Source organism: Paenibacillus physcomitrellae, assembly GCF_002240225.1.
Taxonomy (GTDB): domain Bacteria; phylum Bacillota; class Bacilli; order Paenibacillales; family Paenibacillaceae; genus Fontibacillus; species Fontibacillus physcomitrellae.
In genome coordinates this window covers 2,965,001-3,015,000 of sequence record NZ_CP022584.1, presented here as the reverse complement: position 1 = coordinate 3,015,000, position 50,000 = coordinate 2,965,001, and the positions used below count along the sequence as shown (strand labels likewise).

Annotated in this window: 40 protein-coding genes, 1 tRNA gene, 2 rRNA genes, 1 other RNA gene and 2 riboswitches (1 of these 46 cut by a window edge); of the genes, 33 read left to right on the top strand and 11 right to left on the bottom strand. The window is 51.1% G+C overall.

What is annotated here, in order from left to right; all coding sequences use genetic code 11:
• The 10 genes from CBE73_RS13700 to CBE73_RS13655 all read left to right on the top strand — a co-directional run.
• A 23S ribosomal RNA gene (locus tag CBE73_RS13700) occupies nucleotides 1-795 on the top strand (it extends 2,133 nt beyond the left edge of the window).
• A 62-nt stretch (nucleotides 796-857) separates the two neighbouring features.
• Nucleotides 858-974 (top strand): 5S ribosomal RNA (gene rrf, locus CBE73_RS13695).
• 206 nt (nucleotides 975-1,180) lie between these two features.
• Nucleotides 1,181-1,990, top strand: coding sequence for an RNA polymerase sigma factor (locus CBE73_RS13690; protein ID WP_094094671.1), 810 nt, complete (start codon nucleotides 1,181-1,183; stop codon nucleotides 1,988-1,990).
• Nucleotides 1,941-2,618, top strand: a complete 678-nt coding sequence (clpP, locus tag CBE73_RS13685) for an ATP-dependent Clp endopeptidase proteolytic subunit ClpP (RefSeq protein ID WP_308420972.1) — start codon at nucleotides 1,941-1,943, stop codon at nucleotides 2,616-2,618. Before CBE73_RS13690 ends, clpP begins: the two co-directional genes overlap by 50 nt.
• Before the next feature lie 287 nt (nucleotides 2,619-2,905).
• Nucleotides 2,906-4,363, top strand: a complete 1,458-nt coding sequence (guaB, locus tag CBE73_RS13680; RefSeq protein ID WP_094094669.1) for an IMP dehydrogenase — start codon at nucleotides 2,906-2,908, stop codon at nucleotides 4,361-4,363.
• A 140-nt stretch (nucleotides 4,364-4,503) separates the two neighbouring features.
• Nucleotides 4,504-5,949 (top strand): D-alanyl-D-alanine carboxypeptidase family protein, encoded by a 1,446-nt coding sequence (locus CBE73_RS13675; protein ID WP_373286408.1) that lies wholly within the window; start codon nucleotides 4,504-4,506, stop codon nucleotides 5,947-5,949.
• Nucleotides 5,950-6,103: 154 nt separating this feature from the next.
• Nucleotides 6,104-7,003, top strand: coding sequence for a pyridoxal 5'-phosphate synthase lyase subunit PdxS (gene pdxS, locus CBE73_RS13670; protein ID WP_094094668.1), 900 nt, complete (start codon nucleotides 6,104-6,106; stop codon nucleotides 7,001-7,003).
• A 74-nt stretch (nucleotides 7,004-7,077) separates the two neighbouring features.
• The gene (gene pdxT / locus CBE73_RS13665; RefSeq protein WP_094094667.1) at nucleotides 7,078-7,647 is read left to right on the top strand and encodes a pyridoxal 5'-phosphate synthase glutaminase subunit PdxT; all 570 of its coding nucleotides are present in this window, start codon (nucleotides 7,078-7,080) and stop codon (nucleotides 7,645-7,647) included.
• 132 nt (nucleotides 7,648-7,779) lie between these two features.
• Nucleotides 7,780-9,063 (top strand): serine--tRNA ligase, encoded by a 1,284-nt coding sequence (serS, locus tag CBE73_RS13660; RefSeq protein WP_094094666.1) that lies wholly within the window; start codon nucleotides 7,780-7,782, stop codon nucleotides 9,061-9,063.
• Nucleotides 9,064-9,137: 74 nt separating this feature from the next.
• Nucleotides 9,138-9,226, top strand: a tRNA-Ser gene (locus CBE73_RS13655).
• Nucleotides 9,227-9,477: 251 nt separating this feature from the next.
• Here CBE73_RS13655 and CBE73_RS13650 read toward each other — a convergent pair.
• Complete coding sequence (locus CBE73_RS13650) at nucleotides 9,478-9,687, bottom strand: hypothetical protein (protein WP_094094665.1); 210 nt, start codon at nucleotides 9,685-9,687, stop codon at nucleotides 9,478-9,480.
• A gap of 269 nt (nucleotides 9,688-9,956) precedes the next feature.
• On the opposite strand from CBE73_RS13650, the gene CBE73_RS13645 reads away from it, so the two are divergent.
• The 3 genes from CBE73_RS13645 (at nucleotide 9,957) to CBE73_RS13635 (ending at nucleotide 16,601) form a co-directional block, all read left to right on the top strand.
• Nucleotides 9,957-10,100 (top strand): small acid-soluble spore protein P, encoded by a 144-nt coding sequence (locus tag CBE73_RS13645; protein ID WP_094094664.1) that lies wholly within the window; start codon nucleotides 9,957-9,959, stop codon nucleotides 10,098-10,100.
• 327 nt (nucleotides 10,101-10,427) lie between these two features.
• A complete protein-coding gene (locus CBE73_RS13640; RefSeq protein WP_094094663.1) occupies nucleotides 10,428-15,422 on the top strand; it encodes a discoidin domain-containing protein in 4,995 nt (1,664 codons plus the stop codon).
• A 264-nt stretch (nucleotides 15,423-15,686) separates the two neighbouring features.
• Nucleotides 15,687-16,601, top strand: a complete 915-nt coding sequence (locus CBE73_RS13635; RefSeq protein WP_094094662.1) for a YitT family protein — start codon at nucleotides 15,687-15,689, stop codon at nucleotides 16,599-16,601.
• Nucleotides 16,602-16,701: 100 nt separating this feature from the next.
• On the opposite strand, the gene tadA is transcribed toward CBE73_RS13635, so the two are convergent.
• Entirely contained in the window at nucleotides 16,702-17,193 is a 492-nt protein-coding gene (gene tadA, locus CBE73_RS13630; protein WP_094094661.1) for a tRNA adenosine(34) deaminase TadA, read from the bottom strand.
• A gap of 374 nt (nucleotides 17,194-17,567) precedes the next feature.
• Here tadA and CBE73_RS13625 point away from each other — a divergent pair, with 374 nt between their 5' ends.
• Together CBE73_RS13625 and rluF are read left to right on the top strand one after the other, a co-directional pair.
• Nucleotides 17,568-19,862 carry a HAMP domain-containing sensor histidine kinase gene (locus tag CBE73_RS13625; RefSeq protein WP_229752886.1) on the top strand — a complete coding sequence of 765 codons (2,295 nt, stop codon included), beginning with the start codon at nucleotides 17,568-17,570 and terminating at the stop codon, nucleotides 19,860-19,862.
• Nucleotides 19,863-19,865: 3 nt separating this feature from the next.
• On the top strand, nucleotides 19,866-20,570 hold the full coding sequence (gene rluF, locus CBE73_RS13620) for a 23S rRNA pseudouridine(2604) synthase RluF (RefSeq protein WP_094094660.1): 705 nt from the start codon (nucleotides 19,866-19,868) through the stop codon (nucleotides 20,568-20,570).
• An 84-nt stretch (nucleotides 20,571-20,654) separates the two neighbouring features.
• On the opposite strand, the gene motB is transcribed toward rluF, so the two are convergent.
• On the bottom strand, nucleotides 20,655-21,476 hold the full coding sequence (motB, locus tag CBE73_RS13615) for a flagellar motor protein MotB (RefSeq protein WP_094094659.1): 822 nt from the start codon (nucleotides 21,474-21,476) through the stop codon (nucleotides 20,655-20,657).
• A complete protein-coding gene (motA, locus tag CBE73_RS13610) occupies nucleotides 21,460-22,263 on the bottom strand; it encodes a flagellar motor stator protein MotA (RefSeq protein WP_094094658.1) in 804 nt (267 codons plus the stop codon). Before motA ends, motB begins: the two co-directional genes overlap by 17 nt.
• Nucleotides 22,264-22,441: 178 nt before the next feature.
• Here motA and CBE73_RS13605 point away from each other — a divergent pair, with 178 nt between their 5' ends.
• Entirely contained in the window at nucleotides 22,442-22,735 is a 294-nt protein-coding gene (locus CBE73_RS13605; protein WP_094094657.1) for a hypothetical protein, read from the top strand.
• A gap of 128 nt (nucleotides 22,736-22,863) precedes the next feature.
• The gene (locus tag CBE73_RS13600) at nucleotides 22,864-23,163 is read left to right on the top strand and encodes a 4a-hydroxytetrahydrobiopterin dehydratase (RefSeq protein ID WP_094094656.1); all 300 of its coding nucleotides are present in this window, start codon (nucleotides 22,864-22,866) and stop codon (nucleotides 23,161-23,163) included.
• Nucleotides 23,164-23,242: 79 nt separating this feature from the next.
• On the opposite strand, the gene CBE73_RS13595 is transcribed toward CBE73_RS13600, so the two are convergent.
• From CBE73_RS13595 to CBE73_RS13570, 5 genes are all read right to left on the bottom strand, one after another.
• Nucleotides 23,243-23,746 carry a GNAT family N-acetyltransferase gene (locus CBE73_RS13595; RefSeq protein ID WP_094096312.1) on the bottom strand — a complete coding sequence of 168 codons (504 nt, stop codon included), beginning with the start codon at nucleotides 23,744-23,746 and terminating at the stop codon, nucleotides 23,243-23,245.
• A 375-nt stretch (nucleotides 23,747-24,121) separates the two neighbouring features.
• The gene (locus tag CBE73_RS13585; protein ID WP_094094654.1) at nucleotides 24,122-24,598 is read right to left on the bottom strand and encodes a C40 family peptidase; all 477 of its coding nucleotides are present in this window, start codon (nucleotides 24,596-24,598) and stop codon (nucleotides 24,122-24,124) included.
• Between the two features lie 4 nt (nucleotides 24,599-24,602).
• A riboswitch (cyclic di-AMP (ydaO/yuaA leader) is annotated at nucleotides 24,603-24,741 on the bottom strand.
• A gap of 358 nt (nucleotides 24,742-25,099) precedes the next feature.
• Complete coding sequence (locus tag CBE73_RS13580) at nucleotides 25,100-25,594, bottom strand: C40 family peptidase (protein WP_094094653.1); 495 nt, start codon at nucleotides 25,592-25,594, stop codon at nucleotides 25,100-25,102.
• 5 nt (nucleotides 25,595-25,599) lie between these two features.
• Nucleotides 25,600-25,738, bottom strand: a riboswitch (cyclic di-AMP (ydaO/yuaA leader).
• 228 nt (nucleotides 25,739-25,966) lie between these two features.
• The gene (locus CBE73_RS13575; protein WP_094094652.1) at nucleotides 25,967-26,791 is read right to left on the bottom strand and encodes a hypothetical protein; all 825 of its coding nucleotides are present in this window, start codon (nucleotides 26,789-26,791) and stop codon (nucleotides 25,967-25,969) included.
• 13 nt (nucleotides 26,792-26,804) lie between these two features.
• Nucleotides 26,805-28,811, bottom strand: a complete 2,007-nt coding sequence (locus CBE73_RS13570; RefSeq protein WP_094094651.1) for a M1 family metallopeptidase — start codon at nucleotides 28,809-28,811, stop codon at nucleotides 26,805-26,807.
• A gap of 124 nt (nucleotides 28,812-28,935) precedes the next feature.
• Here CBE73_RS13570 and CBE73_RS13565 point away from each other — a divergent pair, with 124 nt between their 5' ends.
• Entirely contained in the window at nucleotides 28,936-29,445 is a 510-nt protein-coding gene (locus CBE73_RS13565) for a YwhD family protein (protein WP_094094650.1), read from the top strand.
• A 264-nt stretch (nucleotides 29,446-29,709) separates the two neighbouring features.
• Here CBE73_RS13565 and CBE73_RS13560 read toward each other — a convergent pair whose 3' ends face one another.
• On the bottom strand, nucleotides 29,710-31,767 hold the full coding sequence (locus CBE73_RS13560) for a transglycosylase domain-containing protein (RefSeq protein ID WP_094094649.1): 2,058 nt from the start codon (nucleotides 31,765-31,767) through the stop codon (nucleotides 29,710-29,712).
• Between the two features lie 235 nt (nucleotides 31,768-32,002).
• On the opposite strand from CBE73_RS13560, the gene speE reads away from it, so the two are divergent.
• The 4 genes from speE (at nucleotide 32,003) to argS (ending at nucleotide 36,643) form a co-directional block, all read left to right on the top strand.
• Nucleotides 32,003-32,830, top strand: a complete 828-nt coding sequence (speE, locus tag CBE73_RS13555; RefSeq protein ID WP_094096311.1) for a polyamine aminopropyltransferase — start codon at nucleotides 32,003-32,005, stop codon at nucleotides 32,828-32,830.
• A gap of 258 nt (nucleotides 32,831-33,088) precedes the next feature.
• Complete coding sequence (locus tag CBE73_RS13550) at nucleotides 33,089-34,291, top strand: beta propeller repeat protein (protein WP_094094648.1); 1,203 nt, start codon at nucleotides 33,089-33,091, stop codon at nucleotides 34,289-34,291.
• A gap of 247 nt (nucleotides 34,292-34,538) precedes the next feature.
• Nucleotides 34,539-34,958 (top strand): YwiB family protein, encoded by a 420-nt coding sequence (locus CBE73_RS13545; protein ID WP_094094647.1) that lies wholly within the window; start codon nucleotides 34,539-34,541, stop codon nucleotides 34,956-34,958.
• Nucleotides 34,959-34,960: 2 nt separating this feature from the next.
• A complete protein-coding gene (gene argS / locus CBE73_RS13540; RefSeq protein ID WP_094094646.1) occupies nucleotides 34,961-36,643 on the top strand; it encodes an arginine--tRNA ligase in 1,683 nt (560 codons plus the stop codon).
• Nucleotides 36,644-36,741: 98 nt separating this feature from the next.
• Here the strand turns inward: argS and CBE73_RS13535 are convergent, their stop codons facing one another.
• Nucleotides 36,742-37,923: a S8 family peptidase gene (locus CBE73_RS13535; protein ID WP_094094645.1), complete on the bottom strand. Its 1,182-nt coding sequence runs from the start codon at nucleotides 37,921-37,923 to the stop codon at nucleotides 36,742-36,744.
• Nucleotides 37,924-38,470: 547 nt separating this feature from the next.
• Here CBE73_RS13535 and rpoE point away from each other — a divergent pair.
• The 11 genes from rpoE (at nucleotide 38,471) to dnaX (ending at nucleotide 49,935) form a co-directional block, all read left to right on the top strand.
• The gene (gene rpoE / locus CBE73_RS13530) at nucleotides 38,471-39,034 is read left to right on the top strand and encodes a DNA-directed RNA polymerase subunit delta (RefSeq protein WP_094094644.1); all 564 of its coding nucleotides are present in this window, start codon (nucleotides 38,471-38,473) and stop codon (nucleotides 39,032-39,034) included.
• 4 nt (nucleotides 39,035-39,038) lie between these two features.
• Nucleotides 39,039-39,203 (top strand): hypothetical protein, encoded by a 165-nt coding sequence (locus tag CBE73_RS22170; RefSeq protein ID WP_174704728.1) that lies wholly within the window; start codon nucleotides 39,039-39,041, stop codon nucleotides 39,201-39,203.
• A gap of 207 nt (nucleotides 39,204-39,410) precedes the next feature.
• On the top strand, nucleotides 39,411-41,018 hold the full coding sequence (locus CBE73_RS13525) for a CTP synthase (RefSeq protein ID WP_094094643.1): 1,608 nt from the start codon (nucleotides 39,411-39,413) through the stop codon (nucleotides 41,016-41,018).
• A 245-nt stretch (nucleotides 41,019-41,263) separates the two neighbouring features.
• Entirely contained in the window at nucleotides 41,264-41,641 is a 378-nt protein-coding gene (locus CBE73_RS13520) for a response regulator (RefSeq protein ID WP_094094642.1), read from the top strand.
• A 194-nt stretch (nucleotides 41,642-41,835) separates the two neighbouring features.
• Nucleotides 41,836-42,690, top strand: coding sequence for a class II fructose-1,6-bisphosphate aldolase (fba, locus tag CBE73_RS13515; protein ID WP_094094641.1), 855 nt, complete (start codon nucleotides 41,836-41,838; stop codon nucleotides 42,688-42,690).
• A 170-nt stretch (nucleotides 42,691-42,860) separates the two neighbouring features.
• Complete coding sequence (locus CBE73_RS13510) at nucleotides 42,861-44,114, top strand: UDP-N-acetylglucosamine 1-carboxyvinyltransferase (protein ID WP_094094640.1); 1,254 nt, start codon at nucleotides 42,861-42,863, stop codon at nucleotides 44,112-44,114.
• A gap of 244 nt (nucleotides 44,115-44,358) precedes the next feature.
• Nucleotides 44,359-45,714, top strand: coding sequence for a transcription termination factor Rho (gene rho, locus CBE73_RS13505; protein ID WP_094094639.1), 1,356 nt, complete (start codon nucleotides 44,359-44,361; stop codon nucleotides 45,712-45,714).
• Between the two features lie 56 nt (nucleotides 45,715-45,770).
• Nucleotides 45,771-47,048 (top strand): radical SAM family protein, encoded by a 1,278-nt coding sequence (locus CBE73_RS13500; RefSeq protein WP_094094638.1) that lies wholly within the window; start codon nucleotides 45,771-45,773, stop codon nucleotides 47,046-47,048.
• A 146-nt stretch (nucleotides 47,049-47,194) separates the two neighbouring features.
• The gene (rpmE, locus tag CBE73_RS13495; protein WP_094094637.1) at nucleotides 47,195-47,392 is read left to right on the top strand and encodes a 50S ribosomal protein L31; all 198 of its coding nucleotides are present in this window, start codon (nucleotides 47,195-47,197) and stop codon (nucleotides 47,390-47,392) included.
• A gap of 176 nt (nucleotides 47,393-47,568) precedes the next feature.
• Nucleotides 47,569-47,836: signal recognition particle sRNA large type (gene ffs / locus CBE73_RS13490), an RNA gene on the top strand.
• Nucleotides 47,837-48,156: 320 nt separating this feature from the next.
• Entirely contained in the window at nucleotides 48,157-49,935 is a 1,779-nt protein-coding gene (gene dnaX, locus CBE73_RS13485; protein ID WP_094094636.1) for a DNA polymerase III subunit gamma/tau, read from the top strand.
• Nucleotides 49,936-50,000: the final 65 nt, after the last annotated feature.

Below are 50,000 nucleotides of genomic sequence, written 5' to 3'. Positions count from 1 at the left end.
TTGATACGATTTGTACAGGATAGGTGGGAGCCTAGGAAGAGGGAGCGCAAGCTTCCTTGGAGGCGCCGTTGGGATACCACCCTGATCGTATCGGAGTTCTAACCTGGTGCCCTAATCGGGCATGGGGACAGTGTCAGGTGGGCAGTTTGACTGGGGCGGTCGCCTCCTAAAGAGTAACGGAGGCGCCCCAAGGTTCCCTCAGAATGGTTGGAAATCATTCGAAGAGTGCAAAGGCAAAAGGGAGCTTGACTGCGAGACTGACAAGTCGAGCAGGGACGAAAGTCGGGCTTAGTGATCCGGTGGTACCGCATGGAAGGGCCATCGCTCAACGGATAAAAGCTACCCTGGGGATAACAGGCTTATCTCCCCCAAGAGTCCACATCGACGGGGAGGTTTGGCACCTCGATGTCGGCTCATCGCATCCTGGGGCTGAAGTAGGTCCCAAGGGTTGGGCTGTTCGCCCATTAAAGCGGTACGCGAGCTGGGTTCAGAACGTCGTGAGACAGTTCGGTCCCTATCTGTCGTGGGCGTAGGAAATTTGAGAGGAGCTGTCCTTAGTACGAGAGGACCGGGATGGACGCACCGCTGGTGCACCAGTTGTTCCGCCAGGAGCATAGCTGGGTAGCTAAGTGCGGAAGGGATAAGCGCTGAAAGCATCTAAGCGTGAAGCCCCCCTCAAGATGAGATTTCCCAATTTAGTAAGACCCCTTGAAGACGACGAGGTAGATAGGCTGGGGGTGGAAGTGCAGCAATGCATGGAGCTGACCAGTACTAATCGGTCGAGGGCTTATCCAAATAGATCTAATCGCAATTGATTGTTTCGTATCCAGTTTTCAAGTGATCAAACACTTGAATCGTTTGGTGGCGATGGCGGAGGGGTTCCACACGTACCCATCCCGAACACGACCGTTAAGCCCTCCAGCGCCGATGGTACTTGGACCGCAGGGTCCTGGGAGAGTAGGACGTCGCCAAGCAACTGAAACACCATCTCTTAAGAGATGGTGTTTTTTTGTATACTTTTGAACTGGATTCGTATATATCTAAGTTAATTGATGTTTAACTTTAGAGTGTAAAATTCGGTTAGATAGCCATTTTAATACGTTTCTTTATTTAACCGTATCTATTCACGAGTCACTTCCGTTTAAGTAATTGAATTGACAATTCGCAAGGAGGTAAAGCAATGGGAGAATCGTTAGGGATCCGAAGCTATGGTGGCCAACATGCCGGGGAAGGCGATTTTTCCGAATGGCTGGAGGAGCATCAGCAGGCACTTAAGGCCTACTGCCGCTATTTGACCGGCTCGGAGTGGGAAGGTCAGGACCTGCTCCAAGAGATGTGGCTGAAGGTTTGGATCGCCAAGAAGCAGCAAAAGGAGCTAAAGGTCAATCGCTCCTATCTTCGCCGGGTTGCCTACCACGCTTGGATTGACCGATGCAGAAAGCCTGAATTTTCACGGCGTTCAGAAGATGACTTGGAGCTTCAGCTAAATGATCTAAAGCAGCAGGAAGAAATTGACGCAGCAGCGTTATATTCCGCCATTGAAAGCATGGTCAAATATCTAACAATCAGCCAGCGGGCAGCATTAATGCTGATGGATATTTACCGTTTTACGGCTGTAGAGGCGGCCGACATATTGCATACGACAGAAGGGGCTGTGAAAGCTGCCCTACACCGGGCGCGGCAAAAGCTTAAACGGATGAACAAGGAGCATTTTCATAGTAGAGATCCTTACGGAGACGACAGAGAAGACCGAGACCGCCTTAAAGAGGGGGAACAGGCAGATATGGTGGAAGCAGTGGAAGTAGAAGTGGAAGCTGATTCCGCGGTTGTATTCGCCTATATGAAGGCGTTCAAGTCTCATGACATTGCGGCCTTAGCCGCTCTCTTTAACGGAGAAGGGCAGCAGAGAAGGGTACCCGTTATGCGGAAGATATACAAAAATGCCAAAACGGTTGACCATGTATTTATGGGATTCCGGCAGGCGGCTTAAGCCCCGGAGCATTTTTTCTAAAAAAGAGGAGGATACAATGAACAATTTCATTCCTTATGTGATTGAACAGTCCAGTCGAGGCGAACGTTCTTACGATATTTACTCACGGCTGCTGAAGGATCGGATTGTGTTCTTAGGGTCGGCCGTAGATGATCAGGTTGCGAACAGCCTGATTGCTCAGCTGCTTTTTCTGGAGGCAGAGGATCCGGAGAAGGATATTTACTTCTACATCAATAGCCCGGGAGGATCTACTTCTGCAGGCTTTGCCATTTATGATGCGATGCAGCATGTGAAGCCGGATGTGCAGACAATTTGTATGGGGATGGCCGCCTCGTTTGCCGCCATTTTACTATTAGCGGGAGCTAAAGGAAAAAGATTCGCCCTGCCAAACAGCGAAATTATGATTCACCAGCCGCATGGCGGTGCGCAGGGGCAGGCCAGTGATATTGAAATCAGCGCCAGACGGATCATCCGGATCAGGCAGAAGCTGAATGAGATCGCAGCGGAGCGTACCGGTCAGGCTTTGGAGCGGATAGAGAAAGATATGGATCGCGATTTCTTTTTTACAGCGGAAGAGGCCAGGGAATACGGGATTATCGATAAGGTGATTTACAGCAGCGAGCATTAATCGGCGGAACAAATGGAATTAGCATGATTTGCATAAAGAGGCTTAATCCGTATGGGTGAAGGCTTCTTTTTTTGCATATAATGTAAGAATGTCTTCTGCGACAAGACATCCGTTTGCTTGCTGTGTGCTTTGTTTTTTGTCGTTCTAACAGCCTTGACAGCCCATATTGCCTTTGCTAAGATTGCAATAATATATTTTTGCAGAGGTGCCGCAAGGGTCTTATTATATAAGGAAATTCGGCTGTGTAGTAAGAAAAATAGAAGGATTAAATAAGGAGGATATTCGAGGTGTGGGAGAACAAGTTTGCTAAAGAAGGATTAACGTTTGACGATGTATTGCTGATTCCGCGTAAGTCTGTAACTTTGCCTAAAGAGGTGAGTGTGTCCACGCAGCTTAGCAGCAAAGTGAAGCTGAACATTCCACTGATCAGCGCGGGCATGGATACGGTAACGGAAGCCGCATTGGCGATTGCGATCGCACGTGAGGGCGGAATCGGGATTATTCATAAGAACATGACAATTGAGCAGCAAGCAGAGGAAGTGGATCGCGTAAAACGTTCCGAAAGCGGCGTTATTACAAATCCGTTTTATTTGACTCCTGACCATCTCGTTTCCGACGCAGAAAATGTTATGGGCAAATTCCGGATCTCCGGTGTGCCGATTGTAGACGAGCAGCAGAAGCTGGTAGGTATTCTTACGAACCGTGACCTTCGTTTCATCCATGATTACAGCATTAAGATCAGCGAAGTAATGACCAAAGAGAACCTGGTAACGGCTCCGGTTGGGACAACCCTTCAGGAAGCGGAGATTATTTTGCAGCAGCATAAGATTGAGAAACTCCCGCTGGTGGACAGCAACAATGTCCTTAAAGGCCTTATCACCATTAAAGATATTGAGAAAGCTATTCAATTCCCTAACGCTGCAAAAGATGCACAGGGCCGTCTGTTAGTCGGTGCTGCTATTGGTATTTCCAAGGATACCTTTGACCGTACGGAGGCGCTGGTTAAAGCAGGCGTTGACTTGATCACCGTTGACTCTGCGCATGGACACCACATCAATATCATTGATGCAGTGAGAAGTCTGCGTGAACGTTATCCTGATCTCACGATCATGGCTGGTAACGTAGCGACTGGTGAAGCAACCCGTGAGTTGATCGAAGCAGGCGCTTCGATCGTTAAAGTCGGAATCGGTCCAGGTTCGATCTGTACCACCCGGGTTATTGCAGGGATCGGCGTACCGCAAATCACGGCGGTTTACGATTGCGCAACCGTTGCCCGTGAATATGGCGTGCCGATTGTGGCGGACGGAGGCATCAAATACTCAGGTGAGATTACAAAAGCTCTCGCAGCCGGCGCTCATGCGGTTATGCTCGGAAGCTTGTTTGCCGGTACAGATGAAAGTCCAGGCGAATCGGAAATTTACCAAGGCCGTAAATACAAAGTATACCGCGGTATGGGCTCGATGGGTGCTATGAAGCAGGGTAGTAAAGACCGTTACTTTCAGGATGATGACAAGAAGCTTGTTCCGGAAGGTATCGAAGGCCGCGTAGCTTACAAAGGTCCTTTGTCCGATACGATCCACCAGCTCATCGGCGGTTTGCGTTCCGGTATGGGATACTGCGGAACCAAGACGCTGGAAGAGCTTCGTAACGATACGGAATTTGTTCGCATTACGGGTGCAGGTCTGCGCGAAAGCCATCCGCATGACGTGCAAATTACGAAAGAAGCGCCTAACTACTCCTTGTAAAAAAACTTGTAAAAACGCAATCTGGAAAGAACTGTTATGACAGACCTGGCATAGAACGCCTGGTCTGTCTTTTTTTTGCCGCATGGCCTATGATAGAATAGAGAACAGTTCTTAAGAGAGACAAGAAGGGAGTAAATGTTTTGAAATCAACGGATAACAAGCTAAAATGGACAAAACAACGTAAATTTAAGCGAGCGATTGCTACAATTCTATTAATTCAGATGCTGACTGCTGCTCCTACAGCGATCTGGGCTGAGGGATCAGATGCAAATACATCCGCAACGAATGCTTCTGTAACGACAACCGATGCTTCTGGAAATACGTCTACAAACACCTCTAATACGACTTCAACAGCAGCGGGTGACAAGGCTGCTGAAATCGTGATGCCGATGGCACCTGAACTGGCAGTTACATCAGCGGTGCTGCTGGAGCCGACTACCGGCCAGGTTTTGTATTCTTATAATAGCGAGGAAGCTCTTCCTCCTGCGAGCATGACCAAGATGATGACCGAATACATCGTGGCTGATCAGGTGAAGCAGGGCAAGCTCAAATGGGACGACATGGTCACCATTAAAGAAAATGCGGCGAAACAAATCGGTTCGCGAGTATTTTTGGCTGAGGGAGAACAATATACAGTTAAACAGCTTTACATTGCAATGGCGGTTGGCTCCGCAAATGATGCTACGGTGGCTTTGGCTGAACTGGTAGGCGGAACGGAACTGAACTTCGTGAAGATGATGAATGAAGAAGCGAAGCGCATGGGACTACCGACGGCTTATTATGCCAACTCTACGGGGCTTAACATTGCCGATATGCCGGAAGGGTACCGGCCTGACAGTGACAAAGAAACCGTAATGTCTGCTATGGATGCGGCTATTCTGGCCAAATATATTGTGGAAGATCATCCGGATTTCTCTGACTTTACGACAATTCCATCCTACAAACTGCGTGACCGGGATAAAGATCCAATTATCAACTGGAACTGGATGCTACCTGCTAACGCATCAAATACTTATTTGAAGCAGTTTGCTTATCCGGGTCTTGATGGTATGAAGACAGGTCATACCGATGCGGCTGGACAGTGCTTCACAGGTACAGCGGTTCGTAACGGCGTGCGTCTGATTAGTGTCGTGATGGGAGCCTCCACGGAAGCTCAGCGTTTTACACAAACGGCCAAACTGCTGGATTATGGCTTTAACAATTTTGAAATCAAAAAGGTGAGCCAGGCCAAATCGACCGTGGCTTCTGCGGAAACCGTCAGCGTGAAGAAAGGGAAACAAACCTCTGTGCCGATCGTGACGGACCAGGACGTGAACTTTGTGCTTCCGAAGGACGTGGATCCAAGCGGCGCGGCTGTAACGGTGAATGTTACAAGCAAAGAGCTGACAGCACCGGTTAAAAACGGAACTAAAGTCGGAACGGTTACTTATTCTTTTAAAGTGGAGGGTTCCAATGCACCGATTCAGCAGACGGTTAATCTGGTAACTTCACAGGACGTTGAGAAAGCCGGATGGTTTAAGCTGTTCATGCGGGCAATCGGCGACTTCTTCCATGATTTGTTCGGCAGCATTAAAAACTTGTTCTAAACGCATAAAAATCAAGTAAATCCGAGTTCCATGATTGTATATTGGGTCCGTTTCATGTAAAATTTAAAGTTAGATTAAAGGATGGAATTTTTACTTTCAGAGGCTCGTATGGGTCAATGTGAGAGTAAATGATCTATACAACGGGAGGTTAATTATGGAGACAGGGAAATCTACAGTTACAGGAACACCGATAGTTAAGAGAGGCATGGCTGCCATGCAAAAGGGCGGCGTTATCATGGATGTCATGAACGCCGAGCAGGCCAAAATTGCCGAAGCTGCAGGTGCTGTAGCCGTTATGGCATTGGAACGTGTACCATCTGATATCCGCGCAGCAGGCGGCGTAGCCCGGATGGCTGACCCAACCATCGTAGAAGAAGTTATTAAAGTGGTGTCTATTCCGGTTATGGCGAAAGCTCGTATCGGGCATTATGTCGAAGCCAAAGTATTGGAATCCCTTGGCGTAGATTACCTGGACGAAAGCGAAGTTTTGACACCTGCCGACGAAGTTTTCCATATCGACAAGAATGAATTTACGGTTCCTTTCGTATGCGGCGCTAAAGATTTGGGTGAAGCGCTCCGCCGGATCGGTGAAGGAGCTTCCATGATCCGCACTAAAGGCGAGCCGGGAACAGGCAATATCGTAGAAGCTGTACGTCACATGCGTTTGATCAACAGCCAAATCCGCAAGGTACAGAACATGTCGAAGGACGAGCTGTACGCAGAAGCGAAGAATCTTGGCGTGCCTTATGATCTGCTGCTTGGCGTTCACGAGAACGGCAAACTGCCGGTTGTTAACTTTGCAGCAGGCGGTGTAGCTACACCGGCTGACGCGGCGTTGATGATGCATTTGGGCGCTGACGGCGTATTTGTGGGCTCCGGTATTTTTAAATCGGACAACCCTGAGAAATTCGCCCGTGCGATTGTTGAAGCAACTACGCATTACACCGATTACAAGCTGATTGCTGAAGTATCCAAAAATCTGGGTACACCAATGAAAGGTATCGAGATCTCTACACTGGCTGCGAACGAACGTATGTCCCAGCGCGGCTGGTAATCGATACGAATGGGATGGGCAACCATCCATAACGGATAACGGCTGTTTTTTCAGAGAGAAAGAAGGAACCGTTCATGAAGATAGGAGTATTGGCGCTGCAGGGCGCTGTTGCGGAACATATACGAAGTATTGAATTGGCCGGTGCCGAAGGCGTGGCCGTCAAACGGGTCGAGCAATTGGACGAGCTTGACGGTTTAATCATTCCCGGAGGCGAAAGTACGACGATCGGCAAGCTGATGCGCAAGTACGGCTTTATCGACGCTGTTCGTCAATTTGCGAGTGAAGGCAAAGCGTTGTTCGGCACCTGTGCCGGCCTGATTGTATTGGCCAAATCTATTGAAGGCGGGGAAGAGCCTCACCTCGGGTTGATGGATATTACGGTTTCGCGTAATGCGTTCGGCCGTCAGAAGGAGAGCTTTGAAACGGATCTGGATGTAAAAGGGATTGATAATCCTGTACGTTCCGTGTTTATCCGTGCGCCTTTGATTACAAAGACGGAAGCCGGAGTCGAGGTACTGGCTACGTATAAGGATGAAATTGTTACAGCGAGACAAGGCAAGCTGCTTGTGTGCTCTTTTCATCCGGAGCTGACCGATGATTATTCGCTGCATAAATATTTTCTCGATATGATAAACGGCGGGTAAATTTGTGCCTGAAAAGGTTAAGAATTTGCCCGAAAGGTGAAGAATAGAGGGGCGGGGGCAATTCCGCTCCTTTTGCCTTGAATTTTAGGATTATAGTCTTTATACAGGCGTTCTGATTTAGGAGGGTAACCCATGTTGGATGTCAAAATTTTGCGTAATGATTACGCCCGCGTAGAAGCCGCGCTTAAAGCAAGAGGCAAATCGCTGGACTTGATCGCTGATTTCCCCAAGCTGGACGAGAAACGCCGGGAGCTGCTGCAGGAAAGCGAACAGCTGAAGAACCGCCGCAACGTGGTTTCCGCTGAAGTAGCGAAGCTGAAGAAAGCCAAAGAGAACGCGGACGATATGATTGCCGAAATGCGCCAGGTTGGCGACCGGATTAAAGAGCTGGACGAGGAAGTTCGTGTGCTTGAAGAGCAGATTCAGCAGCTAACGATGAGCATTCCAAACATTCCTAGCGACAGTGTGCCTGTCGGCGCTTCGGAGGAGGATAATGTCGAGATCCGCCGCTGGAGCGAGCCGCGCGAGTTCTCTTTTACCCCTAAAGCGCATTGGGATGTGGCTGTTGATCTTGGCATTCTGGATTTTGAAGCCGGCGCGAAGGTCACCGGTTCCCGCTTCACGTTCTATAAAGGGCTTGGTGCACGTCTGGAGCGCGCGCTGATCAGCTTTATGATGGACCTGCACAGCAATGAGCACGGTTATGAAGAGATTCTGCCGCCGTACATCGTCAACCGCGACAGCCTGTACGGAACAGGCCAGCTGCCGAAGTTTGAAGAGGATTTGTTCAAATTGAAGGACAGCGATTATTACCTGATCCCAACTGCTGAAGTTCCGGTGACGAATTATCATCGCGACGAAATTCTGGACGGTGCTGATTTGCCGCGCTACTATGTAGCTTACAGCTCCTGCTTCCGTTCCGAGGCGGGTGCGGCCGGCCGTGATACACGCGGTTTGATCCGCCAGCACCAGTTCAACAAAGTGGAACTGATCAAGATCGTTCATCCTGACAGTTCTTACGAAGAGCTTGAGAAGATGACAGGCAACGCCGAGCGTGTGCTGCAGCTGCTCAACCTGCCTTACCGCGTGCTGAGCTTGTGTACAGCTGATATGGGCTTTACCGCGGCCAAGACGTATGACTTGGAAGTATGGCTGCCTGAAAGCGGCATGTACCGCGAAATTTCTTCCTGCTCCAACGTGGAGGATTTCCAGGCCCGCCGTGCGAGCATCCGTTTCCGTCCGGAGCCAAAAGCGAAGCCGGAATTCGTGCATACGCTGAACGGTTCAGGTCTTGCCGTTGGACGTACGGTTGCTGCGATCCTGGAGAACTACCAGCAGGAAGACGGCAGCGTGGAAATTCCTGAAGTGCTACGTCCTTACATGGGCGGCATTACCCATATTACAAAGAAGAAATAACTTGCTGTTGCCTTAAAAATATGATAAAATCTAATTCGTTACGTTATTCTTTAACGTCGATGATGATTTTATTTGGAGAGATACCGAAGCGGTCATAACGGGGCGGTCTTGAAAACCGTTAGGGTGCAAGCCCACGTGGGTTCGAATCCCACTCTCTCCGCCATACATACAGCTGATAACCGCAGTTCCCGATGAAGGGGGCTGCGGTTTTTTGATAGAGAGAGATACTTCAGCTGTTAAGCATATCGTGAATATTGAAAAACCACATTAATTCAAGGTGATCTAAAATAAGCACAGCATGGCTACCTTAACGGCAGCCCATGCTGTGCTTTCTAAATTAATCTTAATTTATGTATGTAGTGCAATGCGACCTAATAGTACCTCTAATTACAGGCAATAAGGAGAACGGCTGATTTAGGCTTTAGCTTTATAATCAAGGTTATGCTGGTCATATCCGCCATTTGGATTGTCTATGCTGGTATCCCAATCGCCGTCCCTGTAGTAACCTTCTACATACGTTCCATCAGCACGATAATATCCTTCAACATAATGAGGAGTAACCTGATGGGTATCTTTACCTGTTACTTCCCCTTCGAAGTTACCAAAACCCTTTAAGAAACTCATTCTGCTCATACTCCTTGTATACTTGGGACTTAAGACTCGGTTGAATCTTCTTTAGAACCAATTCTAATCCAATTCTGAAAAAGGAAACAAGAGGAATTTGGATATACTCCATTCATGAACTGGCTGCTGATGGTATATTATTTCGTTCTCCTCGGCATGTTAGTAAAGGAATGGACAACGAAGCTGACCCTAACCAAAACCAAGGTCACCCGGGCTCTGCCCGCTCAGATTTGTCCTTCTGTAATTCATTTATTAAGGAGGGGAAAGGGATGAGCAAACCGAAAAGCATGCCGGTTCCCGGCGTACAGCCAAAGCAGGAGCGTCATAAAGGAAACGGCGGTCCTGAGCCGCTGTCCGGTTCCAAGAAAGTGAAGACCCGGAATCACGTCAGTCATAACAATCCGGAGGGTTAACGGACAACCGGCCGTCTGCCTTACCTCTCGTTTCTAGGATAGTAGAAGGCAGATCTTCATAAGAAGAGGGATTGTTGGTTTTATCTAATTTATGGAAGAAATAAACAGGTTTTTTTTACTAGAGGGTCGGACTTAGGTCCGATCTTATTTTACTTTTTATGCAAATTTATAAATCAATTGTAGTTCCTAACTCTCATCTTTGTGGGTTTAACGCGTCAAGGTGCCAAAAAACAATCAGCGAGAGCCGATAAAAATAATAGAGCAGTGAAATAAAAACGTTTATAATTAACCACTGTTCTAATTATTCCAGTACAAAGGAGAGTAGACATGAACAAGTTTTTTGCAGCAAAAAGCAGAACACGTGTCCTTTGGGCGCATGCCTTAACGGCGCTGCTCCTGCTGATCGGCAGTGTACCGTCTTTATCAGCGTTAACCGCCCAGGCGGCTGACCGGGATGCTTACTTGCTTTCCCTAAACCGTCCGGTTTATGCATCATCTTCGCTTGGCGGCAATACACCAGATCTGGCCGTTGACGGAAATACGAACAGCCGCTGGGAAAGTGAATGGCAGAAGGATCCGCAGTGGATTTATGTGGATTTGGGCGCCAGCGCCACCCTCAGCAAGGTGACCATAAATTGGGAAAACGCCTATTCCAGCGCGTACACCATTCAGACTTCTGATGATGAACTTCATTGGAGCGATATTTCCCCGGTCATTCATGGGAAAGCCGGTGAAGTAAGCACAGACGTATCCGGTACAGGCCGTTATGTCCGTCTCTACAGTACGGAGCGGGCACAGCAGGCTTACGGGGTTTCCATTTTCGAATTCAGTGTATACGGAACTGGCGGCGTTGGCGGCCCTCCGAAACCAGCTGCCCCGAATCTGGCTTTGAACAAGAATGTAGTGGCATCTTCTTTGGAGATTGACGAGCCAAGCAGATCGGCTGAAGACAAAGCTAAAATGGAAGAAAGAAACTACCTGGCTAAAAATGTTACCGATGGAGATCCAAATACACGCTGGTCTTCCATCTATAAAGATAACGAGTGGATCTATGTGGATCTGGGACAGGAAAGCGAAATCGGCAGCGTAGCGTTCAACTGGGAAAACGCTTTTGGACGGGCCTACGACATTCAAGTATCGGACGACGCCGAGCACTGGACCACGATTTATCGTCAGCTGAACGGCAACGGCGGCAAGGAAAACATTCCGGTGTACGCTAAAACCCGTTATGTAAAAATGGCCGGCATTGCGCGCGGAACCACAAATGGTTTTTCGTTGTTTGAGTTTGAAGTGCATGCCTACCGTGACGGCGATCCGAAGCCAACCTATGACATCCCAGACATACCGACTGCCTCTGCAGTACAAGTAGGAGCAGGCAGCTACGAAATTAACGATATTACACAACTAGAACCCAAGAACCCTACATATCGAACCTCAAACATTGATACACCCATCCCGTCTAACGACTGGTGGCAATCTATCCTGATCTCCAATCTTGGCGACGGCAACAGCCTGGTGACCCTGCCGCTCAAGAACTGGTATACGAAACAGGGACTTGCGATTTTGAACCCTGGCGCCGGTTTCGCTCATGGCGATTCCATCGATGCCGACGGCGATCCGGATCTTTACCTTTCCAGCAACAATATCAATCCTGCGAACATAGAAACAAAAATTTCGGGTTATGGCGACTATTCGGCCAGTGTGATCCTCAGCGATGACGATACGGCGAAAATGAGCACCACCTTTGTAAAAGGATCGCCTTTCATTTACAATACGTACGAAAATCCGGATGCCGTAATCGTTCAATCACCGGTCATCACCCGTTTGTTTGACGATAACAACAATCCAGTGCTGGTTAACGATGGTGACGTCTATACGGCGGACCACATCGGCCTGGAAGTAACCAACAAGGACAAAGCGCCTACGCCGCAAACCTTCGTTCGTGATTACGGCATCTTTGCTCCTGAAGGCACCACTTTCATGAAGCTTGGCAATACGATCAAGATCAAGCTGGGCTCCGGTGAAAATTACCTGTCCCTCGCGGCGCTCCCTTCCGCGTCCGAACTGGGTGAATTTTATCAGCATGCCTATGCTTTTGTGACGGATACAAGAGTGGACTACAACTTCGACGAGCAAGCTTCGCTTGTAACTACCAACTTCACGACTTCTACCGAAGTGAAACGTCCCGGTTTCTCGGCCGACACCATCATGACTTTGCTCCCGCATCAGTGGAAAATCTCGAACACGCCGCTTACCGATCTTAGCTATCCATCCATCCGCGGCACTCTTAAAGTAAGAATGGGCAATACGTTTACGACATCGGACCGTTTTAACGGCATAGTTCCACAATTCGTTGAACCCAACGATTCGACTTATTCCCGTGCCCAATTGGTAGCTTACCTAGATCAGCTGGATGCGGATCTGGCCAACGGCTTTATGGTCGAGGATCCTTACTGGCAGGGTAAAAAGCTGCATCCGCTTGCTTTGGCGGTGCTGATCAGTGACCAGCTTGGGGACACCGAACGCAGAGACCAGTATTTGAAGGATTTAAAGACCATTCTGACGGACTGGTATACTTATTCGCCTGAAGAAAAACTGCATTCTTATTATTTCCACTACTCCGAATATTGGGGTTCCCTGATGTCTTATGCGACTGGATTCGGAATCAACACCGGTCTGACCGACCACCATTTCACGTACGGATACTACATCTTTGCTTCGGCCGTCCTTGCGACCTACGACAAAGAATTCCTGCATGATTACGGCGGTATGGTCGAAACCCTGATTCGGGATTACGCCAATCCGAACAGAAATGACAGCCAGTTCCCATGGTTCCGCAACTTTGACCCTTATGAAGGTCATTCCTGGGCCGGCGGTTATGCAGATAACCACAGCGGCAACAACCAGGAAGCAGCCGGCGAAGCTTTGTTCAGCTGGGTCGGTGAATACATGTGGGGTATGGTGACTGATAACGATATGTACCGCGATGCCGGTATTTGGGGATTTACAACGGAAGAAAAAGCAGTCGAGCAATACTGGTTTAACTATGACGGCGACAACTGGGTGGAAGGCTACAACCATGCCACCGCAGGCCAGGTATACGGCAGTGCGACGGCCTTTGCTACGTACTTCTCCGGTGAACCGGAAAATGTCTACGGCATTCACTGGCTTCCGCCTGCTGAATGGATGACTTATTACGGCCGCCAGCCTGAAAAAGCAGCCGCTTTGTACCAAGGTCTGGTCAAAGATATGAACGGCAAACCGCTGGGAGGCTGGTCTCATATTATCTGGCCGTTCGAATCGATCAGCGATCCGGATGCCGTGCTGAGCAAGTGGGATACCACAAACATGCAGCAAAATGAAACCTATAATGCTTACTGGTTTGTACACAGCATGGAATCGCTTGGCGAGCGGAGCCCTGATATTTGGGCTGACGATCCGGCGGTAACCGTGTATAACAAAGACGGCGTGTACACGGCGCAAATCTGGAATCCTTCGGAAAGCGCCAAAACAATTCATTTCTTCAATAAAGACGGTGCCTTGGGCTCCGCAACGGTATATGCGAATGCACTAGTTTCGGTAAATCCGCTGAAAAATACCGTTCTTGACGGTCCCGATCCGTCCAAAGGTATCAAATACCTGGATCGTTCCGACTGGACGATTACGGCCTCCAAAACCGGAGAGCCTGTAGAGCACCTGACCGACAATGATTTGTCGACGCGCTGGTCTTCCGGCAAAACGCAGGAAACCGGCGACTGGCTGCAAATCGATCTGGGTTCCGAGCAGTCCTTCGATACGCTGTTCATGAACTCGGGCGGCAACTGGAACGATTACGCCCATGGTTATGAAGTTTATGTATCCAAGGATGGGCAGGATTGGGGCGAGCCTGCAGCGAGCGGTAACGGAAGCTCGCCAAGTATTGCCGTATCCTTCCCGGCCTTGCAGACGGCTCAATTTATCAAAATCATCCTGACCGAACCTAATGACAGCTGGTGGTCGATTTCCGAAATCAAGCTTGCCCAGTTCGGCGCATCTTCCGCTGAAGCCCCTACGGGTAACGACGACAGCGCCCTGGACGACCGTTCCGGCTGGACGGTGACGGCTTCCTCCACACAAGGCGGCGATATCACGGCCAACATGCTGGATGGGGACGGCAATACGCTTTGGACAAACGGGCGTACCCAGGCCAACGGACAATGGGTGCAAGTGGATTTAGGCAGTGCTCAAAGTTTTGATACGGTTACTTTGAATCCCGGCAACTCCGCAAATGATTATCCGCGCGGTTATAAGCTGTTTGTTTCCGAAGACGGGGAGAACTGGGGACCGGCGGTAACCGGAGGGAACGGTGAACCGGGAACGATGTCGATTACTTTCCCTGTGCAGCATGCCCGGTTTATCCGCATCCTGCAAACGGGAGAAGCCGATAAATGGTGGTCAGTTGCCGAGCTGAACGTTCATAATTACGGCAATGGCAAACAAAAACCGCTTGAGCCTAACGGCTGGACTGCAGAGGCTTCTTCTACGGCAGGAGGCGAAAGTGCTCAGGCAATGCTGGATGGAAATCCGGATACCCGCTGGTCAAGCGGCAGTGAACAGCAAAACGGCGACTTTGTCGTTCTTGATTTGGGCACTGAAGAAACCTTCGATCAGATCGCCATGGACAGCGGCCATAGCCATGACGACTACGCAAGAGGCTACGAGATTTATGTTTCCCATGACGGCGAGAACTGGGGCAGCCCGGTCGCTTCCGGCGATGGCAAAGGGCCGCAGGTAACAGCGGCGTTCCCGCTGCAGACCGCCCGTTATCTGAAGATCGTGCAAACGGGATCGGACTCGCATTGGTGGTCGATCTCCGAGCTGAAGCTCTTCACAGCGGATCTTACTCCGTATCTCCCGGATGACGAGGGTGAACCTGATTCTGAACCTATGGCGCTTGACCGCACGGACTGGACCGTAACGTCTTCGACTTATGACGACGGAGCTTCCCTGAAGAGTTTGATCGACGGGGATCTGGGTTCCCGGTGGACGACTGGCACGGGGCAAACACCTGACCAATGGATCCAGATTGATCTCGGCAGTCTGAAGAGCTTCAAGAAACTGACGATGGACTCGGCGGGAAGCAGCAATGACTATGCCCGCGGCTATCAGATTCTGGTTTCTGAAGACGGGGAGCAGTGGGCCCCGCTGGCTCAGCAAGCCGGCAGCTCAGCTTATATTGAAGAGACCTTCCCGGTTCAAACGGCTCGTTATGTGAAGATTGTTCAAACTGAAGACGAGCCGGCCTGGTGGTGGTCCATTTCCGAGCTTAATCTTTACAACTGATCATGCCAGTTAAAGCAGTACCCTCCTGATCTGACTTAAGCTGCCTTGAAAGCCGTTTAGACTTTCGGGCAGCTTCTTTTTTCACCCCCACTTGAAGAGAATTGCAATTTACTTTGATGTGAAGCAAGTTAACAGCAGACATCCGAATAAATTAATGTCATAATAAAAGAATAGGGCCCCATGTGAGAAACTGGTCATAAGGGCTTCGAATTGAGTCTAAACGGAGTCTGAGGTCTACACTTTACGGAAGAGAGGTGTAATGATATGTTCCATTTAGCCAACGGCGAACATGGCCTGCAGCAATTTCCGCTGCCTCCCAAGCAGCATAACAGGCGTTCGCTGGCCAATATTTTAGGCAGGTGCCTATCGATTATTATCGGCGGGGTTATTTATGCGGTAGCGCTGGAGCTGTTTCTCGTTCCTAACCGGATTACGGACGGAGGCATTACCGGTATAGCAGTCATCGCCGCCCATCTGAGCGGCTGGTCTCTGGGTTTATTCCTGTTCCTGCTCAATCTTCCCTTTCTGCTGATCGGTTACAGGCAGATCGGCAAAACGTTTGCTTTATCCACTTTGCTGGGGATTTCCGTGATGTCAGTGGTGACCGTTCTGCTGCACCACGTAGACGGGGTCGTGCAGGATACATTGCTTGCGTTTGTGTTTGGAGGCATTCTGCTGGGACTTGGTTCAGGCATCGCCATTCGCTTTGGCGGGTCTTTGGACGGGACAGAGATTATAGCCATACTGCTGGCGAAGAAGCTGCCGTTCTCAGTCGGTGAGATCATTATGTTCTTCAACCTGTTCATCCTGGGAAGTACAGGTTTTGTGTTTAACTGGAATTCTGCATTGTTCTCTATCCTGGCTTACTATATTGCTTCCAAAGCGATTGATATTACGGTGGACGGCTTAAACGAGTCCAAATCGGTATGGATTATCAGCGATCGCATTCAGGACATTGGCGATGCTATTCTAAGCAGGCTTGGCCGCGGGGTTACTTATTTATCCGGCGAGGGTGGTTTCTCGGGAGATCCGAAACGGGTCATCTTCTGCGTTATTACTCGTTTGGAAGAGGCTAAGCTGAAGGAGATTGTGAATCATTTTGATGAAAACGCCTTTCTGGCTGTCGGCAACATTCACGACGTCAAAGGCGGACGCTTTAAGAAACGAGATATCCACTAACATCAGGATAAAATATATAAAGACGGCTATGTGATCGGCCATCTTATATTTCAAGTACAAGAGCCCGTGCCGGGGAATCCTCCAGCGCGGGCTCTTCGGTTTATTTCCGGCGCAGCCGCCGGAAGAAATTGCTCAGCAGGGAGCTGCACTCCTCCTGGAGTACGTTCGCGATGACCTCTGTCCGATGGTTGAAGCGGGATTCCTGAAGCAGGTTCATCAGCGTGCCCGCACAGCCGGCTTTAGGGTCGGTCGTTCCGTAGATAACGACCGGCAGCCGGCATTGCACCATGGCGCCTGCGCACATGGGGCACGGCTCGAGCGTCACGTACAGCCGGCAGTCCAGCAGCCGCCAGGCGCCCAGCTTCTCGCTGGCCTGGCGGATTGCAATCATTTCGGCATGAGCGGTCGAATCATGCGTAGTTTCCCTGAGATTATGGCCGCGGCCGATAATCTCGTTATTTTTAACAACAATAGCCCCAATAGGCACTTCGCCGATGGCTTCGGCTTTCTCGGCCTCTTCTATGGCGAAACGCATCCAGTATTCATCCGAATATTCTTCGGGCCGAAAGGGAGTTTCTTCAGTTTCAGTCATGCTTAAGTAACAGCTCCTTGCAAATAGTCTGTGGATATTATCCAACGAACACTCATTCGATTGTTAACATGATGTTGATAAAATTGTGCATAAGATGGCGTTTATCCACAGAGTTATAAACAACTTTGGATAAATTCTGTGGAATTGTGCACGATCTGTGGACAAAATGTTGATGAATCGGATGGTTAAAAGGGCAATCCACGTGTAATCCATGGGTAACCCTTAAGTGCTCTGGAAAGGCTTGCTCCTTCCGGTTCCTTCTCATTGTAAACATCCTAAAACGGGTTATCAATGTATAGGCAAATGCCGTCGAAAATTGTATCATGTTAAAGTGAGCCAATATTAGCCATTGCTGGCTTGGAGGTGCGGGCAGCTTGTCGATTAGAAGGAAAATGATCCTGTTATTCGTATTTTCGCTCGTTACCATACTGGTTATTAACATGATTCTCATTTATTCCCGGGCTAGAAGCAACCTGCGCGACATGCATGAGACCCAGTTGATTTTGTTAACGAAGCAGGCCGCGGTTTCGCTTGAGCAAAGCCGAAACAGCGTGGCCCATTTCGAGCAGGAGCAGGAGAAGAATTTACAGAGAGCCGCCCAGACTGCCGCGAGTGAGCTGGGTCCAGAGTGGAGTGGAGTTACAGTAGAGCAGCTTGCCGACCTGAGCAGGAGAACAGGCGTAAGCGGTTTCTCACTTGTATATAGAAAAGATAACGAGCTGATGATCGGGCAGTCCACGGATCCGCAGCGTTTAGGGGCAGTAGTCCCTCAAAAGCTTGATTCCGGCAGTGATTTGCCCTTATCTGTTGCCGGCAACAAAAATGTACAGATGAATGTGCCTTATTGGGCGGATTCGGGGCAACTGAATACGGACGGAAGCTTCGAGGAACAGAACGGTTTCTATTATGATGGGCAAAGAAACTATATGATCTGCGTGTTCCTGCGGCCGGAGGACCTTCAGAATGAATTCACCGAAATGGGCCCTTCGGCCACGATTGAACGGATCGAGCAGAGCGACCCGAACATTTTGGAGATTACGGGGTTCAGGCCTCTGGATGACGGCGCTGTTCTGCAGGAAGGGGCTTCAGCCGTTCAGCATCAGATTCTGTTTGGTACTTACAGCTTGAAGGATGAAGAAGCGGAGCTGCAAATCCAGGAAGCCGCAGAGCGTGGAGAGGCACAGGTGTCGAATTTATTCCTGGATGGACAGCATTATATCCAGAGTTATTTGCCGGTCTCCCCTCCGGATGGGGCGCCTTACATTCTCCGTATGGTATACAGCTATGGTCCGCTGTCTTCAGGGCTGGAGGAACAAATGGTTCTCCACCTTTTGATCTTTTTATTTGTCCTGCTTTTGGCCCTGCTAAGCACCTATTTCACTTCAAGGACGCTCATGCGTCCGCTTCGTCAAATTCTGGGCAAGGTCCAGGAGATGTCGGCAGGCCGTTTTGATACGAGACTGTACATAAAGAGTCATGATGAGCTTGGCGTGCTGGCCAAACATATCAACCATATGGCGGACAATTTGGACCAATATACGTCCGAGCTGGAACAAATGAATGAGGAGAACCGGTCCATGCGCGAGTATTTGGAGTCCGTCATTAATCAGACGGCGGATGCCATTCATTTGTCCGATCCGGACTGGCGGGTTATTCGGGTGAACCGGGCTTTTGAAGAGTTGTACGGCTGGAGCGAAGACGAAGTCACCGGATACCAGCTGCCGTTTGTCCCTTCTTACGTTTGGGAAGAATGGGAGGAATGGGAGAAGATGCTGGCTGAAGGGCATGCCCTGCCGAGTGCGGAGACGGTTCGTCTGTGCAAAGACGGAAGTGAGGTAGAAGTCAGCATCAGCCAGTCTCCGATTTTTGATAAGAACGGGACCATCATCGCTTACATTACGATCTCCCGGGATATGACCGAGCATAATAAAATGCAGGAGCTGCTGCGCCAATCCGAGAAGCTGACGACCGTCGGCCAGCTTGCGGCCGGGGTTGCGCATGAGATCCGAAACCCGCTGACGACACTGCGGGGGTTCCTGCAGCTGCAGCAGCAGACCCAGGCTTTGAATGTTCAGCATGTCGATATTATGCTGTCCGAGCTGGACCGGATCAATTTGATCGTCAGCGAGTTTTTGATATTGGCTAAGCCGCAGGCGAGTATTTTCCAGAACAAAGATATTCGGTATGTACTCGGCGATGTCGTTTCGCTGCTGGACAGCCAGGCGCATTTATATGGCATCGAGTTCGTAACCGACTTTGCGAAAGAGCCCATTTATGTATATTGTGAAGAGAACCAGCTCAAGCAGGTATTTATCAACATTTTGAAAAATGCGATGGAGGCCATGCCCCGCGGCGGCGGGATCGGCCTGAAGATCATCAAGGAGAACAACCAGGCCCTGATCGGTATCATCGATGAAGGCGAAGGCATCCCGTTTGAGCGGATCGCAAAGCTTGGGGAACCTTTTTATACGAGTAAGGAAAAAGGAACCGGCCTGGGGCTGATGATCAGCCAGCGCATCATCGAAGCGCATAAAGGCGATCTGAATATAAACAGTATGGTCGGCTGGGGAACGATGGTGACCATTACTTTGCCGCTGGTTCATCCGGATGGGGAAGGCGGAGAACAGCCGGGTCCTAGTCTGGACAGCGGAAAGGATCAGGAGGAATAAGGTTTGCGGATTAATAAATATATTAGCGAAACGGGTTATTGTTCCCGCCGGGAGGCCGACAAGCTGATTGAGGCCGGGAAAGTCACGATTAACGGCGAGGTTGCCGTGCTCGGGAGTCAGGCGGAGGAAGGCGACGATGTCAGGGTTAACGGGCAGTCCCTGGTTGCCAAGCCGGCAGCAGGCGTCTATATCGCGCTTAACAAGCCGGTTGGGATTACAAGCACAACGGAACAGCATGTGAAAGGAAATATCGTCGATTTTGTTGGCCATAAGCAGCGGATCTTTCCTATCGGCCGCTTGGACAAGGACTCGGAAGGTTTGATTCTGCTGACCAGCGACGGGGATATCGTAAACAAGATCCTTCGTGCCGAAGGCAAACATGAGAAGGAATATATCGTGACGGTTGATAAGCCGGTTACGCCAAGATTTCTGCAGGCGATGTCGGAGGGTGTCAAGATTCTAGGCGAGATGACCCTGCCGTGCCAGGTTACCCGCATCTCGGAGAGAGTGTTCCGCATTATTTTGACCGAAGGTAAAAACCGCCAGATCCGCCGGATGTGTTCAGCGCTTGGATACAGCGTTAGAAAGCTGCAGCGGATCCGGATTATGAACATCCATCTCGGCAGCCTGAAGACGGGGGAATGGCGGGATCTGACGCCTCAGGAGAAACGCGAGCTTGGCGCGCAGCTGGATTATAAACTGTTATAGGACAAGAGGGCGTTTAGCATGTTTCGCCTTCCTGCCGAACTGCATAAATAACAAAAGCCCGGGAGATTGCTCCCGGGCTTATTTCTACGGAGTGATGGTGATCTGGCTGCTTGGGTCCTGATATTTGCGAATAATCGAGATTTCAACCCGGCGGTTCTTGGCTCTGCCGGCTTCCGTACTATTATCGGCTACAGGATGGTATTCGCCGTATCCGATTGGACTGAACATTTTGGGATTAAGCTTGTTGTTCAGCAGAAGAATCTCCATAAAGTTCCTGGCCCGGCCAAAGCTGAGATCCCAGTTCGAAGCAAACTGTTCGTTATCGATCGGCACGTTGTCCGTGTGGCCGGAGATAAGAATCTCGTAGTCCGGGAACTTCTCCAGCATGCCGGACAGCGCTTTGGCCAGCACCCGGGCTTCCGGTTTAACGGCAGCGCTGCCGGACGGGAAGAGGGCGTTGTCGCTGATCGTAATCAGCAGCTGTGACTGGTTCAGCTTGGTGGAGAGCTGACTGGTCAGCCCGCTTTGTTTAATGTATTGATCGAGCTGCTTCTTCAGCTTCTCCAAGTCCTGCTCTTCCTGCTTCATAAGCTCGCTTCGCTTCTGCAGCTGCGACATGCTCTGCGTAACAGGTGTGCTGGTATTCTGATTATCTTTCTCTTTGGTAGGCGTGTTCTTGGTAGTCCCGTTAAGGGTACTTTGATCCAGCACGCTTACTCCGCCGGTTAATGCGGCGTTAAAGGCCTGGCTGAAATCCTCAAACTTCTTCGCGTCCAGTGTACTCATTCCGTAGAGGACAATAAACAGCGCCAGCAGCAGGGTCATCAGGTCGGAATAGGGGAGCAGCCAGCTCTCGTCGTTATGCTCTTCGTGAGGCTCATGCTTCTTCTTATTCTTTTTGCTCACCGCTGTCCGCCTCCTTATCCTGCAGTTTTGCGCGTTCGGCCGGTGTCAGGAATACGGACAGTTTTTGCTGAATAGCAATGGTAGATACCCCGGATTGGATGGACAGAAGACCTTCCACCATCATCAGGCGGATTTCCATCTCACGTTTGGACATCCGTTTTAATTTATTGGAGATCGGGTGCCAAAGGACATAACCGGTAAAAATACCGAGCAGCGTCGCGATAAACGCCGCCGCGATCGCATGAGAGAGCTTCTCCATATCCGTCATATCGGCGAGAGCGGCAATCAAGCCTACTACGGCGCCGAGTACGCCCAGCGTTGGAGCATACATACCGGCCTGGGAGAAGATAAGCGCTCCCGCACGGTGACGCTCCTCGGTAGCTGCAATATCCTCAGCCAGAACATCACTGACAAACTCTTGATCGTTGCCGTCTATAATCATTCGCATGCCGCTGCGCAGGAAGTCATCGTTGATCTCTTCGACTTTGCTTTCCAGAGCAAGCAGACCTTCACGGCGTGTAATCGACGCCCATTCGGTGAACATGGTAATAATTTCTGTTTTACTGAGCATCTTATTAGGGACAAACAAAACTTTAAACAATTTTGGCAGTCGCTTCATTTCTGACATCGGGAACGCAACGAATAGGGAAGCTGCGGTACCTACGAGGATTATGACGTAAGCGGCCGGGTTGTTGATCAGAGCGGTTACCGGAGCGCCCTTGAGAATCATCCCGCCGATCAGCGCGACCAAGCCTAAAATAATACCGACTATTGTTGAAATTTCCATCCATACACCTCATCCATGAGAATTGAATCCTTTCCATCTTCCCGGCATCCTTCCGGAAAGAGAAGCACGAAACGGTTTACCTCTTTTATCGACAGATTTCTGTTATTTTTTAAGGCATAATTTCAGGTATAATAAAGGATAGGCTAGGTGGAAACAAAAGTAGAAAGGGGCTTTGACCATGGGCGTCAAGCACGGAAGAGACTACGCTTTGATTTTGGCGGATTTAACGGAGGCCGTAGCGGCTGTTCCCGATAGTTATATTTTTTTCGAAATGGATCTGGAGGATTGGGAGCGTCTGCCTCAGGAAGACCGGAGTGAAGTCTGGGAAGCGCTTGCGGAGGATTTGTTTTACGGGCTCGGAGAGCAGCCTGTTATCACTGTTGGGAGCGCTGTGGTGATGCATGATCCGGCTGTACACCGGATTAACGTTTTGATTGGCGAGGAAGAGTTGACTTCCATATCCCTCATTTAACCAAGACAGGCTGTGTTTGTGTCGAATAATGGCTTTTCCTGTTGGAAAATGTTAAAATATTGGGATGCGGAAAGATCTTATTCGCTTTAAACATCAGCGTGACCTTTTGAAGTTGGGAGGAATAGAAAATGCCATTTTCACCTGAAGAGGTTGAAGCGCATCTGCAAAAGCTGGAGGGCTGGGAACTCGAAGAAGGCCGCTGGATCGTGCGGAAGTTCAATTTCTCCAGTTACATGAAAGGAATTGCTTTTGTAACGGAGGTAGCTGCGATTTCCGAGGCTTTCGAGCATCATCCTTTTATTACGATAGATTATAAAGTCGTGACGCTCCGTCTGACTTCCTGGGAGGAAGGCGGCATTACGGGCGTGGATATTAAGGAAGCCCAGCAGTATAACGAAGCGTTTGAGAAAATGCGCAGCGCCGATTGAAAGTTATGTCATAGGAAAAATAAAAGTGCACCTTGGCCATTCGACCGGGTGCACTTTTTGTGTCCTTAAGCGGACTCGCTTAAGGGTCCTCTGTGTCTTGTTCTTGCGCCGGCCGGTTAACATCCTCGTCGCTGTCCGGCTGGTACACCATGCAGTAGAAGGGTTTCATTCCTTCCGGCGTCTGGCGCTCATACATATCCGTTATAGTGAAGCCGGCCTTCTGATAGGCGCGGATGGCCCGTGTGTTCCAGGTCAGCACCTCCAGGTCGATTTCATTCTCCGGCTTGCGGCGGAGCGCCTCCTGCACAATCGCTGCGACAAAAGCCGGTCCCCGGCCGCGGCCGCACAGCTCCGGTTTCATGCCGATACCGAGCCGGGTGACTCCTTCGATCGGGAACAACTGGGCGAATCCGCAAAGCTCTCCGCTGTCATCGAGAACAGATACGTACTGCTGCCCCCGGATTGCAGGATCTCCGAATTCCACTTCCAGTCCCTTCATCTGCTCCCATGGCAGCCAGCCGTATATGTTATAGGGAGGCTCATATGTCCAGGTGCAAATTTCAGCCCCATGGAGTTCTTCCATCGGGACCACTTTAAAGGTAAACGTCTGTTCCGCCAAAGGCCATCCCTCCTGACTCGGATCTACTATGAGTACGTTTAATGTAACCGAGAACGGGAGGTTTTGCAAAAAAGCTAAAAATTAGATCCCAAACACGTTTAACCGCCGACGGACGGGGTATATAAAGGTTGTGGGAATCTTTTCCTATCTGGAAGAGGTTGTTTGGAGGAACTAGCCCTATAAATAAAATGAGCGATTCTCCCCAAATCATTGGAACCTTTCGCCTTGCACCCGCGTTTATAGAGTAAGCAGCAACAAAAAGGCCGCAGGCGATTCCGGCAAGAATCGTGCGGCCTAGAAGAACAAACATACAGGATTCGCCTGGCAGGGCGAAAGATCTTAAAGATTTACAGCAAAAGTTTTATAAGAATACTGGCTCAAAATACGTTTGGCTCCAACATAGCGGTTGGCATAATAGCTGTTGCTGAGCTTGTCGACGCGTACGCCTTTCGAAGAAGAAGCGTGAGCGAAGGTTCCACTGCCCATGTAAATCCCTACATGGGAAACGCCGTTGCCCAGTGTGTTAAAGAAGACCAGATCTCCGGCTTTCAATTGGGCTTTGGCAACCGCAGTACCTTGTTTGTACTGAGCAGCCGATTGGCGGGCAAGGGTTACGCCCATTTTCTGAAATACGTATTTCGTAAATCCGGAGCAATCAAATGCGCCGTTACCGGTAGCGCCCATTTTATAAGGGGTACCGTATACCGAGCTGACAACCGAGCTCAGTGTAGATGCTGAGGCTGTATTTGCCCCTAAAGTTCCGGCGGACAGAAGAATGGCTAAACCCACTGCCGCAGCTGTTAGTGTCTTTCTCAAGATGTAAAACTCCTTCCAAGGCCTGCGAGGTTAGCTTGAGGATTCGGTCGAAGGTTCCCTATGACTCTCTGACAGCGGAGTCAATTCACCCATAACTTGGTTCCCCCGTTTCCCAGGTGCGGGGAATTCGGCTGGTATAGTAGTAGCACCTGACAATGCGGTTACGGATGAAGAGGACGGACTTAGTAGACTTAATCGAGATTTAATCCAGATTTAATAAAGACCGTATAAGACTCGTCATCACTTGCAACTTACTTCCGACAATGATTACAAATTTGTTACTAATACGATGGTAATTGTAACAAAGTGAGGGGAAATAAGCAAGGCATGTCCGCACTTTATCTGGAAATTCCCCCAAAATCGTCTTTTAGTCCTAAGAGATTCTCGTCATTCAGGACTCTTCTCCGGGTCCATCTGAACTTTTCCGAGATCGCAGGCAAAAAAAAACCTTTAAACCATTCCGGCAAGAATGATTTAAAGGTCAGCGGGAAGATGACGTTCTTATTCCACGTCGTCGTTATCCACAGAGTCTTCTGCGGCAACGGACTGGTAAACGTCGCTGCTCATGATGCGTTTGGCTCCAACATAGCGGTTGACATAATAGCTTTCGCTTAATTTGCTGATGGTCACACCTTTAGAGGAGGATGCATGAGCAAATTTGCCGTCTCCTACGTAAACCCCTACGTGGGAAACACCGCTGCCGCTAGTGTTGAAGAACACCAGATCGCCTGGAATGAGCTGGCTTTTCTCTACCGCTTTGCCCATTTTGAATTGGGACCCGGATTGGTGAGGGAGTGTGATGCCAAGCTTGGCGAATACATATCTAGTAAAACCGGAGCAGTCAAACCCTTTGGTTGTTGTTCCTCCAGTTTTATAAGGTGTACCCAATGCACCGCTCACCGCTTTGTCCAGCTGAGTATCCGCCGCAAATGCGCTTGTTCCCAGCGTGAACATCAATGCAAAACCTACTGCTGCTGCTGCCAACTTCTTCTTCAAAACTTGTGTACCCCTTCCAACGCCTGCGAGGTTAGCTTAAGGATTCGGTAGAAGGTTTCCCCTATGATCCCTCCGTTGCGAGACCAATTCACCCAAAGTGGTTCCCCCGCTCCCTTGATGCCTGGGATTAGGCTTATTCTTTATGGCATCTGAAGCTACTTATTCGACATCTTTTTCATAAATCCTGCTAAAAGTTTAAAAAGGAATTACAAAGTTGTTACTTGTTTGGTTGCAGTCATTGTACCAGCACAGGAACATTTTGACAATGCATATTTTTACAAAAAAGAGGATCGGACAAGCACAACAAAACCCGAGCCTAAAGGCTCGGGCTTTGCGCAGCGCTGTGTTGCCTGCTTTATATAGGGCATATATTTATTTTTCGGTGCCTGTCTTCCACAGGTGAAATTGGGAGGCCGTTTGCCAGATTCTCAGAAAGCTGCCGATCAGCGGGTAGGTCTGATGAAGAATCAGCCCCAGCATGCCGGTCCAAATCCAGGCGCCTGCGGTGAACAGGCTGCAGACCAGCAGGCAGAGCCCTCCGAGCAGCACGGAAATCCAGATGACCTGAATCAGGCGTCTTGCGCACCATAGCAGGGAAACGAACAGGCCTGCGCCGGAGATCCAGCCGAGCAGCGCGTATTCAAGGAGCTTCTTCACCAGGAATATCCATACCCCCCAGCTCGCCAGCGCCGCTCCGGTCAGCAGGAAGGCATGATGATCTCCGTTCAGCAGCGGGATGGATTGATTGTATATTTTGGGTACCAGCCAGTAAGCGGGAAGCAGGATGAGAACCAGCTCGATGACATAAAACAGGCTGACGGGCTTCCAGCGCTTCCGAATGCCCTCAAAGAACAGCCAGCCTGCTCCGTCGCGGTCCTTCTCTTCAAGCAGCCCGTGGTAGATGCCCGAGCGGATTAGCGGGGTAAGCAGCAGGCGGATCAGCATCATGCCCGCAAGCAGTCCTCCATACAGGCGGAGCTGGCTGTTCCCGGCAAGTCCCATCTGGCCTTCCACCAGGAACAGCAGGCGGCTGAGCTCGCCGGGACCCGAATCGGGGTAACGCTGCAGAACCGGAATAATGGCGGAATGAATGATTTTATAGAGAAATACGCTCCAGAGCAGCTGATACAGAAATAGAAGGATGGCTATAGGCAGCTGCTTGACGGCACTCGTCCAACCGCTTCGAATATAAGTCATCGTCTCATTCACCTCACCATGACAGCAGCCCAAGCAGAGAATCTACAAGCTTGGCGATGCCCAGATTCCATCTGAACCCGACGGACGGATCCACTTCGGCTTTCAGGAAATTGTTGATATGTTTGTTCTCCAGCAGGAGTGAATAGGCAGGATCGATCATGACCCAAGCCAGCGGCTGCGTATACTGTACTTTGAATTCGGTAAGAGGGACTTTCCCGTCCCATTCCTTACGGATCTCATGGCCGTCGCTGAAGGTGAACAGAATCGGCACCGGCGTCGTATCGGCTCCCCTGCGGCTGATGGAGACGGTAGCTTCGTAGAGGGTCTCGCCGTTTTGTTCCTTCTGATCCGTGGTGATGCTGTCTACGGCATAGTCGGCCATTTTTCCGTTATATACATAGTTATTGAAGTAATCGCCCCAGGATTTCTTGGTGGCCTGCTCCAGCACACGCTGGAAGTCGGCGGTCGTAGGATGCTTGAAGCGGTATTTGAGCGCATAGGTCTTCATCACCTTGTTCATCTGTTTGGTGCCGATCTGGCGTTCGATGTCCATCAAGACGAGCTTGCCTCGGGTGTAGACATTAAGTGCATAGGTGCGGGAATCTCCGTATTTCCAGGCTGACTGGTCCAGCGATTGCGGCTGCGTGATCATGGCGGATTGGATCGTCAAATTGGCGTTCACGCCGTATTCCTTCTCCATCACCTTGTCCTCGGCATAGGAGGTGAAGGCTTCATCCAGCCAAGGCTCCTCGAATTCATTGCTGGCAATCATCCCGTAAAAATATTGGTGCCCGATTTCATGGACCACGGTCCTCTCCAGATCGTAACCCGGCGAGTCGCTGGTCGCTCCAAACGCCGTGATCAGCGTCGGGTATTCCATGCCGCCCGCTCCGTTTCCGTCCGCCGGAGGCACCACGATAGACAGCGTGGAGTAAGGATAAGGCCCATAGGCTTTGCTGTAAGAGGCGAGTGCTGCTTTAGCAGCATAGAAATAACGGTCCTTTAAATCCTTGTGGGCCGGGTCGAGGTACAGCTTGATTCGCACGCCGGGCACGCTGTCCGAAGCGAACGGCTCTTCGGCGTATACGAAATCAGGGGAGGCAGCCCAGGCAAAATCATGCACATCGTCGGCGTAGAACTGATAGGTCTTTCTGGTGTCCTTAACGGCTGCCGATTTGGTAGGGAAGCCGGTGGCGGCGACGATATAATTTTGCGGGACATTGATCTTGACGCTGTATATGCCGAAATCGGAATAAAATTCGGAATTGCCGTGATATTCGTGGAGGTTCCAGCCCTCCTGCGCTCTGCCGCGCGTTCCTGCTGGCTCGTAGACGCTCATCTTGGGGAACCATTGTCCGGCCATGACGAAATTGCCTGCTGTGCCCATCCGCGCAAATACTTTGGGCAGCTTGACCTGGAATCCGATCTTGAGCGTCAGGGTTTCGCCGCCCTGAACCGCTTGAGGCAAGCGGACTTTGACGAGGGTCTTGTCCTTTATGTTGCCGTCATCAGGCTGCACATACTGGATGCGGTGGAGCAGGGAAAGTCCGTCGGTCGTCCGGATCTCCGTCATGCTGATCGAGCCCCAGCCGTCCTGTGGCATGGCATCGCTGCGGAGTACACCTCCCGATTCCTTCATAAAAGTAGTATCCGGAGATGAGAACGCATTGGCATAAAGATGAAGATAGACCTCGTTCACCGGTTTCTTGCCGGGATGAGTCCAGCTGAGCGTCTCCGTGCCGGTTAAGGTACCGGTTGTCTCGTCTAGCTTCACGTCAATGTGGTACTCTGAAATCCGGTCGCTGAGCACCTCGGCGCTGGGCTGCTGTACGCTCTCTTTGACGGGAGCGGCGCCCGGTTCCGTTAGGGAGGGCTTGGCCTGATCGGGAGCAAGAATAGCGGCAAGAGAAGCTGGCGGGCCCGTCCGCAGTTTTGTGAATTCCCAGAACGATCCGCCCAGCAGGAGCAGGGCGGCCGCCAAGATGGTTAGGGTTTTGGTCCGTTTCCTTGGAGCAAACATAGATTGATACCTCCCGTTGACAAGCATCTACAGCATGTATATGTTTGCATTTGGGAGATTATTAGCTAAAATAAAATTAATGTACAAGGTGTGAATGGAAGCGCCTTTAACCTTGGAGGGAATTATGGATAATACACCGAACGCGGGCAAGAAACCGCTGAGTTTGAATATTATAAGCAGCAATGACCGCAGCAAACACAAAGGGTTTGGAGCGGGATCAATCGATTTGAACAACGTCTCTCCGGTCATCATCGACGGCGGGGAAGCCAAGATTGACATAGGAGCCATGCATGCCAAGAGCAAAGTGGAGCGGGGCATTAAGTTCTCGGCCAACCGGGAAGACGTCCCTAACGGACGCCAGGTTTGGGTTGTTTGGGTGGCCGTTGACCAGACGGAAGAGGGCAAATGCTACGGCGGAGCAACTGCCTGCGAGATGCTGATTGATACGGAAGCGAAACGCGGCTGGAAGATCCTTGCCGAGCATGTCAACAAGCTCGACTACGCGCTCAAGCGCAAGATCATGCTGGACGATTTGGGCAGCGAAGAGAAGGCGGCGCTCAAGAACCTGCTGATGACCCACAACGAAGAGTGGTGGGAACGGACGCCGGAGGTTTTCAAGGCGGCCTTGGACTAAGGCGCCGGGAATAACTTCTATATAATGAATATATAGAGATAATGAACGCGGCAAAATAATGATGGTATCGAAAGAATAGATGATTCGAAAGAACAAATGTATAGCAGAAAAGGGAACCCCTTCGCCCGGGAATGGACGAAAGGGGCTCCCTTTATTTGTTGTTCGGGCTATGAACAAGTTTCTCACTGTGGAAAGCGGCGAAAGCTTTCTTTGCACTCGCATTTCCGTATTCGCTTCTTTCCACTCGTCTTTTTCCTACCCGCCTTATTCCATCCACCACCGCTTCAAATCCTGCCACCACGAATGGCTCTGCTCTTTGGCAGGCTCCGGAAGCGACTCGGATTTGGCGGGCGGGGTTGTCCCGGTGCAGGTTTCCTTCGGCTCGGTGCCGGCAATGAACACCTCCAGCTCCTTCTCACCGCAGCCGGCATCGGCCAGCTTGCCGGTAGCCATGTCGATATAGGCGCTGACCACGCCGTCCGGCACCGGGAACATCTTAGGCGGCACCTTCTCCAGCGCTTTCTCCGTGAAGGTGGCGAAGATTGGTGCCGCCTTGCGCGAGGCTGTGGTGCCGAGCGTCTTGCCTTTGTCGTAGCCAACCCAGACGGCGGTGGACAGCTCCGGTGTGAAGCCGACTAGCCAGGCATCGGTGCTGGTCGTGCCCGTTTTGCCGGCGACCGGGCGCTTCATCAGCGCCGAGACGCGGCTGCCGGTGCCGCCGGTATCGAATACACCCTCCATCATGTGCGTCAGCACATAAGCGGCAGCGGGTTCAACAACCTGCAGCGGCTGCGCCTTGGGCGCTTCATAGAGCACGGTGCCGAAGGCGTCCGTCACCTTTAAGACGGTTACGGGTTTAACGCTGCGCCCCTGATTGCTGATGACGGCGAAGGCCGACGCCATTTCAAACGGGCTGACCGGCGAGGTGCCGAGCGCAAGCGACGGCACCGCCTGAAGCTTGCTCGTGATGCCCATTCGCCGGGCCATATCAATGACGTTGTCCGCGCCAACGGTCATCAGGGTATTCACGGCGTAGATGTTGTCCGAGGCGGCGATCGCCCGTTTCATATTGATTTCGCCGAGATATTTTTCACCGAAGTTCTTGGGGCTGTAGGTCTTCCGGTTATCGTCATAATGAAAAAGCGTAGGTTCGCTGTTGAACTGGCTGGCCACCGTCATTTTCTTGGACGAGAGCGCAGTCAAATACATGATCGGCTTAAAGGATGAGCCGGGCTGGCGCGTAGTTGCAAACACATGATTGTATTGACTCTTGATATAGTTGGTTCCGCCGACCAGCGCCTTGACGTAGCCGCTCCGCGGATCGATTGAAACCAGCGCGGCTTCTAGCTCCGCATCATTTCCGACGCCGGACCTCACCGCTTCCTCTGCCGCCGCCTGCGCTTCCGTATCCAGCGTGGTGTAGACCCTCAGGCCGCCGTGGTCGAGCAGCTCCTCGCTGATTCCCAGATCGTCCATCAGGACACTGCGTACATAGTCGCGGAAATAAGGCGCTTTATCATCGGTCGTCCGCATGGACGGAGACTGAAAATGCAGAATCTGTGCATAAGCCTGATCAGCTTGACCGCGCGTAATATCCCCGTTATCAACCATGGTACCGAGAACCGTCTTCTGGCGGTCCTTGGCATTCTTCATATGGTTAAAAGGTGAATAATAAGTAGGTCCTTTCGGAATTCCGGCCAGCATGGCGCTTTCTGCCAGCGTCAGGTCTTTGGCTGACTTGCCGAAATACGTTTTGGCCGCGGCTTCAATGCCGTATGCCCCGTGTCCGTAATAGATCTGGTTCAGATACATCTGCAGAATATCCTGTTTGCTGTATTTCATCTCCAGCTGAGCTGTATATAAAGCTTCCTTGGCTTTGCGTGTCCAGGTCCGCTCGTGGGTCAGATAAAGATTCCGGGCAAGCTGCTGGGTCAACGTACTGGCCCCTTGCAGGGTGTCCAGATGCTCCACGTTCACGAGAACGGCCCGGGCCATGCCTTTGAAATCAAAGCCGACATGCTCGTAGAAGTGACGGTCCTCGACGGCCAGCGTCGCTTTAATCAAGGAAGGGGCAATCTGGTCCAGCTTGATGTTCTCCTGATTTTTTTCGGCGGGAGAGAAGACGGCGGCGGCTTCGCCGCTGGCATCAAACATGATCGAGTTTTGATCTGAATCGATCGGCGGCAGCGGAGACTGGTATAAATAAACAAGCAGAATGCTCAAAGCAGCCGCGGCAAGCACGCCGCAGGCTAAAGTCAGCTTGATGAGCGTCTTCAGGCGTCCTGACTTCGGTTTGCGGGAGTTCCTGGATAGTCTCTGCATATGAATAACCTCCTGTCGGATGAGCATAATCGTTAAAGGTGCAGCAGCAGGAGCTGCCTGTTCCGGAAAATAAGGGAATCCGGCGGCTGTAATGCTTATTATTGGGAAAGTTTAGGATGGATATTCACGCCGGGAAGGGATTCAAGTGAATGCCTTCATTTATGGCCTCTCATATGTTGGGTACATTATTAATGAGGAAGAAATCTTTGCGTACAGCGGAAAGAAGGTAGGTAAGGTGGAACTGTGGTTTACGGAGAAACAGACGCCCTCGTTTGGCATTACGATGAAGGTAACGGAAACGTTTGTGACGGAGAAGACGGATTTTCAGGATCTGGCGATGATCGAAACGGAAGAGTTTGGACGTATGCTGGTGCTGGACGGCATGGTGATGACCACACTCAAGGATGAATTCGTTTATCATGAAATGGTGGCCCATCCGGTTTTGTTTACCCACCCGAATCCTAAGCAGGTGCTGGTGGTTGGCGGCGGAGACGGGGGCGTCATTCGTGAAATTTTGAAGCATCCGGAGGTAGAGAAGGCTGTTCTGGTTGAAATCGATGGGAAAGTGATCGAATACTCCAAGCAATATCTGCCCGAAATTGCCGGCGAACTCGAGAACCCCCGGGTTGAAGTGCTCGTGAACGACGGCTACATGCATATTCTCGAGAGTAAAAATAAATACGACGTCATCATGGTCGACTCCACCGAACCGGTAGGTCCGGCGGCGCCGCTCTTTGAGCGCGGTTTTTACCAAGGCATTTACGAGGCACTGAAAGAGGACGGTGTTTTTGTGGCCCAGACCGACAATCCCTGGTTTAAGGCCGACCTGATTCAGAAGGTGAACCAAGATGTCAAAGAGATTTTCCCGATTGTACGCGTATATGGGGCGAATATACCGACCTATCCGTCCGGCCTGTGGACATTTACGATGGGCAGTAAGGTCCATGATCCACTCCAGGTGGACATCAGCCGGCTGCCGGAGCTGGAAACGAGATATTACACGCCTCGTCTGCATCAAGCCGCCTTTGTATTGCCTAAATTCGTCGAAGATCTGGTGAAATAAAGAAGGAGCTTGCAGGTTTGAAGTTTGCAAGTTGAAGGTTCGCAGTTTCACTGGGTTGAAGGTTCGCAGTTTCACTGGGTTGAAGGTTCGCAGGTTCGCAGGTCTGAAGGCCGCCCCGGCAGGGGCGGTTTCTTCTGTTGCTTCAATGGAACAAGGACGGGTAAATAATAAGTAATGATAAGTAGTCGATAAGTAAACGATAGGTAATCAGACTAAACAGGTACCAAGAGCCATATGAAAGGGTATGGAGGTGGTTCAATGATACGCAGCAGACGATTGCTGAGTTCTTTAATGAAGATAGCGGCTTCTGCCGTTCTGACGGCAGGACTCTCCGTGGCGGGGCTGGGTTCTTCCTTGCCTTCGAAGGTTGCGGAGGCGGCCAGTCCGGTTTGCGGCAGCGGAGATCATGGCCTTTTGGGTGATTTGCAGAAGAAACATAAAGGCCCGGACCAAATGCCGCTGCATTTCACTGATATTAACTTTCTGAGTGATTGGGTGGGGCGCGCCGCAGGGAACGGATTCTTGGTCGGCACCTCGGACGGGGGCTGTCATTGGCAGGAAATTTATAAGGGCTCCTGGCAATTTGCGCAGATTCATTTTCCCGATAATGTGAAGGGCTGGGCTTTGGCAGCAGCTTCGGATAACGGTCCGAATTATCTGATTGGCACCTCGGATGGGGGCGCACATTGGAAGCGGATCGACAGCACGCCGGAGCTTTTCACCAACCTTAAGACAGTTAACGGCGCCTTATACGGTTTTACCTCTAACCGTATTTATCAATCCACGGACGGAGCCCGCAGCTGGAAAAAGGTGAACACGCCGCCCAATACACGTGCAGGCTCCTTTAATGACGCATCTGGCAAAACGGGATACGTGCTGACGGTTGTTCCCGGCGGCGGCTATAAGGTCATGAAGACCACGAACAGCGGCAGCAGCTGGCGCACGGTACTCACCATTCCATCCGAATCTGTTATCGGCGGAGAGCTGTACAGCAGGGCTGGCCAGGTATGGGCGCTGGTTTACGGCGAATCAGGCATGTCCCAGGTTTCGTACAGCCTGTACGCCAGTCCTGACAGCGGCGGAAGCTGGAAGCGCGTGATCGGGCAGGACACCGCCGGCGGCGGTCCTGCGCCGGGCAGCGGGAAAGTGCTGGCAGCCAAAGGCCCGGCCTCTCCCGGAGGGCACCCGGGCAATATGGCACTGATCGGCAGCAGCACAGCCTATCTGGCTGGCGGTTCCCCTGCCGGCGGCGTTGTTGGTGTCGGCCGTTCCTATAACGGCGGCCGAAGCTGGACGAACGTTCCGGCAGTGATTAAAGGGTATGATGCCCGCATCTCTTTCCCGTCGCAGAAGACAGGCTGGCTTACGGTTACGAGTGCGACGGAAACGGCCGTCTACGTTACGCATGACGGCGGCGTCAGCTGGAATCAGAAATTCAAGATCCCGGATGCGGTATCGTAAACGTCTTAAACCTGTCATAAACCGTGACCCCGGACACGAATTTCATGTCTTGGTCGGCTGTAAAAAGGGCTTCGGCAAGGGCTTCCGCTCGCCGCAGCCCTTTTTTTGATTTTTCAATTAACGAAAAAGGCCTTAATCGGGTATAATCAATATTTGATGCAGGCTGAGAGTCTTAAGATCGGAGACTTTGGACAAGGTTATATGGTAGAGTATGATAAAGAGATTATAGAAATGGGGACTGAAAGCAATGCCAGGCAATCAGGCTGTGGTCATTACCCTAACAAGCTTTGACGGAACGGATAAGACGGTGCAGCATATGCGCGGCGAACTGGTGCAGGGAGCGGCGGGCAGCTATATCCGTTATGAAGAGCCGGAGCCCGGACCGAAAGGCGGCAAGACGCGGACTACCGTACGAATCAGCGGCGGCGAGCTTAGAGTGCTGCGCCACGGTGAAGTCGAGTCGCAGCAGACGTTCAGCGCCGGACAGAAGCTCCCCGGTTTCTACCGCTCCCCGTTTACGACCTTTAACCTTTCAACGGACACAAAGTCCGTGGATATCCGGTTGGACGGATCGAACGGGACGCTGGACTGGGTTTACGATTTATATGTCTATGAGGAACTGGCAGGCCGGTTCACCATTAGTTTGCAAATACAGGAGGAAGTCTGAACATGTCAACCCAAAACCCGTTAGAGCAGATCAACCAGGCGGTCAAAACAGCGATTGTCGATGCCATCACCGCTGCCGGTCTGGCTTCTGCTGAAGAAATTCCGGCGATTGTCCTTGAGGTGCCTAAAGATAAGGCCCACGGCGACCTGGCCACCAACGCGGCTATGCAGCTGACCAAAATCGCCAAGAAGAACCCGCGCCAAATCGCGGAGGAGATTCTGAATCACCTGGATTACGGCAAAGCTTCGATTGAGAAGGCGGAAATTGCCGGACCGGGCTTTATTAATTTCACGATCGGCAAAAGTTATCTTTATCCGGTCATTACGAAGGTTTACGCTGAAGGAGATCATTATGGACGGGTGCAGATCGGAGGCGGTCAGAAGGTTCAGATCGAGTTCGTCAGCGCGAACCCTACAGGCAGCCTGCACTTGGGACATGCCCGCGGCGCAGCTGTTGGCGATGCCCTCTGCAATGTGCTGGATTTTGCAGGTTATGACGTAACCCGCGAATATTACATCAACGATGCCGGCAACCAGATCGTGAACCTGAGCAAATCGATTGAAGCCCGCTATTTGCAGGAGCTTGGACAAGAGGCCGAGATGCCGGAGGACGGCTACCATGGTGAGGACATCAAGGGTTTTGCCAAGGAGCTCGTAGCTCAGAAGGGCGATTCGCTGCTTTCCTATTCGCCGGGCGAACGTGCGGCATTCTTCCGCAAATACGGACTTGAGAAGGAACTGGACAAAATCAAACGCGACCTCGGCCGTTTCCGCGTGCGTTTTGACGTTTGGTTCAGCGAAAGCTCGCTGTATGAGAACGGACAGGTAGAGGCTTCCCTCGAGGAGCTTCGCGCCAAAGGCCAAACCTATGAGCAGGACGGAGCAACCTGGCTGCGCACAACCGACTACGGCGATGACAAGGATCGCGTTCTGGTGAAAAATGACGGCACGTACACGTACATGACGCCTGACGTGGCTTACCACCGCAACAAATACAACCGCGGCTTTGACCGGATGATCAATATTTTTGGCGCCGACCACCACGGCTACATCCCGCGTCTTAAAGCAGCGATGGAAGCGCTCGGCAATGATCCGAACAAACTGACCGTGCTGATTGCACAGATGGTCAGCCTGTTCCAGGACGGCGAAAAGGTCAAAATGTCCAAGCGTACTGGCAAAGCCGTCACGATGGTTGACCTGATGGACGAAGTAGGCGTCGACGCCATTCGTTACTTCTTTACGATGCGCAGCATGGATTCCCATCTGGACTTCGACATGGACCTCGCAATTTCGACGTCCAACGAGAACCCGGTTTATTATGTGCAGTACGCGCATGCGCGGATCTGCAGCATTTTCCGTCAAGCTGAAGAGCAGGGCATCGCGCTTCCGGCTCCGGACAGCGTGCCATTCCACAAGCTGACGACCGAGCACGAGTATGATCTGCTCCGCAAAATCGGTGAGCTGCCGGAAGAAATCGCCGTGGCCGCAAATGGCTATGCACCGCACCGTATCGTGCGTTATGTATACGAGCTGGCATCTTTGCTGCACAGCTACTACAGAGCGGAACGCGTCATTACGGAAGACGCGGAGCAAACGGCAGCCCGCCTCGCCCTGCTCGGCGCGGTTCGCATCACTATCGCCAATGTGCTCAAGTTGATTGGTGTAGAAGCTCCTGACCGGATGTAAATAAGAAAGCCCTGAAGCGGCTCTCTCCAAGGAGACCGTTTCAGGGCTTTTTGCGGTTCATCGGTTCGGGGATTGATTTTATTCGTCCACTTACAAGCTCAGCCTTTTTTCTTGGTTGTTCGGGCGGCGGGTTTCGCAGCAGCTCGCCTTCGTACCAGTCGGTAGGCATCCAGTTCGCCGGGGGCCCCTTTGGTTCTGTTCTCCAAGGGGGATAACGGGCGGGCGGTCCGCCGGAGCAGCGATTTGATTTCGGCTGGTGTAAGTCCAGGCCTTTTGGCCAGCAGCAAAGCTATGGCGCCGCTGACATGGGAGGTGGCCATGGACGTACCGTTCATTTTACGGTGTTTGCCGCCAAGCCAGGAGGAGCGGATCTGATCGCCGGGCGCATAAATATCGATATAGGGGCCCAGATTGCTGAAGCCCGCAATACGGCGCTCCCGGTTGGTTGCGCCGACCGAGATGGTTTGGGGAAGCTTGGCGGGATAATCGATGCTGCGTTTTTTCTTGTCGTTGCCGGCAGAAGCGACTATGACGACCCCGGCCTCGGTAGCGCGCTCCACGACTTCTTCCATGGCTGCGCTTTTCTTCTTCATGCCGAAGCTCATATTGATAATCTGGATGCCGTTCTGTACACACCAATCGATGCCGCGGATAATGTCGGACACATAGGCGGCACCGTTATTATCGAAGGCTTTGACAGGATAGAGAATCGCACGGGGGGCAACCCCGGTTATTCCCTCCGGTCCTCCAGCCGCGGCGATCGTTCCGGCAATGTGAGTGCCGTGGCCGTTATCGTCGTGCGGCCAGTGATGGCGGCTCAGCAGATTGACCCCTCGGGCCAGGCAGTATTTAAGGTCGGGATGACTGAAATCAACGCCGGTATCTACAATGCCGATCCGGACATTCAGCCCTGTGGACTGCGACCAAACCTCCGGCGCACGGATTCTTCTGACACCCCAGGGAATGCCGGGATTGATCTGTTTCTCCTGAGCAGCAAGCGCATGGACGTTCACCCGGAGATCTTCTTCGATCCGAAGCGCGCGGCGAAATCGGAGCGGCAGGTCGGCGGATTCCAGGAAACCGGCCAGTCCTTGTCTCAGGGCAGCCGTCTTAAGCCGCTCGCGGATTTCCGGATCCATGCCGGGAATATTTAGCTGAAGCTCGTTCAGAAAGGCCTCATAGTGAGACGGGTTGCGGAAGGAGAGGATGTGGCGGGATCCTTCATCATGGGAGAGAGAGAAGTGTTCGCTTAGAAAGCGGAGCAATTCCGGTATATTCATGCAAAGCAGCCCCCTGACCAAAGCGTGTTGCAGTATTTTATGACAAGGCGTTATCGGCTGAATGGGGAACATGCCCGGTTGCGCTGAAATAGGCTCCTGCAGCACAGCGGCAGGCGTTCAAGGGAGCTGGCCGGGGGGATGCGCAAAAATTCGACTTTTTGCAAGTTTAACCCGCGCAGACCGTGTCAATCTGCAAATGTATACATACGATGGAAGAAGGAGGCCGGAGGGTCCGGCCTCTCACTTCCCGGGAGAAAGCGGATACTCCGCATTCTTTCGAAAGGATACAGTCGGCAGAGGCGGAGCGTTCGCACGCTCCGCTTCTTGCTGTTACCTGGCTGACCGAACCAGAGAGACTTTTGAAATGAGACCTTTGAAATGAGCAGGCTGCAGGGCCGGATAAAACTTGCTTTTTCCTTCCAAATAGGTTTTACTATTGTGTGATATGAGTTCGATGAGTTAAATTAGGGGATGTTCATATTCGCGGGCCAAGCCCGTCCAGTATGGAACGCAACCGTTAACATTGCCTGAGAGGAAGTGTCCGTAAGTGAGTACGCCGCTCAATTTAAAAATCGACCCGGAGAAAATTCAAGAAACTCCGATGGTGGATCTCGCATTTATGATCTTGAAAGCAGCCAATACGCCTTACTATTACCGTGATCTAATGAATGAAGTGGCCAAGGTTCGCGGAATGTCCGATGAGCAGATTCAAGAGGCCATTGCGCAGCTATATACGGAGATTAATATTGATGGTCGTTTTGCCTGTGTCGGAACCAATCTTTGGGGCCTGAAACGCTGGTATCCGATTGAGAAGAACGAAGATCCGATCGCCAATGCTTCGCGTCCGCGCATTATTAATGACGACGACGATGATCTGGACGACGAAGATTTCACGGAGGAGGAAGAAGAAACTTACTCCGCGGATGATGAAGACTATGATGCCGCCGAAGAAGACGAGGACGGTATCTTTGCCGACGAAGACGAAGATGCCGAAGTTGAAGAAGATCCGCTTCTGGGTGACGAAGAACTCGAAGATGAGGATCTGGACGAAGACGAAGAGAGCGAAGAAGACGAGGACCTCGATGAAGAGGACGGGGATTTGAAAGACTAGAATCATGAAGGGCGGACGGCTTTCGAAAGGAAGTCTGACCGTCCTTTTTTTCATATTTGATCCAGACATGCCAAGGTTTTCTTCGGTGCTCAAAATCGCCCTTGGGATTCCTTTCTGGTTGCTTGACAAGCCGCTGCCGGAACAGTTAAACTATTGCTTGGGCTTATGAATCGGATCTATAAATAAGTTGAAGTTTGGAAAGTGCCCCGACCAATTCGGGTGGCACTTTTTTTGTTTTTTTGAGGGTATTATTGCGGGTGATTAGCTGTAAAATGGGTTACGCTAAAGCCTAGTCGGATGGATTTTCTGGATGTTTATTTGATCAAATCAAAGTGCCGTTTCCCGGCACTATGTTTATTTGGGAGGTTTTTCAACAGTGGCTAAATACATTTTCGTAACAGGCGGCGTGGTGTCTTCCCTCGGCAAAGGGATTACCGCTGCGTCACTAGGCAGATTGCTTAAGAATAGAGGTTTAAAAGTAACGATCCAGAAATTCGACCCCTACATTAACGTTGACCCGGGAACTATGAGCCCCTACCAACATGGTGAAGTGTTTGTCACCGATGACGGTGCTGAGACGGATCTGGACCTTGGGCACTATGAACGTTTTATTGATATTAACCTGTCCAAGAACAGTAACGTTACAACAGGTAAAGTTTATTCTTCGGTCATCAGCAAGGAGCGCCGCGGCGAATATTTGGGCGGCACCGTGCAGGTAATCCCCCACATTACCAATGAGATCAAAGAACGTGTATTCCGCGCGGGCCGCGAAGCGGGTTCCGACGTAGTTATCACCGAAATTGGCGGTACAGTAGGCGACATCGAGAGCTTGCCTTTCCTTGAAGCGATCCGCCAAATCAAAAGCGACATCGGCCGCGAGAACGTCATGTACATTCACGTTACGCTGATCCCTTACATCAAAGCTGCGGGTGAAGTTAAGACCAAACCAACCCAGCACAGTGTAAAAGAGCTGCGCAGCATCGGCATTCAGCCGAACGTCATCGTATGCCGTACGGAGCATGAGCTTTCCGCGGATATGAAGGCGAAGATCGCTTTGTTCTGCGATATCGACGCTAATGCGGTGGTCGAATGCCGCGATGCCAGCACGCTTTACGAGGTTCCTTTGAACCTGCGCGACGAAGGTCTGGACGAGATCGTTGTGAATCATTTGAAGCTGACGACTCCTGCCCCGGACATGAAGGAATGGGAAAGTCTTGTGGACCGGATCAGCCGCTTGGAGAAGACGGTTGAAATTGCAATCGTAGGTAAATATGTAGCGTTGCATGATGCTTATTTGAGCGTGGTTGAGTCCTTATCCCATGCCGGATTTGACGCTAACGCGGATGTGAAGATCCGCTGGGTGAATGCGGAGGAAGTAACCGAGGAGAACGTGGACGAAATGCTCGGCGGCATCAGCGGCATTCTGGTTCCTGGCGGTTTCGGAGATCGCGGTATTGAAGGAAAAATTACCACTATTCGCTATGCGCGTGAGCGCAACATTCCATTCTTCGGCATCTGCTTAGGCATGCAGGTAGCGGTTATCGAATATGCCCGTGCTCTGGCCGGCATGGATGGCGCGAACAGCTCGGAGATCAATCCGAAGACCAACTTCCCGGTCATTGACCTGCTTCCTGAACAAAAGGATATTGAAGATTTGGGCGGAACGATGCGCCTGGGTCTGTATCCGTGCAAACTCGTTCCGGGTTCGCTGGCTATGGAATGCTATAACGATGAGCTGGTTTATGAGAGACACCGTCACCGGTATGAATTCAATAACAGCTATCGTGAAGAGATCGAGCGTGCAGGGCTCAAGATTTCCGGTACTTCACCGGACGGACGTCTGGTTGAAATCGTGGAGCTTCCGGATCATCCGTGGTTCCTGGCGGTTCAGTTCCATCCGGAATTTACGTCCCGTCCGAACCGTCCGCAGCCGCTCTTCCGCGAGTTCGTTAAAGCTTCGATTCAATACGACGAGCAGGCCTGATTTTTTCAGGCTTGTTCCCCGGTTTTGCATAAAGGCGCCAACCAGGTCCCTGCCGGATTTCTCAGCCTTCTGTCTTTCTAACTTCCTTTGCTGTCTTTTTCTTGATTCAGAAGGAATTGACAAAATTAACGCGAATATTCCTTATATACGAGCTTTTTTAGACGCCGGTGAAGATTTGAAGTTCAGGAATTTTGCGAAGGCCATGGCTTTTTGAGCGGTATGTGCCGATTCTTGGGGGGGTTCTCATGGAAGAGAAGAAAGTGTTGATAGTGGATGATCAGAACGGGATCCGTATTTTGTTGATGGAAGTGTTCGGAAGCGAAGGGTATAAAACATTCCAGGCTGCGAACGGCAAACTTGCTCTGGAGATCGTTCGGAATGACTCGCCTGATCTGGTGCTTCTCGATATGAAAATTCCGGGCATGGACGGACTAGAGATTCTTAAGCATATCAAGGCGGTGAATCCGGAGATCAAAGTCATCATGATGACTGCGTACGGAGAGCTGGATATGATTAAGCAGGCGACGGAGCTTGGCGCTTTAATGCATTTTACCAAACCGTTTGATATAGACGAAATGCGAATGGCTGTCAACAGCCAGTTAAAAGGAAAAGCAGTTATGTAACGCGGGGGACCCCTTAATGAGGGGTCTCTTCTTCTGAGTTTTTATGAAAATTTGCGAAAACGCCATAAAAATATCACAAAGCATGTGAAACCATGTAAAAGCTTGTTTAGTAATTCACGTATTTTGTGGTATAATAAAGTGGTGTGAATGTCGGCTAAAAACATAAAAAACATACCTTTTTAGGAGGACGCAACATGCCATTAGTATCCATGACCGAAATGTTGAACAAAGCGCTTGAAGGGAAATACGCGGTTGGTCAATACAACATCAATAACCTTGAGTGGACACAAGGAATTCTGGCTGCAGCACAAGAAGAGCAAGCCCCTGTAATCCTGGGCGTTTCCGAAGGCGCTGCTCGCCATATGAGCGGATTCAAAACAGTTGTGAAAATGGTGGAAGGCCTGATTGAGGACATGAAGATTACTGTTCCTGTAGCGATTCACCTTGACCATGGTTCTAGCTTTGAGAAATGTAAAGAAGCGATCGATGCTGGATTTACTTCCGTTATGATCGACGGTTCCCATCATCCTATCGATGAGAACATCGAAATGACTAAGAAAGTCGTTGAATATGCACACTCCAAAGGCGTTTCCGTTGAAGCGGAAGTGGGTACAGTTGGCGGACAGGAAGACGACGTGATCGGCGGCATCCAATATGCTGACCTGAACGAATGCGTACGTATCGTTAAAGAGACAGGCATCGATACTTTGGCTCCTGCCCTCGGTTCTGTTCATGGTCCTTACCACGGCGAACCAAACCTTGGTTTCAAAGAAATGGAAGAAATCCGCGACGCAGTTCAACTTCCACTTGTTTTGCATGGTGGTACAGGTATTCCACTGCACGACATTCAAAAAGCGATTTCTTTGGGAACTTCCAAGATCAATGTAAACACAGAGAACCAAATCAATTTTACAGCTAAAGTTCGTGAAGTGCTGAACGCAGATGCTAAAGCTTACGATCCTCGTAAATACTTGGTTCCTGGCCGTGACGCTATCAAAGCTACGGTAATTGGCAAAATTCGTGAGTTCGGAACCAGCAACCACGCATAAGAAGAGGATAAATAAGCCGTTCCCCTGGGAGCGGCTTTGCTCTTACTGAGTAGATATTCTAAGGGAAAACGCCGCTCCATTTGCGGCGTCTTTCCCTTTTCTATGTTTAAGTGGTATTATGGTGAGGTATGACAGACCTTTTTAAGCACTCAGGGGGACCTTTAAGAATTATGGAAAAGTTAATGATAGCCGGTGGACGTCCACTGCGCGGAACGGTTCAAATTAGCGGTGCCAAGAACAGTGCGATTGCACTGCTGCCTGCCGCTATTCTGGCGGAAACTGAAGTGATTTTGGATAATTTGCCGCAGCTAAGCGACGTTGCGGTTTATACGCATATATTAGAAGAGCTTGGGGCTAAAGTGGAATGGTCCGACAACCAGATCAAGATTGACCCAAGTGATATTAAGTCTATCCCCATGCCAAACGGGCCTGTTAAGAAGCTGCGGGCTTCTTATTATATGATGGGGGCGCTGCTCGGCCGGTTCGGCGAAGCCGTGATCGGCCTCCCAGGCGGCTGCAATTTCGAGCCGCGGCCTATTGACCAGCATATCAAAGGCTTTGAAGCGCTGGGGGCGACAGTGACCAATGAGCATGGAGCGATTCATCTGCATGCCAAACGGCTGCGCGGCGCCCGGATTTATCTGGATGTCAGCAGCGTCGGCGCCACGATTAATATTATGCTGGCAGCTGCACGGGCCGAGGGCGCGACGGTGATCGAGAATGCGGCGAAGGAGCCGGAGATCATTGACGTGGCTACTCTGCTTAACGCCATGGGAGCCAGCATTAAAGGTGCCGGAACGGAAACCATCCGCATCGAAGGTGTGAAAGAGATGCACGGCTGCAGACATTCCATCATTCCTGACCGCATTCAGGCCGGAACCTATATGATTGCAGCTGCGGCTACTCGCGGGGATGTGCTGATTGACAATGTAATTCCCAAGCACCTTGAAGCTCTGACAGCCAAGCTGATCGAAATGGGAGTCCAGGTGGAAGAATTGGACGAGTCCATTCGGGTCATCGGAGCGGACTCCTACGGCCATGTGGATGTCAAGGCGCTGGTCTATCCGGGTTTCCCGACGGATTTGCAGTCACCGATGACCAGTCTCCTGACGCAATGTAAGGGTGTCAGCGTCCTGAGCGATTTTGTATACAGCAACCGGTTCAAACATGTGCCTGAATTGGCCCGCATGGGCGCCAAAATCCGGGTGGAAGGCCGATCGGCCGTTATTGAGGGCGGACCGCTGAACGCTGCCAAGGTATCCGCTTCGGATCTGCGGGCCGGCGCCGCTTTGGTTATTGCAGGTCTGACCGTACCCGAGGGGGTTACCGAAGTCACAGGGGTTGAATATATCGACCGCGGATACGATCATCTGGTTACGAATCTTAGATCGCTTGGCGCGGATGTCTGGCGTCAAACCGAATAATAAACTCAGGACGTGCAGGGCGGTAATGATTTGTCTACCAACCTGCGCGTCTAATGCTTTTCCTCATGGGGCCATGGTGCACCGGAACTTTTCCTATAATGTGGTGCTGCCGTTCCTGTCTTATTTTGCAAAAGCGGCATAACTCCTCTTTGTGGCGGGTATAACTATAGTATCCTCTGCTAGTCTCCCAGATCTCATACTCTCAGTAGATAGATATTTATAATTGAATAGGTGGTATTTCACAATGGATCTTCAAATTGCTGATCTGGAAGAAAAAAAACTTACAGATCTTTATAAGCTGGCTAAACAGTATCAGATTCCTTACTATGGGCAGCTTAAGAAGAAAGAACTGATCTTTGCTATTTTGCGTGCTCAGGCCGAGCAGAGTGGTTTAATGTTTATGGAAGGCGTGCTTGAGATTTTGCCTGAAGGATATGGTTTCCTCAGACCTATCAACTATTTGCCAAGCACTGAGGACATTTATATTTCCGCTTCCCAAATTCGCAGATTCGACCTGCGGACGGGCGACCTCGTATCCGGTAAATGCCGGGCTCCTAAAGAGAATGAGCGCTATTTCGGACTTCTGCAAGTGAATGCCGTGAATGGGGAGAACCCTGAACTGGCCTCTGAACGTTTGCACTTTCCTGCATTGACACCGCTGTATCCTCAAGAGAAGCTGGTGCTAGAAACAGCTCCCAACCATTTGTCGACCCGGATTATGGATTTGCTTGCTCCCGTCGGGCTTGGACAACGCGGTTTGATCGTAGCCCCTCCTAAAGCCGGCAAGACGATCCTTCTTAAGGAAATCGCTAACAGCATCTCTACGAACCGTCCGGATATTTCCCTATTTGTCCTGCTGATCGATGAACGGCCGGAAGAAGTGACCGACATGCAGCGCTCCGTTCAGGGAGAGGTTGTCGCTTCAACGTTCGACGAGCTGCCCGAGAACCATATCAAGGTAGCGGAGCTTGTGCTGCAGCGTGCTCTTCGTCTGGTGGAGCACAAGAAAGACGTTGTGATTCTGATGGACAGCATCACCCGTCTGGCGCGTGCCTACAACTTGGTTGTGCCTCCATCCGGCAGAACGCTCAGCGGCGGTATCGACCCGGCGTCCTTCCATCGTCCGAAGCGGTTTTTCGGCTCAGCGAGGAACGTGGAAGAAGGCGGCAGCTTGACGATTCTGGCTACGGCTCTGGTTGATACGGGCTCGCGTATGGATGATATTATTTATGAAGAGTTTAAAGGTACGGGCAATATGGAGCTGCATCTTGACCGCAAGCTGGCTGAACGCCGCATCTTCCCTGCCATCGATATTCGCCGTTCCGGCACACGCCGCGAGGAGGCTCTGCTGACGAAGGAAGAGCTCGATACCTTGTGGAGTGTCCGCAAAAATATGAACGATTCCTACGACTTCGTCGAAGGATTCTTAAGAAAACTGCGCAATGCCAAAACAAACGAAGAATTTATTGCTTCGTTTGATACACCGCCCGAGAAGGGCAGCGGTTCCCAATCGTCCCCGGCGTCAGCTTCCACAGCCCGCCGTACCCGGACGGCCGCCTCATCCCCGTCGTCCGGTTCATCAGCGCCGTCGGGCGTCTAAACCCTGGCCGGGCCGGCTGAACACCCGCCGGCCCGCCGATTTATAAGGAGATTATTATGTATTTGGTATATGCAGATGAACAAGGTAACGTATTCGATCACGATACGCTTTACGGCTTGGCCAGAAGCGGCGATATGATCGTCGAAATTATGGAAGACGAATTAATTCCGCTTCCTAACGGAGCAACGCTGGTGGGCTTGCCAAGCACCCGCCCTGTAGGCATGGACCCGGAGACGGGTGAAATGCAGCCGCTGCCGGGCAATGTCCAGGCTGTCGGCGCCTTGCTTCCGCAGGGATTTACCCGCCTTTGTCTGCCCGGCTACATCAAGACAGACAAGGATTATAAGCTGCCATTGTTCGGTTATTCCGCAGTCGTCTGGAAAGACGGGCAGTTCTATGTCACGGCCCGGATGAGCGACGACCCTGAGAAGTGGAATCCGCTCAACTGTGATCCGCTTGATTTGAAGAATAGTGTAAAACGTCTTAGAGACGAATATCCGGAGAACCGCCTGTATGAACATTTGTCCAACTGTGCTTTGGGTTATGAATGCTTGACGGCCTCCAACACATTCCTGAACCGATGGGAAGGCGCCGTTCCTGTCTCTTACTCCTGCAATGCGGGCTGCTTTGGCTGTATTTCCGAGCAGCCGGATGACAGCGGCTTCGTCTCTCCGCAGACCCGGATGAACTTCCGTCCGCGTACCGAGGAGATTGTCGAAGTAATGCTGGAGCATTTGAAGACACCGGAGTCGATCATCAGCTTCGGTCAAGGTTGTGAAGGCGAGCCTTCCACCCAGGCCAAATTGATTATTGATGCTATCCGTCAGGTCCGTGAGCGCACGGATATGGGTTACATTAACATTAATACAAACGCCGGCCTCAGCGACCATATCCGCGGCATCGTGGATGCGGGGCTGGATCTGATGCGTGTCAGCACCATCAGTGCCCTCGACGATCATTACAACGCTTATTACAAACCGCGGGGTTATACGCTGGCTAACGTGGAGAAATCGCTGAAATATGCAGAGTCCCAAGGCGTCTATACCTCGATCAACTATCTGATCTTCCCTGGTGTAACCGACCGGGAAGAAGAAGTGGAAGCGATGATTGAATTCGTTCGCCGGACCAAGCTGAAGCTGATTCAGCTGCGCAACCTGAATATCGACCCTGAAAGCTATCTGGAGCTGATTCCTAAAGCTAAAGGCGAGATTCTGGGCATGAAGCAGGCGATCGAGATCTTCCAGGAAGAACTGCCTGACGTGGTGATCGGTTCTTATACCCATGTGCCGCCGGCTGAACTGACCCGCGCCAAACGGAAGCCTACACTGCTGTGAGGTTCGGATCCTAGATTGTGAACAGCAAACTCGGGATGACAAAGATTGGGATTGTCGGTGCTGACGGCGTTATGCTATAATTCTGGCTGATTGTCCATTATAACTCTGAGTCCGCATGAGGCTCAGGGCGGAAAGAGGTGAAAGTCATGAATTCAGCTATTCAGCCGAAGTACAGCATGACCCTGGTAACCTGCGCATGCGGGAACCAATTTGAAACGGGTTCGGTGAAACAGGACCTGCGGGTAGAGATCTGCTCCGCATGCCATCCTTATTTCACAGGCAGACAGAAGTTTATGGATGCCGGCGGACGCGTGGATAAATTCAAAAAGAAATACGGAATCTAATCCGTCTAAGAGAATGAACGTTAGTCTTTTATCCCCTACTCCTGAGGAGCGGGGAATTTTTAATAGCTTTTTGCTTTGCGGCAAAGCCCGCTCCGCCTTCATTGCTTGGCGGGTGGTATTATAAGGATGGCTGTTTCGGTTGCAATTTGTACAGGCATGAGATATACTTATTTTCACCGTGCTAGACGGGGAGGTAGCGGTGCCCTGTAACTCGCAATCCGCTGTAGCGAGGTTGAATTCCTGTTAGAGGTCTTGCTGATGTAAGGTCTGGTCCTGTCGGTCATCGTTGACGGTTGGGTCCTCCGCAATGAGTATCTGTGAACCTGGTCAGGTCCGGAAGGAAGCAGCCATAAGCAGTCCCACTCTTGTGCCGGAGGGCAGCCTAACCCGAGGTGTTCCGGCAGGGTGCCGCTTGGATCGCAATGATCAATAACAGGTGCACGGCTAATATTCCTTTATGTGCACGAATATGATTTACGAATAATGATGGACCAAGCGAACGCATCTCTGACACCAGTTGGGGGTGCTTTTTTTGTGCGGGTAATGAAGTTGGGGGTTAATCGTCCTTTTGAAGGGAAAAGGCTGATCGGCCGATATCCGGTTTTTTGTGTTTTTCTGACTGTACCGAGTATAGTATAATAAGGAAAGCGGTCTCGTTGTCCTTCTCCCATTGGGAAGGGAGGCAGACCTTAACTTGCTGCGAAACCGGGGTTGCCCGGGGAGCGGCAATAGCCCAAAAGTTTTGAAAGAAGGTGCCGCATAAAGTGGAACACGTTGCCTTGTACCGTGCCTGGCGGCCTCAGTTGTTTCAGGACATGGTGGGACAACAGCATATTATTCGCACGCTGCAAAACGCGATCCGCGAAGACCGTCTGGCCCATGCTTATTTGTTTAGCGGTCCGCGAGGCACCGGTAAGACTACGGCGGCCAAGATTCTGGCCAAAGCCGTCAACTGCGAGCGTGGCCCTGCTGCCGAGCCCTGTAATGAATGTGAAGCCTGCCGGCGAATTACGTCCGGGGCTGTCATGGATGTTCTGGAGATTGACGCTGCATCCAACCGCGGGGTTGAGGAGATTCGGGACTTAAGGGACAAGGTCAAATATGCTCCGACTGAAGTTCGGCAAAAGGTTTATATAATCGACGAAGTTCATATGCTGACTACGGAAGCTTTTAACGCCCTGCTGAAGACGCTGGAAGAGCCGCCTCCGCATGTCATGTTTATTCTGGCAACAACGGAGCCTCACCGCTTGCCTGCTACAGTTATTTCCCGCTGCCAGCGGTTTGACTTCCGGCGCGTTTCTCTGGAAGAACAAAGTCAGCGGCTGAAGCAGATTTGCCAGGAAGAAGGCATTCAGGCGGATGATGAAGCCATCGAATACATTGCCCGTTTGTCTGACGGCGGGATGCGGGATGCAGTCAGCATTCTCGATCAGATCGCTTCTTTTTCCGAAGGACAAGTATCCTACAAGCAGGTGCTTGAAATGACAGGGGGAATTCCCTCTAGTCAGTTCGCCGAGCTTGCCGGCAGCTTGCTTCAAGGGGATATCGGCGGTGTGCTCCAGCTCATCGAACGAATGATGCAGGAAGGCAAAAGCGCTGATAAATGCATGGAGAACCTGCTGTATTACTTCAGGGACCTGCTGATGATCAAGATGGTGCCCAAAGCCGAGAAGCTGACGGAAAGGGTGCTTGAACCGGGCGCTTTTTCAGAAATTGCCGAGGCATTCACTAAAAATCAACTATTTCAGTTTATCGAGACTCTGAATCATTATCAGAACGAGATGAAATATGCGGTCCAGCCGCAAATGCTCTTTGAAGTGGCCCTGCTGAAATTATGCAGCATTGCCGAAAGCGGGAGTGGTTCTCAGGCTGCTCATGCCGCCGGCCTTGAAGCACATTCTTCACCAGTCTCTTCTTCCGCTTCAGGTTCCGCCGATGCTGGCCAGGTAGATCAACTGCGCCGCCAGCTGCAAGAGCTTGAGAGAAAGCTGGACCAGGCGCTTAAATCAGGTGCTGCCGCCGGTGGAGGGGGCAATAAGTCCGAATCCTCCCGGCCAAGGACGCCTGCGCCTCGCATATCCAGCACAGCGAAGATTCCTTCTCATATTGACCGGTACATTGGCAATCGCGGCAGCCAGGAATTTATGGCGATCCAGCAGAAGTGGAACGTGATCCTCCAACGGGTGAAAGAAGAGAAAGTGACGATTCATGCTTGGTTTATGAATGGGGAACCGGTTTCCGTTTGGGAGGATGCGGTTCTAGTCGCTTTCAAGAATGACATCCACCGGGAAACTACCGAGAAACCTGCGAATAAGCAGGTCATCGAGCGGGTGCTGGAACAGGAGCTTGGTAAGCCTTATCGGCTTTTGACCATGATGCAGAAGGATTGGAATGACGCGGCTGCACAAGGAGCGGCGGAGCCGGCTAAAGAGCCTTTTGAGCTTTCTCATCCTGAAGGGGACGAACAATCGGCCAGTCAGGAGCCTTGGGTAGATGAGGCCGTCCAGTTATTTGGCGAGGATTTGGTCGTAGTCAAAGACTGACGGGGCGGATACACAGGACCGGAGATGACCGTTTCTGGGCTGAGCCGAACTTGATCTAAATATAT

Excerpts from the sequence above, each read along its gene's own strand:
- serS (WP_094094666.1), top strand. The coding sequence starts at position 7,780 with ATGTTGGATGTCAAAATTTTGCGTAATGATTACGCCCGCGTAGAAGCC.
- CBE73_RS13690 (WP_094094671.1), top strand. The coding sequence starts at position 1,181 with ATGGGAGAATCGTTAGGGATCCGAAGCTATGGTGGCCAACATGCCGGG.
- CBE73_RS13635 (WP_094094662.1), top strand. The coding sequence starts at position 15,687 with ATGTTCCATTTAGCCAACGGCGAACATGGCCTGCAGCAATTTCCGCTG.
- pdxT (WP_094094667.1), top strand. The coding sequence starts at position 7,078 with ATGAAGATAGGAGTATTGGCGCTGCAGGGCGCTGTTGCGGAACATATA.
- CBE73_RS13605 (WP_094094657.1), top strand. The coding sequence starts at position 22,442 with ATGGGCGTCAAGCACGGAAGAGACTACGCTTTGATTTTGGCGGATTTA.
- CBE73_RS13640 (WP_094094663.1), top strand. The coding sequence starts at position 10,428 with ATGAACAAGTTTTTTGCAGCAAAAAGCAGAACACGTGTCCTTTGGGCG.
- pdxS (WP_094094668.1), top strand. The coding sequence starts at position 6,104 with ATGGAGACAGGGAAATCTACAGTTACAGGAACACCGATAGTTAAGAGA.
- clpP (WP_308420972.1), top strand. The coding sequence starts at position 1,941 with ATGCCAAAACGGTTGACCATGTATTTATGGGATTCCGGCAGGCGGCTT.
- CBE73_RS13575 (WP_094094652.1), bottom strand. The coding sequence starts at position 26,791 with ATGACTTATATTCGAAGCGGTTGGACGAGTGCCGTCAAGCAGCTGCCT.
- rpmE (WP_094094637.1), top strand. The coding sequence starts at position 47,195 with ATGAATTCAGCTATTCAGCCGAAGTACAGCATGACCCTGGTAACCTGC.
- tadA (WP_094094661.1), bottom strand. The coding sequence starts at position 17,193 with ATGACTGAAACTGAAGAAACTCCCTTTCGGCCCGAAGAATATTCGGAT.
- rho (WP_094094639.1), top strand. The coding sequence starts at position 44,359 with ATGGATCTTCAAATTGCTGATCTGGAAGAAAAAAAACTTACAGATCTT.
- CBE73_RS13510 (WP_094094640.1), top strand. The coding sequence starts at position 42,861 with ATGGAAAAGTTAATGATAGCCGGTGGACGTCCACTGCGCGGAACGGTT.
- CBE73_RS13550 (WP_094094648.1), top strand. The coding sequence starts at position 33,089 with ATGATACGCAGCAGACGATTGCTGAGTTCTTTAATGAAGATAGCGGCT.
- CBE73_RS13600 (WP_094094656.1), top strand. The coding sequence starts at position 22,864 with ATGCCATTTTCACCTGAAGAGGTTGAAGCGCATCTGCAAAAGCTGGAG.
- CBE73_RS13650 (WP_094094665.1), bottom strand. The coding sequence starts at position 9,687 with ATGAGTTTCTTAAAGGGTTTTGGTAACTTCGAAGGGGAAGTAACAGGT.
- CBE73_RS13535 (WP_094094645.1), bottom strand. The coding sequence starts at position 37,923 with ATGAATATACCGGAATTGCTCCGCTTTCTAAGCGAACACTTCTCTCTC.
- fba (WP_094094641.1), top strand. The coding sequence starts at position 41,836 with ATGCCATTAGTATCCATGACCGAAATGTTGAACAAAGCGCTTGAAGGG.
- CBE73_RS13565 (WP_094094650.1), top strand. The coding sequence starts at position 28,936 with ATGGATAATACACCGAACGCGGGCAAGAAACCGCTGAGTTTGAATATT.
- CBE73_RS13560 (WP_094094649.1), bottom strand. The coding sequence starts at position 31,767 with ATGCAGAGACTATCCAGGAACTCCCGCAAACCGAAGTCAGGACGCCTG.
- CBE73_RS13500 (WP_094094638.1), top strand. The coding sequence starts at position 45,771 with ATGTATTTGGTATATGCAGATGAACAAGGTAACGTATTCGATCACGAT.
- CBE73_RS13595 (WP_094096312.1), bottom strand. The coding sequence starts at position 23,746 with ATGGAAGAACTCCATGGGGCTGAAATTTGCACCTGGACATATGAGCCT.
- CBE73_RS22170 (WP_174704728.1), top strand. The coding sequence starts at position 39,039 with ATGAAGGGCGGACGGCTTTCGAAAGGAAGTCTGACCGTCCTTTTTTTC.
- motA (WP_094094658.1), bottom strand. The coding sequence starts at position 22,263 with ATGGAAATTTCAACAATAGTCGGTATTATTTTAGGCTTGGTCGCGCTG.
- argS (WP_094094646.1), top strand. The coding sequence starts at position 34,961 with ATGTCAACCCAAAACCCGTTAGAGCAGATCAACCAGGCGGTCAAAACA.
- CBE73_RS13645 (WP_094094664.1), top strand. The coding sequence starts at position 9,957 with ATGAGCAAACCGAAAAGCATGCCGGTTCCCGGCGTACAGCCAAAGCAG.
- CBE73_RS13520 (WP_094094642.1), top strand. The coding sequence starts at position 41,264 with ATGGAAGAGAAGAAAGTGTTGATAGTGGATGATCAGAACGGGATCCGT.
- CBE73_RS13545 (WP_094094647.1), top strand. The coding sequence starts at position 34,539 with ATGCCAGGCAATCAGGCTGTGGTCATTACCCTAACAAGCTTTGACGGA.
- CBE73_RS13570 (WP_094094651.1), bottom strand. The coding sequence starts at position 28,811 with ATGTTTGCTCCAAGGAAACGGACCAAAACCCTAACCATCTTGGCGGCC.